Origin of the sequence: Streptomyces sp. NPDC059788 (genome assembly GCF_042732265.1) — a bacterium.
Classification (GTDB): Bacteria; Actinomycetota; Actinomycetes; order Streptomycetales; family Streptomycetaceae; genus Streptomyces.
This window is the reverse complement of the sequence record NZ_JBHWHY010000037.1, coordinates 47,201-104,871: the sequence shown is the minus strand read 5'-3', so window position 1 is coordinate 104,871 and position 57,671 is coordinate 47,201. Positions and strand designations below refer to the sequence as shown.

General features: G+C 73.7%; 43 protein-coding genes (1 of these 43 cut by a window edge). 22 read left to right on the top strand and 21 right to left on the bottom strand.

Features of this window, described 5'->3' with window-relative positions; translation table 11 throughout:
* Window positions 1–1,114, bottom strand: the 5' portion of a protein-coding gene (locus tag ACFV57_RS29340; protein WP_385238386.1) for a cytochrome P450. Its footprint begins 80 nt before the window's first position; only the first 1,114 of its 1,194 coding nucleotides appear in the window; the start codon lies at window positions 1,112–1,114; its stop codon lies off the left edge, out of view.
* A 568-nt stretch (window positions 1,115–1,682) separates the two neighbouring features.
* On the opposite strand from ACFV57_RS29340, the gene ACFV57_RS29335 reads away from it, so the two are divergent.
* Genes ACFV57_RS29335 through ACFV57_RS29315 form a run of 5 tightly spaced genes read left to right on the top strand, consistent with a single transcriptional unit; the run spans window position 1,683 to window position 12,063 of the window.
* A complete protein-coding gene (locus ACFV57_RS29335; RefSeq protein WP_385238384.1) occupies window positions 1,683–2,528 on the top strand; it encodes an SAM-dependent methyltransferase in 846 nt (281 codons plus the stop codon).
* A 1-nt stretch (window position 2,529) separates the two neighbouring features.
* On the top strand, window positions 2,530–3,432 hold the full coding sequence (locus ACFV57_RS29330) for an NAD(P)-dependent oxidoreductase (protein WP_385238383.1): 903 nt from the start codon (window positions 2,530–2,532) through the stop codon (window positions 3,430–3,432).
* Entirely contained in the window at window positions 3,429–5,375 is a 1,947-nt protein-coding gene (locus ACFV57_RS29325) for an amino acid adenylation domain-containing protein (protein WP_385238381.1), read from the top strand. The genes ACFV57_RS29330 and ACFV57_RS29325 overlap by 4 nt, the downstream gene beginning before the upstream one ends.
* Window positions 5,372–10,012: an SDR family NAD(P)-dependent oxidoreductase gene (locus ACFV57_RS29320; protein ID WP_385238380.1), complete on the top strand. Its 4,641-nt coding sequence runs from the start codon at window positions 5,372–5,374 to the stop codon at window positions 10,010–10,012. The genes ACFV57_RS29325 and ACFV57_RS29320 overlap by 4 nt, the downstream gene beginning before the upstream one ends.
* Window positions 10,009–12,063 carry a cytochrome P450 gene (locus tag ACFV57_RS29315; protein WP_385238378.1) on the top strand — a complete coding sequence of 685 codons (2,055 nt, stop codon included), beginning with the start codon at window positions 10,009–10,011 and terminating at the stop codon, window positions 12,061–12,063. The genes ACFV57_RS29320 and ACFV57_RS29315 overlap by 4 nt, the downstream gene beginning before the upstream one ends.
* A 91-nt stretch (window positions 12,064–12,154) precedes the next feature.
* Here ACFV57_RS29315 and ACFV57_RS29310 read toward each other — a convergent pair whose 3' ends face one another.
* Window positions 12,155–12,415: a hypothetical protein gene (locus tag ACFV57_RS29310; RefSeq protein WP_385238377.1), complete on the bottom strand. Its 261-nt coding sequence runs from the start codon at window positions 12,413–12,415 to the stop codon at window positions 12,155–12,157.
* A gap of 288 nt (window positions 12,416–12,703) precedes the next feature.
* Here ACFV57_RS29310 and ACFV57_RS29305 point away from each other — a divergent pair, with 288 nt between their 5' ends.
* Entirely contained in the window at window positions 12,704–13,330 is a 627-nt protein-coding gene (locus ACFV57_RS29305) for a ScbR family autoregulator-binding transcription factor (protein ID WP_385238375.1), read from the top strand.
* Between the two features lie 20 nt (window positions 13,331–13,350).
* On the opposite strand, the gene ACFV57_RS29300 is transcribed toward ACFV57_RS29305, so the two are convergent.
* The 13 genes from ACFV57_RS29300 to ACFV57_RS29240 all read right to left on the bottom strand — a co-directional run bounded on the left by ACFV57_RS29300 (window position 13,351) and on the right by ACFV57_RS29240 (window position 27,106).
* On the bottom strand, window positions 13,351–14,223 hold the full coding sequence (locus ACFV57_RS29300; protein WP_385238374.1) for a carbohydrate ABC transporter permease: 873 nt from the start codon (window positions 14,221–14,223) through the stop codon (window positions 13,351–13,353).
* On the bottom strand, window positions 14,220–15,248 hold the full coding sequence (locus ACFV57_RS29295; RefSeq protein WP_385238372.1) for a carbohydrate ABC transporter permease: 1,029 nt from the start codon (window positions 15,246–15,248) through the stop codon (window positions 14,220–14,222). The genes ACFV57_RS29300 and ACFV57_RS29295 overlap by 4 nt, the downstream gene beginning before the upstream one ends.
* A 60-nt stretch (window positions 15,249–15,308) precedes the next feature.
* Window positions 15,309–16,628 (bottom strand): extracellular solute-binding protein, encoded by a 1,320-nt coding sequence (locus ACFV57_RS29290; RefSeq protein ID WP_385238371.1) that lies wholly within the window; start codon window positions 16,626–16,628, stop codon window positions 15,309–15,311.
* Window positions 16,625–17,605: a GNAT family N-acetyltransferase gene (locus tag ACFV57_RS29285; protein WP_385238369.1), complete on the bottom strand. Its 981-nt coding sequence runs from the start codon at window positions 17,603–17,605 to the stop codon at window positions 16,625–16,627. The genes ACFV57_RS29290 and ACFV57_RS29285 overlap by 4 nt, the downstream gene beginning before the upstream one ends.
* Window positions 17,602–17,817, bottom strand: a complete 216-nt coding sequence (locus ACFV57_RS29280; RefSeq protein WP_385238368.1) for a hypothetical protein — start codon at window positions 17,815–17,817, stop codon at window positions 17,602–17,604. Before ACFV57_RS29280 ends, ACFV57_RS29285 begins: the two co-directional genes overlap by 4 nt.
* A gap of 159 nt (window positions 17,818–17,976) precedes the next feature.
* Complete coding sequence (locus ACFV57_RS29275) at window positions 17,977–18,969, bottom strand: zinc-dependent alcohol dehydrogenase family protein (RefSeq protein WP_385238366.1); 993 nt, start codon at window positions 18,967–18,969, stop codon at window positions 17,977–17,979.
* Window positions 18,966–19,829, bottom strand: a complete 864-nt coding sequence (locus tag ACFV57_RS29270; RefSeq protein ID WP_385238365.1) for a carbohydrate ABC transporter permease — start codon at window positions 19,827–19,829, stop codon at window positions 18,966–18,968. Before ACFV57_RS29270 ends, ACFV57_RS29275 begins: the two co-directional genes overlap by 4 nt.
* Window positions 19,826–20,824 carry a carbohydrate ABC transporter permease gene (locus ACFV57_RS29265; RefSeq protein ID WP_385238363.1) on the bottom strand — a complete coding sequence of 333 codons (999 nt, stop codon included), beginning with the start codon at window positions 20,822–20,824 and terminating at the stop codon, window positions 19,826–19,828. The genes ACFV57_RS29270 and ACFV57_RS29265 overlap by 4 nt, the downstream gene beginning before the upstream one ends.
* Window positions 20,805–22,124, bottom strand: a complete 1,320-nt coding sequence (locus tag ACFV57_RS29260; RefSeq protein ID WP_385238362.1) for an ABC transporter substrate-binding protein — start codon at window positions 22,122–22,124, stop codon at window positions 20,805–20,807. The genes ACFV57_RS29265 and ACFV57_RS29260 overlap by 20 nt, the downstream gene beginning before the upstream one ends.
* 307 nt (window positions 22,125–22,431) lie before the next feature.
* Window positions 22,432–23,193: a DeoR/GlpR family DNA-binding transcription regulator gene (locus tag ACFV57_RS29255; RefSeq protein WP_385238360.1), complete on the bottom strand. Its 762-nt coding sequence runs from the start codon at window positions 23,191–23,193 to the stop codon at window positions 22,432–22,434.
* Window positions 23,194–23,496: 303 nt separating this feature from the next.
* Window positions 23,497–24,789, bottom strand: coding sequence for a PspA/IM30 family protein (locus ACFV57_RS29250; RefSeq protein WP_385238359.1), 1,293 nt, complete (start codon window positions 24,787–24,789; stop codon window positions 23,497–23,499).
* Between the two features lie 119 nt (window positions 24,790–24,908).
* A complete protein-coding gene (locus tag ACFV57_RS29245) occupies window positions 24,909–26,243 on the bottom strand; it encodes an erythromycin esterase family protein (protein WP_385238357.1) in 1,335 nt (444 codons plus the stop codon).
* A 68-nt stretch (window positions 26,244–26,311) separates the two neighbouring features.
* Window positions 26,312–27,106, bottom strand: coding sequence for an SDR family NAD(P)-dependent oxidoreductase (locus tag ACFV57_RS29240; protein ID WP_385238356.1), 795 nt, complete (start codon window positions 27,104–27,106; stop codon window positions 26,312–26,314).
* Window positions 27,107–27,347: 241 nt separating this feature from the next.
* On the opposite strand from ACFV57_RS29240, the gene ACFV57_RS29235 reads away from it, so the two are divergent.
* The gene (locus ACFV57_RS29235) at window positions 27,348–27,575 is read left to right on the top strand and encodes a DUF5133 domain-containing protein (RefSeq protein WP_385238354.1); all 228 of its coding nucleotides are present in this window, start codon (window positions 27,348–27,350) and stop codon (window positions 27,573–27,575) included.
* A gap of 99 nt (window positions 27,576–27,674) precedes the next feature.
* Complete coding sequence (locus tag ACFV57_RS29230) at window positions 27,675–27,833, top strand: hypothetical protein (RefSeq protein ID WP_385238353.1); 159 nt, start codon at window positions 27,675–27,677, stop codon at window positions 27,831–27,833.
* A 52-nt stretch (window positions 27,834–27,885) separates the two neighbouring features.
* Here ACFV57_RS29230 and ACFV57_RS29225 read toward each other — a convergent pair whose 3' ends face one another.
* Window positions 27,886–28,221 carry a hypothetical protein gene (locus ACFV57_RS29225; protein ID WP_385238351.1) on the bottom strand — a complete coding sequence of 112 codons (336 nt, stop codon included), beginning with the start codon at window positions 28,219–28,221 and terminating at the stop codon, window positions 27,886–27,888.
* A 235-nt stretch (window positions 28,222–28,456) separates the two neighbouring features.
* On the opposite strand from ACFV57_RS29225, the gene ACFV57_RS29220 reads away from it, so the two are divergent.
* On the top strand, window positions 28,457–30,418 hold the full coding sequence (locus ACFV57_RS29220; protein WP_385238350.1) for a sigma-54-dependent Fis family transcriptional regulator: 1,962 nt from the start codon (window positions 28,457–28,459) through the stop codon (window positions 30,416–30,418).
* Here the strand turns inward: ACFV57_RS29220 and ACFV57_RS29215 are convergent.
* Window positions 30,390–30,602, bottom strand: coding sequence for a hypothetical protein (locus ACFV57_RS29215; RefSeq protein WP_385238348.1), 213 nt, complete (start codon window positions 30,600–30,602; stop codon window positions 30,390–30,392). The two genes, ACFV57_RS29220 and ACFV57_RS29215, sit on opposite strands and share 29 nt — an antisense overlap.
* Before the next feature lie 184 nt (window positions 30,603–30,786).
* Between ACFV57_RS29215 and ACFV57_RS29210 the strand changes: the two genes are divergently transcribed.
* From ACFV57_RS29210 to ACFV57_RS29200, 3 genes are read left to right on the top strand one after another with little or no spacing between them, the layout of a single operon-like run.
* Window positions 30,787–33,903, top strand: coding sequence for an amino acid adenylation domain-containing protein (locus ACFV57_RS29210; RefSeq protein WP_385238347.1), 3,117 nt, complete (start codon window positions 30,787–30,789; stop codon window positions 33,901–33,903).
* Window positions 33,904–33,963: 60 nt separating this feature from the next.
* On the top strand, window positions 33,964–39,762 hold the full coding sequence (locus ACFV57_RS29205; RefSeq protein ID WP_385238345.1) for a condensation domain-containing protein: 5,799 nt from the start codon (window positions 33,964–33,966) through the stop codon (window positions 39,760–39,762).
* A complete protein-coding gene (locus tag ACFV57_RS29200; protein ID WP_385238344.1) occupies window positions 39,759–40,757 on the top strand; it encodes a 3-oxoacyl-ACP synthase in 999 nt (332 codons plus the stop codon). The genes ACFV57_RS29205 and ACFV57_RS29200 overlap by 4 nt, the downstream gene beginning before the upstream one ends.
* Before the next feature lie 33 nt (window positions 40,758–40,790).
* Here ACFV57_RS29200 and ACFV57_RS29195 read toward each other — a convergent pair whose 3' ends face one another.
* Window positions 40,791–41,735 (bottom strand): ANTAR domain-containing protein, encoded by a 945-nt coding sequence (locus ACFV57_RS29195; RefSeq protein ID WP_385238343.1) that lies wholly within the window; start codon window positions 41,733–41,735, stop codon window positions 40,791–40,793.
* Between the two features lie 205 nt (window positions 41,736–41,940).
* Window positions 41,941–44,736 carry an AAA family ATPase gene (locus ACFV57_RS29190; protein WP_385238341.1) on the bottom strand — a complete coding sequence of 932 codons (2,796 nt, stop codon included), beginning with the start codon at window positions 44,734–44,736 and terminating at the stop codon, window positions 41,941–41,943.
* 196 nt (window positions 44,737–44,932) lie between these two features.
* Between ACFV57_RS29190 and ACFV57_RS29185 the strand changes: the two genes are divergently transcribed.
* The 5 genes from ACFV57_RS29185 to ACFV57_RS29165 all read left to right on the top strand — a co-directional run bounded on the left by ACFV57_RS29185 (window position 44,933) and on the right by ACFV57_RS29165 (window position 49,429).
* The gene (locus tag ACFV57_RS29185; protein WP_385238340.1) at window positions 44,933–45,691 is read left to right on the top strand and encodes a hypothetical protein; all 759 of its coding nucleotides are present in this window, start codon (window positions 44,933–44,935) and stop codon (window positions 45,689–45,691) included.
* Between the two features lie 21 nt (window positions 45,692–45,712).
* A complete protein-coding gene (locus ACFV57_RS29180; RefSeq protein WP_385238338.1) occupies window positions 45,713–48,136 on the top strand; it encodes a CHAT domain-containing protein in 2,424 nt (807 codons plus the stop codon).
* Complete coding sequence (locus ACFV57_RS29175; protein WP_385238337.1) at window positions 48,133–48,597, top strand: hypothetical protein; 465 nt, start codon at window positions 48,133–48,135, stop codon at window positions 48,595–48,597. The genes ACFV57_RS29180 and ACFV57_RS29175 overlap by 4 nt, the downstream gene beginning before the upstream one ends.
* A gap of 74 nt (window positions 48,598–48,671) precedes the next feature.
* A complete protein-coding gene (locus tag ACFV57_RS29170) occupies window positions 48,672–49,052 on the top strand; it encodes a CD225/dispanin family protein (protein WP_385238335.1) in 381 nt (126 codons plus the stop codon).
* 2 nt (window positions 49,053–49,054) lie between these two features.
* A complete protein-coding gene (locus ACFV57_RS29165; RefSeq protein WP_385238334.1) occupies window positions 49,055–49,429 on the top strand; it encodes a DUF2752 domain-containing protein in 375 nt (124 codons plus the stop codon).
* 43 nt (window positions 49,430–49,472) lie between these two features.
* Here ACFV57_RS29165 and ACFV57_RS29160 read toward each other — a convergent pair whose 3' ends face one another.
* Window positions 49,473–50,663: a cytochrome P450 gene (locus ACFV57_RS29160; RefSeq protein ID WP_385238332.1), complete on the bottom strand. Its 1,191-nt coding sequence runs from the start codon at window positions 50,661–50,663 to the stop codon at window positions 49,473–49,475.
* A 260-nt stretch (window positions 50,664–50,923) separates the two neighbouring features.
* Between ACFV57_RS29160 and ACFV57_RS29155 the strand changes: the two genes are divergently transcribed.
* From ACFV57_RS29155 to ACFV57_RS29140, 4 genes are all read left to right on the top strand, one after another.
* Window positions 50,924–52,081, top strand: coding sequence for an acyltransferase family protein (locus ACFV57_RS29155; protein ID WP_385238331.1), 1,158 nt, complete (start codon window positions 50,924–50,926; stop codon window positions 52,079–52,081).
* A gap of 277 nt (window positions 52,082–52,358) precedes the next feature.
* Window positions 52,359–53,402, top strand: a complete 1,044-nt coding sequence (locus ACFV57_RS29150) for a polyprenyl synthetase family protein (RefSeq protein WP_385238330.1) — start codon at window positions 52,359–52,361, stop codon at window positions 53,400–53,402.
* A gap of 38 nt (window positions 53,403–53,440) precedes the next feature.
* Window positions 53,441–54,499, top strand: coding sequence for a hypothetical protein (locus ACFV57_RS29145; RefSeq protein ID WP_385238328.1), 1,059 nt, complete (start codon window positions 53,441–53,443; stop codon window positions 54,497–54,499).
* A gap of 31 nt (window positions 54,500–54,530) precedes the next feature.
* Window positions 54,531–55,877 carry a cytochrome P450 gene (locus tag ACFV57_RS29140; RefSeq protein WP_385238327.1) on the top strand — a complete coding sequence of 449 codons (1,347 nt, stop codon included), beginning with the start codon at window positions 54,531–54,533 and terminating at the stop codon, window positions 55,875–55,877.
* 81 nt (window positions 55,878–55,958) lie between these two features.
* Here ACFV57_RS29140 and ACFV57_RS29135 read toward each other — a convergent pair whose 3' ends face one another.
* Window positions 55,959–57,026, bottom strand: a complete 1,068-nt coding sequence (locus ACFV57_RS29135) for a type I phosphomannose isomerase catalytic subunit (protein ID WP_385238325.1) — start codon at window positions 57,024–57,026, stop codon at window positions 55,959–55,961.
* A 271-nt stretch (window positions 57,027–57,297) separates the two neighbouring features.
* On the opposite strand from ACFV57_RS29135, the gene ACFV57_RS29130 reads away from it, so the two are divergent.
* The gene (locus ACFV57_RS29130) at window positions 57,298–57,471 is read left to right on the top strand and encodes a CsbD family protein (RefSeq protein WP_385238324.1); all 174 of its coding nucleotides are present in this window, start codon (window positions 57,298–57,300) and stop codon (window positions 57,469–57,471) included.
* Window positions 57,472–57,671: the final 200 nt, after the last annotated feature.

Here is a 57,671-nt window from a genome sequence, read left to right as displayed (position 1 = left end):
GCCGCAGGTCCGGGTGGTCGAGCAGGGCCGCGACGGCGACCTTCACCAGCATGCGGACCAGCGGCGGGCCCATGCAGTGGTGGGTGCCGTGGCCGAAGGACAGATGCGGGTTGCCCTCCCGGTGGAAGTCGAGCCGGTCCGGCCCGGCGAACATCTGCGGGTCGTGGTTGCCGGCCGGCAGCGCGGGGAGCACCTGCTCGCCCGCGCGGACCAGGGTGCCGCCGACCTCGACGTCCTCGGTGGCGTACCGGGCGAAGGTGACGTGCGAGGGGAACGGCGCGTAGCGCAGCAGTTCGTCGGTGGCCCGCGGCAGCAGCGCGGGGTCCTTGCGCAGCTCCCGGAAGTGCTCCGGGGAGCCGAGCAGGACGTAGCAGGCGTTGGTGAGCTGGGTGGTGACGTTGTCCAGGGCGAGCAGGATGTCGTTGACCAACTCGCCGAGTTCGTCCATGGCCAGGCCGTCGTCCTGGCCGAGCCGGGCGACCAGCCGGCTGACCAGGTCGTCCCGCGGCTGCTCGCGGCGGTCGGCGATGAGCCGCTCCGTGTAGCGGGAGATCTCCTCGATACGGGACTCCACCACATCGGCGGGCAGTCCGGTCCCCGCGAACCCCTCGAACCAGTCGAGGAAGACCGCCAGGTCCTCTTCGGGGATGCCGATCAGCGGGCACAGGATGGCCACGGAGAGCGGCTTGGTGTACGCGGCGGCCAGGTCGGCCGGGGGTGGCTGGGCCGTACAACGGGCCAGCAGCCGCCGGGACTCCCGGGTGGCCAGCTCCTCCAGGTCCCGGATGTGCTCGGTGTTGAACCTCAGGCCCTGGGCGAGGGCCTTGCGCAGCCGGGACTGCTGGGGCGGATCGGTGTTCAGGATGCTGTCCTGCAACGGGAGCGGAGTCAGCCGCGCCTCGTCGGCGCCCGGCGGGGCGGTGCGGACGAACCGCCGGTCGCGCAGGACGAACCGGATGTCCGCGTAGCGCGTCACCAGCCAGGCGTCGTCACCGTACGGCGGGCGTACCCACGTCAGGCCGGGGCGTTCGCGGCAGTGTTCGTATTCCGGGTCGACGACCAGCCCGTAAGGCTCGGAGAAAGGGTAATCGATAGGTTCAGGGTGTGTGTCCACGTCATCTCCAGTGAGGATGTCGGAGCCCTGCCTGCGATCGTTTTCCCTGGTGCGCTCGCCCCGGGAGTGCGGCGTATTCGCGTGCCTGCGCCGCGAATACACTCCGCCGTGCGCGGCCGCTCACCAAAAAGACGTTAGTGCCGCCGCGGCGCCGAGGGGCGACGCCTATAGGTCATTTCCCGTCGGCGGTACGGAACCTGGCCGATTTTGCCGGATCAAGAGATGCGGATGGGAAGGATGGGGTCCGATCGAATTGTTCCCCCGGGTGCGCCGCCGCAGCGCGGCCGTACGGCAGCGGCCGGGGCCGGGCGAGTGGCGTAATCCCGTGCTTGACGGCCGCCGGACCCTCGGCAACTCTTGCAGCCGGATGCCGGATCTCCGGGGGGCGCTCGCGGCATCGCGTTGTTTTCGTACCGCCGTACTTCCTGCCGCCGCGGGGACCGCAAAGCCCCCGTGGCCGCCCGTGCTTCCTTTTCACGTGCCGGCCCCGGGAAGAAGGAGGAGGACCGCAGCAGCCCGGTACCGCCGGTCCGTATTTCGGTACAGATCACGACGGAGGGTGTTTCGCATGTCCGCCGAACCGAGATGGACCGGAGACTTTTCGCACCGGGAGATCGAGAACACCTATGCCATGCTCACCGTCCTCGAAGAGGACGCCGCCGGGCCCGACCGGCATTTCGGAATGTGGACCGGTGCCGACGACCCGGCGACCGTCGAGGAGGCCACCGACCGGCTGACCGCCCTGGTCCTGTCCAAGCTCGCCGCCGCCAAGGGCAACCGCGTCCTGGACGTGGGGTGCGGCAACGGCCGGCCCGCCGTCCGGCTCGCGCAGACCTCGGGCGCGAGCGTCGTCGGCATCGACATCGACGACCGGGCGCTGCGCGCCGCCTCCGCGTACGCCCAGCAGCTGGGCCTCGGCCACGCGGTGCGCTTCCAGCACGCGGACGCGCTGCGGCCCCCGTTCGAGGACGCCTCCTTCGACGCGGCCCTGGCCTTCGAGAGCACCCCGCACTTCGACGTCGCGGAGCTGTACGGCGCCCTGGCCCGCGTGCTGCGGCCGGGCGGCCGGCTCGTCGTCGAGACCCCGTACGTACGCGGGAGGACGACCCGGGAACTGCTGGACCGCATCGGCCCGTACCTCCGCCTGCTGAACGCGGTGTCGCTGGACCCGCCGCACGTACACCTGGCGGCGGCCCGGCAGGCCGGGCTGCACATCACCGAACTCCTCGACATCAGCGCGCACGTGCGGGGTTCCTTCAGCAGGCTGCTGGACCGGCTGGAGAAGGCCGGCACCCGCCTCGCGGACACGCTGGGCGACGAACAGGCGGGCCGTCTCCTCGCGGCCTTCGCCGGCTGGGCCGAGGCCCCCGAGGTCGGCGGCATCCTCATGACCTTCACCAGGACGGAGCACTGAGATGGCGGACGTGACCGTGATCGGTACCGGCGTGATCGGTTCGGGCGTGGTCCGGGCCTGCGCCGCGGCCGGCCTGGAGGTGGCGGTGTGGAACCGCACCGAGCGGCGCGCCCGGGAAGCGGAACGGCTGAGCCCGCGTGTCCGGGTCCACGCCTCCGCGGCCGAGGCGATCGGCAGTTCCGGCATCACCCTGCTGTGTCTGCTCAACTATCCGGTCACCCACCGCGTGCTGGAGCAGTCCGGCGCCGACCTGTCCGGGCGGCTGTTCGTCCAGCACTCCAGCGGCGTGCCCGAGAGCGTCGGGCCGCTCCAGGACCGGGTGACCGGTGGCGGGGGCCGCTTCATGGAGGCCGCCATCCTCAACTACCCGGACGCCATCGGCACCGACGCCTGCTTCACCGTCTACGGCGGGGCACCGGCGGACTTCGCCGAACTGGGCCCGGTGACCAAGGCGATGTCCGGCCACCAGGTGCACCTGCACGACGAACCGCGGTACGCGAAGGCCTATCACGTCGTGGCCAGCGCCTTCTACTACGCCTTCGTCAGCGGATTCCTGGAGTGCGCGGCGATCGCGGAGCACATCGGCGTACCGCTGGGCGAGTTCGCCGACTCGGTGCCGCTGTACGACCCGGGCTTCGAGAACACCGTACGGGTCGGCCTGGACCTGATCGAGCGCGGCGACTACGCCTATGAACAGGCGCCGCTGACCACCCACATCGACGTCCTGCAGAACCTCACCGGCGCGGCCGAAGACGCGGGCGTCGACGCGTCGTACCTCAGGGTCCTGCGGGACCGGGTGCGCACCGCGCTGGAGCAGGGCCACCGGCGCGAGCACATCGCCATCCTCATCGAGCAGTTCCGCGCCCGCCGGAGCACCGCGCCGCACCCGGTGGAGGGCGCATGACGGGCGGGAGCCGCGCGGGGGAGGGGCCCGGTGCCGGGGCGGTCGCGCTCTTCCGGCAGTGGGCGCGCGCGGTTCCCGGGCGCGACGCGCTGGTGCACCCCGGCGGCCGGATGACGTACGCCGCACTGGCCCGCCGGGCCGATGACCTGGCCGCCGAACTCGTCCGCGCCGGTGTCCGGCGGGGGGACACGGTCGGCGTGACGATGGAGCGTTCGCCCCTGCTGCCCGTGACGGTGCTCGCCCTCTGGACGGCGGGCGCCGCCTACGTGCCGCTGCCGGCGTCGTATCCGGCGCCGCGCAACCGGGCGGTGCTCGACGAGGCCGGTGTCCGCACGGTGATCACCGGCCGGGAACCGGACCCCGCCGCGCTGTCCGGGCCCTCGGGCGGCGAGGTGACCCGCGTACGGCTGACGGACCGCATCCTGAGCGGTCCCGGCGGACCGCCCGCGCGGACCGTCCCGGCCGCGGACGCGGCGGGTCCCGAGGACCTCGCGTACGTCCTGCACACCTCCGGCTCGTCCGGAACGCCCAAGGGCGCCTTGCTGCCGCACCGCGCGGTCGTCAACCTCGCGCACGGACTCCAGCACGTCTACGGCGATCTCGAGGGGGCGCGCGTCCTGCAGTTCGCGCCGTTCACCTTCGATGTGTGGATCTGGGAAGTCGCCATGAGCCTGCTCAGCGGCGGCACCCTCGTCGTCCCGCGCCCCGACGTCCCGCTGCACGGCCCCGAACTCAGCCGCACCCTGCGCGAGCTGGACATCAGCCACCTCTCCGGCGCCGCCTCGCTGCTGGCGACGCTGCCGCGGGAGGAGCCGGTGCCGGTCACCACGCTCACCTCCGGCGGCGAGCCGCTGCCCGAGTACCTCGTACGGCGCTGGGGCTCCCGGGTGCGCCTGTTCAACGCCTACGGGCCGACCGAGGCCGGCGTCTGCGCGACCATGGGCCGCTGCCGCCCCGGACAGGGCACCCCGGGCATCGGCCACCCGCTGCCCGGCGTCACCGTGCACCTCTTGGACGAGCGGGGAGCGGCCGTACCGGACGGGCGGCCCGGCGAGGTCCACATCGGCGGCCCCGGCGTCGGACTCGGCTACCTCGACCGCCCGGCGGACACCCGGCGCCACTTCGTCCCCGACCGCTTCGCCGCGCGCCCCGGCCGCCTGCTCTACCGCACCGGCGACCTGGCCCGCCGCCTCCCGGACGGCTCCTACCTCTTCCTCGGGCGGATCGACGGACAGCTGAACGTACGCGGCTACCGCATCGAGCCCGGCGAGGTGGAGGCGGCCCTGCTGCGCCACCCGGACGTCACCGCGGCCGCCGTGACCGTCACCCGCGGGGCGGCCGGCGCCCTCGTACCGCCACCGGGTCCGGGCAGCCCGCCGCAGACCGGCGGCACGGACCGGCTCACCGCGTACCTGCAGGCCCTGCCCGGCGCCGCGGTCACCACCACCGGACTGCGGCGGCACCTGGCCGCGCTGCTGCCCGCTCACCTCGTCCCCTCGTCCTTCGTCCTCGTGGACCGCCTGCCGCTCACCGCACACGGCAAGATCGACCGCGCGGCCCTCGCCCCGCCCGCCGCCCCGCGCACCCACGGCCGGGGAGCCCCGGCCGCCCGGCGGGGCGCGGCGGCCGGGCGGGAACGGGACGTCGCGGAGCTGGTGGCCGCGGTGCTGGGCCTGGACGACATCGCCCCCGACGACGATTTCGCCGACCTCGGGGCCACCTCGCTCGACATGATCCGGCTCCAGGCGGCCGTCACCGCACGCTGGGGCACGCGGCTCGGCGCGGCCGACTTGCTGGACGCCCGTACCGTACGGCGGCTCACCGCCCTCCTCGACCGCACCCGCAACGGCGCCCGGCCCGCGGGCACCGCGCCGCCCGGCGCCGGGCGGGTCACCGGGCACCCCCTACCGGCCGTACGCACGGTGAAAGGCGGACTCCAGTGACCGCAGCACACACCGGGCAGGCACCGGGCGGCGCCGCCCCCGCCGCGGGGCCCGGCCGTGACCGGCAGGCCGGTACGGACCCCGCGCGGCCGGAGAGCGGCTTCGCGGTCGTCGGCATCGCCTGCCGCTTCCCCGGCGCCACCGGGCCGGAGGAGTTCTGGCGCCTCGTCTCCGAAGGGCGGCGCGGCATCCAGGAACTGACGCCCGAGCAGCTGGCCGAGGCGGGCGCCGGCAGCGCGCGCCTGGCCGACCCCGCGCTGATGCCCGCAGCGGGCATCCTGTGGGACGCCGACCGCTTCGACGCCGCGTTCTTCGGCTACTCCGCCCGCGAGACGTCCGTCATGGACCCCCAGCAGCGGATGTTCCTGGAAGCCGCCTGGCACGCGCTCGACGACACCGGCCACGACCCCGAACGGTTCCCCGGCACCGTCGGCATCTACGCGGGCCAGACCGTCGGCACCCACCGCACCCCGGACACCTCGGTCTTCCTCGGCACCTCCGCCGACCTGCTGATGGCCGCGGACGACAAGGACTTCCTGCCGACCCGGGCCGCCTACCAGCTCGGCCTGACCGGACCGGCGTTCGCCGTGCAGTCGGCCTGCTCCACCTCGCTGGTCGCCGTCCACGTCGCCTGCCGGGCGCTGGCCGCCGGTGACTGCGACCTGGCGCTGGCCGGCGGCGTGTCCTGGTCGCCGTGGCGCCGCCAGGGCTATCTGCGCCGCGCGGGCGGCGTCTGGTCGGCCGACGGGTACGTACGCTGCTTCGACCGGGACGCCTCCGGCTTCGTCTCCGGCGACGGGCTGGGCATCGTGGCGCTGCGCCGGCTCGCCGACGCCCTGGCCGACGGCGACCGGATCTACGCCGTCGTCAAGGGCAGCGCCGTCAACAACGACGGCGACGACAAGCTGAGTTACGCCGCGCCCGGCATCCCCGGCCAGCAGGCCGTCATCGAGGCGGCGCTGCGGGACGCCGCCGTCGATCCGGACAGCATCGGCTACGTCGAGACCCACGGCACGGCCACCGCGCTCGGCGACGCCATCGAGGCCACCGCCCTGACCCGGGCCTACCGCGCGGCGGGCGCCACCGGCCGCGGCCACTGCCGGCTGGGCTCGGTGAAGGCCAACATCGGCCACGCCGACGCCGCCGCGGGAGTGGCCGGATTCATCAAGGCCGCCCTGATGGTCCGCCACGGGCGCATCCCGCCGACACCGAACGCGACGTTCCGCCCGAACCCCGACATCGACTTCGCCACCAGCCCGTTCGTGCCCGCCGTGGCGGCGGAGGACTGGCCGCTGCCGTCCGTACCGCGCCGCGCCGCCGTCAGCGCCTTCGGCGTCGGCGGCACGAACGCGCACGTCATCCTCCAGGAACCGCCGCCGTCGCCGCCCCCGGCACCCGCCCGGCCGTGGCAGCTGCTGGCCTGGTCGGCACGCGACGAGCGGGCACTCGACGAGATGGCCGCCGCACACGCCCGTACGCTGCGCGGCCTGCGTGACGAGGAGTTCGCCGACTACGCCCGCACCCTGGCCGTCGGGCGCCGCCGCCTCGCCCTGCGCCGCGCCGTGGTCCTGCGCGACCGCGCGCACGCCCTCACGGAGCCCGCCTTCCGCACGGGGGCGGCGCCGTGGGCCGGTGAAGGGCGCGCGGGCGAGGTGGCGTTCCTCTTCCCGGGCGGCGGCTCACAGTACGCGGGCATGGGGCGCGAGCTGTACCGCGACCAACCGGTCTTCCGGGAGGCCGTGGACACCTGTCTGCGGCTGCTCCCCGACCAGGAGACGGCCCGGACCCTGCGCGCCTGGTGGCCCACCGGGACCGGCGAGGATGCCGCACCGGAAGCCGACCCCGACCCGCGCGTCGCGATGCCCGCCGTCTTCATCACCGAAGTCGCCCTCGCCCGGCTGCTCGCCTCCTTCGCCGTGACGCCCACCGTGCTGATGGGCCACAGCCTCGGCGAGTACGCCGCCGCCCACCTCGCCGGCGTGCTGTCCCTCCGGGACGCGCTCACGCTCGTCAGCAGCAGGGGGCGACTGCTCTCCGGCATCGACAACGGCGCGATGCTGGTGGTCCGCGCCGACGCCCGAGACCTCGGACCCTTCCTCGACGACGGCGTCTGCCTCGCGGTGGTCAACGGCCCCGACGCCTGCGTCCTGTCCGGCCCCGCGCCCCGCATCGAATCGGCGCGCCGCCACCTCGACGCGGACGGCATCGGCTGCCACCTCCTGCCGCTGGCCACCGCCGCGCACTCCACACTCGTCGAACCCGTCCTCGGCGCCTTCCGCGACGTGGTGCGCGGCATCGCCCTCGCCCCGCCCGCCGTACCGCTGATCTCCAATGTCACCGGCACCGCCGACGCCGAATTCACCGACCCGGAATACTGGGTCGACCACCTCAGGAACACCGTCCGCTTCGACCTGGGCCTCGCCTGCCTGCGCGACCACGACCCCGGCGTCCTGCTCGAAGTGGGCCCCGGCACCACCCTGACCACCCTGGCCCGCACCCAGGGCCTCGACCGCGGCGTACCCGTCATGCGGCACCCGCTGGAGGAACGCGACGACCGCGAGGCGCTGCTGACCGCGCTCGCCCGCACCTGGGAAGCGGGGACCGACGTCGACCTGGCCGCGCTGTGGCCGACGCCCGGCCCCCGGGTGCCCGCCGCGCCGTACCCCTTCGCGCCCACCCGCCACCGCCCCGCACCGGCCGCGGCACCGGACCGCACGGCCGGGAACGGCCCCTGGTACGGCGTCGCCTGGCAGCGCGACCTCGAACCGGAACCCGTCACCTCCGCCACGGACGTCACCGGCCACCGCTGGCTGCTGCTCCACGACGGCAGCCCGACGGCCGACGCCCTGCGCCGCGAACTGACGGAACGCGGAGCCGCGCCGACCACCGTCCTGCCGGACACCGGGGCCACCCGGTACGGCCGCGACGGCGACGACGCCCGGACCGTCACCATCGACCCGGGCGCCCCCGACCAGTACGCCAAGCTCCTCGAAACGGCAGGCGGAAACCCGGACCTGCCCGTCCGGATCGTCAGCACCTGGAACGGCACGCCGTCACAGCCGACTTGCCCGCCGCTGAGCGACCTCGCCGGGCTCGCCCGCGCCCTCGCGACCCCGCCCGTCGCCACCGAACTGTGCCTGGTCACCCGGGGGGCACTGGAAATCACCGGCAGCGAGGAACTCGACCCCTGGGCCGCGCTCACCACCGGCGCCGCGGGCGCGCTGCGCGCCGAACTCGGCGACGCCGTGACCGTGCGGGTGGTGGACACCGACGGACCGCGCACCGGTGACCCCGGCGGTCCGCAGGCCCGCGCCCTGGCCCGCGCCCTCCTGCGCGAACTCGCCCGACCGGCCGCCGGCGGCCCGGTGGGCCTGCGCGCCGGACGCCGCTGGCTGCGCCGCTTCGAACCACTGCGTACGCCACCCGCGGCGAACGGGACGGCCCTGCGCGACGGCGGACGCTACCTGATCACCGGCGGTACGGGCGGCATCGGGCGGCTGCTCGCCGGGCATCTGCTGCGCCGCCACCACGCCCGTATCGTCCTGCTCGGACGCGACCCGGAGGCGGTCCGCGCCACGGCGGACGAACTGTCCGGGCTCCCCGGCGAACTCCTCGCCGTCGGCGCCGACATCACCGGCCCGGCGCGGACCCGCGAGGTGCTGCGCGAGGCACTGCGGCGGTTCGGCGGCCTGGACGGCGTCGTACACGCGGCCGGTGTGCCGGCGGGCGGCCTGGCCCAACTGCTCACCCCGGACGCGGTGTCGGAGGCGCTCGCGGCCAAGACCACCGGCACGGTCACCCTCTTCGACGCCCTGCGGGAAACCGGTGCCCGGCCCGGCTTCGTGCTCCTCTTCTCGTCCCTCGCGGCGTTCGCGCAGGCACCCGGGCTGTCCTGTTACGGCGCGGCCAACGCCTTCCTGGACACCTACGCCCACGCCGCCGCCCGCACCTCCGGCCCCGCGGTCCTCGCCGTCAACTGGGACCGCTGGAACGGCGTCGGCATGGGGCGGGAGGGCGAACGACGGCAGCGCGCCGTCGCCGACGGGGCACCGCTGGGCGGGCTGGCCCCGGCCGACGCGATCGCCGCGTTCGAACGATGCCTCGGGGCGCTCTCCCTCGGCCAGGTCGTCGTCTCCACGCTGCCCCCGGACACCGTCACCGTGCCGCCCGGCACGGACAGCGGCGCCGCGCGTCGACCGGACTGCGGCGACCGGTCCGAGGGCGGACCGCAGTCCATGCTTCCCGGCGCGGACTCCGCCGCGGTTGCCCGTGCCGCTCACGATCCCGAGTGGAGCCCCCTGGAACGCGAAGTCCTGCGCATCTGGCAGGACGTGCTCGGCAACGAGGAAGGCATCGGCCTGCACGACGACTTCTTCGCGCTGGGCGGGCACTCCCTGGCCGCCCTCCAGGTCGTACAGCGCTGCCAGGACCGTTTCGGCGTGGACCTCTCCGTCAAGACCGTGTTCCTCGCGCCGACCGTCGCGCGCCTGGCCGCCGAACTGGACGCGGCACGCGGTACGTCCGCGACCACCGGGCCGGACGAGCCCGCCCCCGGACCGAAGGACCCCGCCCCGGACCCGAAGGTTCCCGCCTCCGGGCCGAAGGGCCCCGCCCGCGAACCGAAGGACCCCGTATGACCGGCGTATCCGCCCGCGAACCCGCACCGGGCCGCACGGACACCTCCCGGTGGCTGCTGCGCCGCCGGGTGCTGCCGGACCCCGCACTGCGGCTGGTCTGCTTCCCGCACGCCGGCGGCGCCGCGACCTTCTTCCACGGGTGGCAGGACCGGGTACCGCCCGGTACCGAGGTGGGCGCCATCTGCTACCCCGGACGGCAGAACCGGATCGCCGAGCCGCCGCTCACCTCCATGACCGACCTCGCCGACCAGATCCACGCGGCGCTGCGCGGGCTGCTCGACCGCCCGCTCGCGCTCTTCGGGCACAGCATGGGCGCGGTCGTCGCCTACGAGGTGGCCGTACGGCTGACCGAACGCGACGGGGTGGCCCCGGCGGCCCTGCTGGTGTCCGGGCACGCCGCCCCCTACCTGTGCGCGGCCGGTCAGCCGCCGGACACCGGCGAGGACGACCGGGAGATCGCGGCCCTGGCGATGGCCGCCGACCCGGCCCTGCGCCGGTCGCCCGAGCTGCTGGACCTCGTCATGCCGGTCCTGCGGGCCGACCACGCCCTGCTGCGCGCCTACCGGCCCGCGCGCACCCCGCGGCTCGCGTCGCCGATCGCCGCCTTCCGGGGCGCGGACGACGCACGGGCCACCGAGCAGGACATGCGGTCCTGGAGGGCGATGACCGGCTCGGCCTTCCGGTACCGGGCGCTGCCCGGCGACCACTTCTACCTGTCCGGTCAGGAAACCCGGCTGGTGGCCGAGGTCGTCGCCGCGTGCGGCGGCGGGACGGGGGCCGACGGTGCCGGGGGCGCCGGCGGCACCCCGCACACCCCGGACGCTCCACACGCCCCGCACACCCCGCGCGCTCCCGACTCCGCCGTACCCCTGTTCGTGCGCCGCTCCGCGGTCTGCCCCTTCGACCCGGCGGAGGAGTTCGCCCGGCTGCGCGAGGAGCGGCCGGTGGTCCGTACGACGCTGCCGACCGGGGCCCGTGCCTGGATGGTCACCCGCTACGCCGACGCCCGCCGGGTCATCGCCGACCAGCGGCGCTTCAGCTCCCGCGCCGCCGTGAACGGCCCGGTGCCGCCCCCGGAGCCGCCCGGGGGCTTCCCGCCGCCCCGGCCCGGCGTCTTCTACACGTCCGGGCCCCGGGAGCACGCGCGCATCCGCCGGATGCTGAACTCCGAGTTCAGCGCCCAGCGCGCCCGCGCCCTGGTGCCGCGCGCGGAAGCCCTGGCCGACCGGCACCTGGACGCCATCGAGCGCGGCGGCCCGCCCGCCGACCTGGTCGCCGACTTCGCCCTGCCCGTACCCCGGCTGCTGTTCCTGGAGCTGCTGGGCATCCCGGAGCGGGACGCGGAACGGCTCCACCGCGACCTCGCCCTCCTGCACGACTTCCACCCCGTCCACCAGGCACAGGAAGGCGCTTTCCGCCGCCTGGACGACTATCTGCGGGGCCTGGTCGGATCGGTGCGGGCCGCGTCCGGCGACAACGTCCTCGGACGCCTGGCCACCTCGCACGGCGGTGAACTGAGCGACGCGGAACTTGCGGGTATCGCCTGCCAGTTGCTGCTGGCCGGCTATGCGACGATCACCGGCACCCTGGGCCTGTCGCTGCTCGCGCTCCTCCTGGACCCCGGACAGGCGGCGCTGGTGCGCGACGGGCGGGCGCGTACCGACCGGATGGCCGAGGAGCTGATCCGGTACCTGTCGGTGGTGGCCTTCGGGAAGGTCTTCCAGACGACGGAGGACGTGACGATCGCAGGCCAGGACATCGCGGCGGGTGAGTACGTGCTGTGTTCGCTGCCCTCCGCCAACCGCGACCGGGAGCTGGCCGACGGGCTCGACCGCCTCGACGTGACCCGTGAGCCACCGCACCACCTCGCCCTCGGGTTCGGCGCCCACCACTGCCTCGGCGCCGAGCTGGCCCGTATGGAGCTGCGGGTCTGTGTGCCCCGCGTCCTGCGGCGGCTGCCGTCCCTGCGGCTGCGGGTCCCGGTCGGCGCACTGCGATTCACCCCGCTGAACGCGGCGTACGGGGTCGAGGCCCTGCCGGTCGAGTGGTGAGCGCGCGGCGCAGCCCTCCGTGCCGTGAGGCGGACGGAGGGCTGCAGGCCGGTGCGGCGGGGAATGACGTGGTGGGACCGGTGGCGTGTGGTCAGCGCACCCAGTGGTGGTAGTAGTGCTTGTGGGCTTCGAAGTCGCTGTGCTTCTTGTGCGAGGCGGCGCCGGCCTCCTTGAGGGTGACGCCGTCCGTGCCGCCGACGTTCAGGCCCTCGTAGTAGAAGGCCTTGTCATGGCTGGCGGTGTGGTGCGAGATGTGCTTGCCTCCGCCGCCTGCGGGGGCGGCGGCTGCGGGGGTGGCGGCGAGGAACCCGGCGGCGATGATGCCGACGGCGGTTATCGCTGTGCGACGCATGGTCTCTCCTCAGTGGAGGGGGGATTGTCGAGTCGACTCTCGCCCGGGGCGGGGCGGTCCGCACGTGGGGGCTGGCGAACGGGTTGTCCCCGAGGCGTGTGGGCGCCCCCGGGTGGCGCCGCTGCGAGGGGCCGCCCACACTGCGGCCCGGCCCGGTGGTGCAGGTTCCGGCCAACCGTACAAATCGGGCGCCGGATCACCCATAGTGATCCACATCACGCCCGCTGCCGGTACCGATGCGGCAGGGCTCGCGTTTTCTTCGTACCATTCACGTGTTTGCCGAGGGAAATGGTGCGGTCAGTGCAGGAGCGGGCGGTCAAGACGCGGGAGGCAATTCTCCGGGCGGCTTCCGAGGTGTTCGACGAATTCGGGTTCAGTGGAGCCAGTGTCAGCAAGATCATGAAACGGGCGGGGGTCACCCAGGGCGGGATGTACTTCCACTTCCCGTCCAAGGAAGCCCTGGCGCACGCCGTGATGATCGAGCAGGGCAACGGGCTGGAGCTGCCGCCCGGCGAGGACGGCCTGCAGCGGCTGGTCGACATCACGCTGTACCTGGCCGGGGAGCTGCAGTCCAACCCGGCGCTGCGGGCCGGGGTCCGCCTGGCGATCGAGCAGGGGGAGTTCGGCGTCCAGGACGACGCCCCCTACCAGTACTGGGTGCAGGAGTTCGCCGGACAGCTGCACGCCGCGCGGGACAAGGGCGAGCTGCTGCCCGACGTGGACGTGGACGACCTGGCCTGGGTGCTGGTCAGCTCCTACTCCGGCACCCAGCTGCTGTCGCAGATCTCGTCCGGCCGGGCCGACCTGCACCAGCGGGTGACCACCCTGTGGCGCTACCTCCTGCCGGGGATCGCCGTCGACGAGGTCAGGCCGCTGGTCACCTTCGGGGAACGGCGGGGCGGCACGCCCGCCTGACCGCCCCGGCGGGAGCCGCGCTACTTGAGGCCGCTGAGCATGACGCCCCGGATGTAGTGCTTCTGCAGCAGGAGGAACAGCAGCAGCACCGGCAGCACGCTCAGCATGAGCCCGGCCATCATGACCGGCACCATCCGGTTGGGGTCGAGGTAGCTCTGGAGCGTCTGGATGCCCACCGGGAGCGTCATCAGCCGGGGGTTCGCGGTGGAGACCAGCAGCGCCCAGATGTACTCGTTCCAGGCGCCCACGAAGGTGAGCAGCGCGAGGGTCACGGCCACCGGTCTGGTCTGCGGTACGACGATGCGCCACCACACCGTGAACTCCCCGGCGCCGTCGATCCGGGCCGCCTCCAGCATCTCGTCCGGTACGCAGACGATGAACTGCCGCATCAAGAAGATCCCGAACCCGGACACCAGGAACGGCATGACCAGGGCGGCGAGGCCGACCGTCAGCCCGGCGCCGCCGTCGCCGAGCAGGTCGTTGCCGCCCGCCAGCGGCCAGTGCACCAGGATCAGGAAGTGCGGGATGAAGAAGACGAACGGCGGGAACATCATCGTCGCGAGCACCAGCCGGAAGATCAGGTCGCGGCCGGGGAAGCGCAGCTTGGCCAGGGCGTAGCCCGCCAGCGAGGAGGTCAGCAGCACCGAACCGGTGATCACGGCGGTGGCGACGACGCTGTTGCGGAACAGCAGCGGCAGGTCCAGCCGGACGAACGCCTCCCGGTAGTTGGACAGTTCGAAGGCCTCCGGGAGGAAGCGGTACGGCAGCCTGCCGTACTCGCCCGGCCCCTTGAACGAGGTCAGCAGCATGTCCAGGAACGGTACGACCGTCACCACCGCGCCCGCCCCCACCAGCAGGTACGACAGCCACGGAAATCGCCTGCGCCGTCTCACGCGTCCTCCCCCTTCCGTCGGAACAGCCACAACTGCGCCAGCGTGATGACCAGGATCACCACGAACAGGACGAGGGCCGCCGCGCTCGCCGAACCCCAGTCCCCGTACTTGAACGCCCGCTGGTACATCTCCAGGGCCGCCACGTTGGTCGCGTCGCCCGGCCCGCCCTCGCCGGTCATCACGATGATCAGCGCGAACGACTGGAGCCCGGTGATGAACTGGGTCACGCACACGAACAGCAGGGACGGCCGCAGCAGCGGCAGCGTGATGCGTGTGAACACGGTGAACCGACCGGCGCCGTCCAGCTCCGCCGCCTCGTAGTAGGAGATGGGGATCGCCTTCAGGCCCGCGGTCAGGACGAGGATCGCGGACCCCAGCGACGCCCACGCCTGGACCACCACGACCGACGGCAGGGCCGTCGCCGGGTTCTGGAGGAAGGCCACGGAGTGCAGGCCGAGCGCGTTCAGCACCCCGTTGACCAGGCCGCCCGGCTCGTACATGTACTTCCAGACGTTGCCGACCGCGACCACCGTCGTGACGATCGGCAGGAAGTACAGGGTGCGCCAGAAACCCTGGAAGCGCAGGTTGGTGACGCAGTGGGCGACCAGCACGGCGCCGGTCAGCGCCAGGGCCACGGTGCCCAGCGCGTACAGCAGCGTGTTGGTCAGGACCGGCGTCAGGAAGGACGAGCCGCGGGCGAAGAGGGCGGCGAAGTTGTCCGTGCCCACCGGCCGTATGCCGGCCAGGTCGAAGCCGGCCCAGCGGGACAGCGACAGCAGCACCGCGAACAGCAGCGGCAGGAGGAGGAAGACCGCGAAGAAGGCGAGGCCGGGGGCGAGGAAGAGATAGCCGACGACGGTTTGCCGGCGACGGCGGCGCCGGTGCAGGCGCGCGGCCGCGCGGGCGCGGTCCCCGGCCGTACGCACGTCCCGCCCGCCGCCCGCGAGTCCCCGGCTCCCGGCGCCCGTGTCCCCGCCTCCGCCGCTGTCCCCGTCCCCGTCCGCGCTTTCGACCGTTGTCGCCATGCAGCACCAGCCTTTCGGGACGGGCGGACCGACGGGTGAGGGCCCGTGGCGGGCCGTGGGTCAGCGGGAGAGCTCCTGGTCGACCTGGTGTACGGCGTTGCGCACGGCCTCGTCCGGCGACAGGCCGCCGGTCCACATCTCCTCGATGTTCTTGCGCAGCAGCGCCTTGGCCTTCTGGGCACGGGGCCCGTTCGGCTCCGGCGTGGCGTAGTCCAGCGCGTCGACGAACGGACCGAGGTTCGGGTCGCCGCCGGCGGCCAGCAGCGCCCGCATGTCACGGGTACGGCCGGTCATCGTGCCGACCGACGTCTGCAGGACGCTCATCCGCGTGGCGCGCACCGCGGCGGCCCGGCCCGCCCGCGGCCCGGCGGGCACCGGCTCGTCGTTCAGCCAGCGCAGGAACTCCCACGCCTCCCGCGGATGCCTGCTCCGGGCGTTGACGCCCAGCAGGAAACCGGTGGTGACCGTGCCCCGGTTGCCGGGCGCCGGCCCCGGCACCGGCGCCACCGCGACATCGCGGTAGTCCCGGCCCATGGTCTGCTTCAGGCTGCCGGTCCACCACCCGCCGCTGACCGCCATCGCCACCCGGCCCGCGGGAAAGGCCTTCATCAGGTCGATGCCCGGGTCGCTCGCGCCCCGGTCGATCAGCCGCCGCTCCAGCGCGAAGACGGCGCGCCCGGCGGGGGAGTCGAGGGCGCTGCGCGCGCCGTCCGCCCGGAGGAACGATCCGCCGCGGGAGGCCAGCAGCGCCAGGGTCTGGTTCACCACGGTGGACTCCTCGGTCCGCGACAGGCCGAAGCCCTGCACCAGCGTGTTGCCGTGCCGGTCGCGCCGCGCGGTCCGGTACGCGGTCTCCTCCAGCTCCCGCCAGGTGCGCGGCGGCCCGGCGAGCCCGGCTTCGCGCAGCAGCCGCCTGTTGTAGTAAAGCGCGTAGGACTGCACTTCCGTGGGATAGCCGATGATCCGGCCGTGCACCGACGCCGCGCGGACCGCGGGACGGGCGAAGCCGCGCCCGATCCGGGCGGCGTCCTCGGGCGGCGCCGGCCGCACCACCCCGGCCTGCGCCAGCTGCCCGGCCCACAGGCTGTACGGGTGGATGATGTCCGCGCCCTGCCCCGCGGCCTGCCGCACCATCAACGTCGTCAGCAGATCCTGGAAACGGACCGCGGTCGTGCGTACGTGCACCCGGTCGTGCGCGGCGTTCCACGCGTCGACCGTCCGTTGCAGCGCCGACTTCAGCGGTTCCGTCGCGTAGTGCGACAGCAGCGTCAGCACGACGGGGTCGCCGGGCCGCCCGCTGCCGTCCCGGCCGGGTGCGCCGCAGCCCGCCGCGCCCACGGCCGCCCCCGCCAGCTCCGCCAGGACCCGGCGCCGCTTCACGGCCGCACCTCCCGCCGCAGGATCTGGAACGTACGGGTCGTGGCGAACCCCGCCGACCGGTACAGACGCCCCGCCGGGCTCCGCTCGCCGGTCCACAGGAACCACGCCCCGTGCGCGCCCGCCGACCGCATCCGCTCCAGCACCAGGTGCAGCAGCACCTTGCCCAGCCCCGTGCCGCGCTGGTCCGCCCGTACGCCGAACGGCCCGAACCGCTCGGTCAGCCCTTCGTACGCACCGTGCATCGCCCAGCCGACGACGCGGCCCGACGGATCGTGGGCCGTCACGATGCGGTCGAGGGGCGCCCCGGTGTCCAGCGCGTGCCGGATCGTCTGCGGCCAGTCGGGGCCGAACGCGTCACCGGCCAGCCGCAGCAGGCCCATCAGGTCGTCGTCCCGGGGCGTGCCGAAACGATAGCCCTCGGCTGCCAGCGCGGCGGCCCGCTCCCGCACCGCGTCGGGCACCCGGTAGCCGACCAGGCCGCGGTCCATCGCCACGGCTTCGGCGCGGGGCCGGAAATCCAGCTCCGTCAGCAGCCGGGCGGCGTCCGGATAGGTGTCCCGGTCCAGGCCGGGGAGGAAGTAGTGCGGGGTGTAGGACGCGAAGTCGACCCGGGTGCGGCCGTGTCCGGCGAGCCAGTCGAGTACGCCGGTGAGCAGCCGGCGCCCCAGCCCGTTCCGGCGGAGGGCCGGGTCGACGAAGAAGAACGGGACCCAGCCCTGCTCCGGCTCCAGGTCGCTCCCGACCACCGGCACCGTCCGGCGCACCCCGTACGCCGCGCCGACCACCGTGCCGCCTCGTACGGCGACGTGCAGTCCCGCCGGGTCGAAGTTCGGGTCGAGCAGGACATGCCGCCGGAAGCGTTCCCGGGTGACGGGATCGTACGGTGCGCCGCGGGCCCACGCCGCGAGGAGCGCCGCACCGTCCCCGGCGACGAAGCCCCGTACGCGCACCGGACCGCCGCCCTCGGGCCCCGTCACCGGTCCCGCCCCGCGCCGGCGGGCGGCGCTTGCGGCGGGCCCAGGACCGGTTCGAACGCCGCCACGCGGCCGTCGAAGAGCGGTTGCCGGTCCGGCGCCTGCCGGAGGCCGTCCGTCAGTGCCCGCCAGACCTCGTCGGGGGGCCGGGAGAGCACCCGCCCGAAGCGGATCACCGGCCGGGAGCCTTCCTGGTGCGGAGTCGCGTGGTGCATCGGCGTCCTCTCGTCCACGTCCCGTACGAGCCGGCCGGGCCCATGGTCCCCGCCTTGGGACCAGGCTCCAACACCTTCCGCACCACGGGCTTCAGGACGTGCGCGCCGACGGCGATCGGCCGCCGTCAATCCCCCGATCGGCTCCCGGCCGGCCCCCGGTCAGGGGGTGACCTGGATCTTCCGTCCCCGGCCCGCCTTGAAGCGGTCCAGCGCCTCCGCGTACCGGTCCAGGGGCAGCCGGTCGCTGATGAAGACCTTCGGGTCCAGGACGCCCGCGGCGAACAGCTCGGCGGCCCGCTCGTAGCTGTGCAGCACCGCCATCGAACCGGTGATGGTGATCTCCTGGTTGTAGATCCGGTACGGCTCGATCACGGCGCGCGCCGCGTAGTCGGAGACGCCGAACTGGAGGAACGTACCGCCCTTGCCGACGCGGCCCAGCGCGTCCTGGATCGCGCGCTCGTTGCCGGTGGCGTCGATGACCACGTCCCAGCCGCGCGGCCGGTCCAGCTCGTCGGCGGAGGCGGCCGCGTTGCTGCACCCCAACTGCCGCGCGGTGGCCAGCCGCTGCGGATTGACGTCGATCATGTCGACGCCCGCCGCGCCGGTGCGCTTGGCCAGTTCCAGCATCATCAGCCCCATCGTCCCGGAGCCGTAGACCAGCACGTGGGTGCCGAGCTGCTGGGAGCGCAGGATGTCGTACCCCCGTACGGCGCAGGACAGCGGCTCGATGAGCGCCGCGTCCTCGGTCCGTACGTGCTCGGGCAGCTTCACGCAGTTCGCGGCCGGCGCGACGGCGAACTCGGCGGCGCCGCCGGCCGTGGTCACCCCGATGGCGGCCCACCGCTCGCACAGGTTGTTGCGGCCGATGCGGCAGTAGTGGCACGCGTAGCAGTACAGGGAGGGGTCGACGGCGACCCGGTCGCCCTCGGCGAGCCCGGTGACCTCGCCGCCGGTGGCGACGACCGTGCCGGCGAACTCGTGCCCGGGGACGACGGGCAGCGACGGCGCGAACTCGCCCTGGAGGATGTGCAGGTCGGTGCCGCACAGCCCGCAGCCCGCGACGTCGACGACGACCTCCAGCGGCCCGGGCGCCGGGTCGTCGACGGTGGTGACCTCGACACGGCCGGGGGCGCTGATGACTGCGGCCTTCATTTCACGGCTCCTAGGGAGAGGCCCTGGACGAGCTTGTCCTGGGCGGCGAACCCGGCGGCGAGCACCGGCAGGGAGATGACGGTGGCGGCGGCGCACACCTTGGCCAGGAACAGGCCCTGGCTGGTCACGAACCCGGTCAGGAAGACCGGTGAGGTCCCGGCGACGATGCCGGTGAGCACCCGGGCGAACAGCAGCTCGTTCCAGCTGAAGATGAACGAGATCAGTGCGGTGGCCGCGATGCCGGGCAGGGCGACCGGGGCGACGATGCGCACCAGTGTCGTGGGCAGTCCGGCGCCGTCGATGGAGGCGGCCTCCAGCATCTCCACCGGCACCTCGGCCAGGAAGGAGCGCATCATCCACACCGCGATCGGCAGGTTCATCGAGGTGTAGAGGATGACGAGCAGCCAGATGTTGTCCAGCATCCGCGCGTTCTGGGCGATCAGATAGACCGGCAGCAGCCCGGCCACCAGCGGCAGCATCTTGGTGGACAGGAAGAAGAACAGCACATCGCTCCACTTGCGCACCGGCTTGATGGAGAGCGCGTACGCCGCCGGGACGGCGAGCACCAGCACCAGCAGGGTGGACGCGAGCGACGCCGTCAGCGAGTTGATCAGCGGCGGCCAGGGGCTGATGCCGGTGCCCGCGCCGAAGAACTCGCGGTAGCCGTGCAGCGTCAGCCCGGCACCGACGCTCGGCGGGTTGGTCGCCGCGTCCGCCTCGCTGTGCAGGGACGTGAGCACCATCCACGCCACCGGCAGGAAGAAGGCGATACCGCAGAGCCAGGCGGCCAGGCCCAGCAGACTTCCGGCGCGCCGCCGCCGTACGGCGGGAACGGCGCCCCGCACCGCGCTCGCGTTCATCGGGTGACCTCCTCACGGAGCAGGGACGAGACGGTGCGCAGCGCGAAGGTCGCCACCAGCAGGGAGCAGAGCACGACCACGACGCCCTGCGCGGAGGCCAGTCCGTAGTCGTGGGCCTGGTAGAAGGTCTGGTAGATGGTGTACGGCAGGTTGGCCGTGCCCAGACCGCCCGAGGTGATGGTGAAGACCGCGTCGAAGTTCTGCACCACGTAGACGGTGCCGAGCAGTGCGGCCAGTTCCAGGTAGCGGCGCAGGTGGGGGAGGGTCAGGTAGCGGAAGACGTCGAAGGTGGAGGCACCGTCGACGCGGGCCGCCTCGACGGCGTCGGCGGGCCGGCTCTGCAGCCCGGCCAGCAGGATCAGCATCATGAACGGCGTCCACTGCCAGATCAGCGACACCTCGACCGCCGCCAGCGGCGAGGCGGTCATCCAGTCCGGCTGTGGCGCGTCCGAGCTGCCGAACAGCCCCCATATCCAGGTCAGCGAGCCGTTGATCAGCCCGTACGAGGCGTTGTAGAGGGCGTGCTTCCACAGCAGCGCGGCGGCGACGGGCACGACCAGGAACGGGGTGATCAGCATCGTACGGACGATCCCGCGCCCCCAGAACTTGCGGTCCAGCAGCAGCGCGAGGCCCAGCCCCAGCAGCAGGCTGACGAGCACCACGGTCACGGTCAGCAGCACCGTGGTGAAGATGGCCGAGCGCATCGCGGGGTCGGTGAAGACGGCCTGGTAGTTGTCGAAGGCCGCGAAGCCCCGGTTGTCGGGAGCCAGCGCGTTCCACCGGGTGAAGGAGATGACGACGGTGGCCACGAAGGGCAGCTGGGTCACCACGATCAGGAAGACCAGGGCGGGCAGCAGCGGGGCGCGACGGGCCCAGGCCGCGGCGCGCCGGCCGGTACGCGCGCCCGCGCGGGGCGGTCCCGCGCTGCCGCCGGGGTGCGGCGCGCCGCTCCGGCCACCGCGTTCGTTCCGCGTCTCAACGCTCTGCGTAGGCACGGGCCACCTCCTCCGCCAGCCGCTGGCTCTTGTCGAGCGCCTCGGGCACGCTCTGCCGTCCCGCGATGGCCGAACTGACCTCGTGCGAGACCTTGGTGCCCAGGTCGGAGAACTCGGGTATGCCGACGAACTGGATGCCGGGCGCGGGCCTCGGCTGCACCCCCGGGTCGTCGGGCCGGGCCGAGGTGATCGCGTTCTTCGTCGCCGCGGCGAACGCCCCGGACTGCCGCAGGTAGTCGGGGTCGCGGTAGGTGGAAGCACGCTTGCCCGCCGGTACCTTCGACCAGCCCAGCTGCTCGCCCACCAGCCGCTCGTAGCCCTTGCCGGAGGCCCAGGAGATGAACTTCCAGGCCGCGTCCTGATGGGTGCTCGCCTTCTGCACGCCCCACGCCCAGGTGTAGAGCCAGCCCGAACTGGCCGTCCGCTCGACGGGTGCCGGCGCGTAGCCGACCTTCCCCGCGACCTTGGAATCGCCGCTCTCCAGCGAACCGGCGCCGGCGGTCGCGTCGTACCACATGGCGACCTTGCCCTGCTGCATGTCGTTCAGGCACTCGGTGTACCCGGCCTGCGGGGCGCCCGCCTGTCCGTGTGCGCGCAGCAGGTCGACGTAGAAGCGGGTGGCCGCGGTGAACTCCGGGCTGTTCACCCGGGCCTGCCAGTCCTTGGTGAACCAGGTGCCGCCGAAGGTGTTGACCACCGACGTCAGCGGCGCCGCGAGCTGCCCCCAGCCGGGCTGGCCGCGCAGGCAGATGCCCTTCATGCCGGGCCGGGCACCGTCGAGCTTCGCCGCGAGCCGCGCGACCTGCTGCCAGGTGGGTTTCGCGGGCATCGTCAGCCCCAGGTCCCGAAGGACGTCCGCGCGGTACATGAGGAACGACGACTCCCCGTAGAAGGGCTGCGCGTAGACCTTCCCGTCGGCCGCGGTCAGCGACTTGCGTACGGGAGCGAGCAGGTCGCCCTGGTCGAACCCGGTGTCCCGCGCGGCCCGGTCGCCGAGCGGGGTCAGCCAGCCGTTGCGGGCGTAGATGGGGGTCTCGTAGTTGCTGAGACTGGCCACGTCGTACTGGCCGGCCTGGCTGGAGAAGTCCTGGCTCATCTTGTCGCGCAGGTCGTCCTCGGGCAGCACGGTGTAGTTGACCTTGATGCCGGTCTCCTTGGTGAAGTGCTCGGCGGTCAGCCGTTGCAGGTCCACCATCTGCGGGTTGTTCACCATCAGGACGTTGATGGTGTTCGGGCCCTCGTTGCCGAGGGCGCCGGCGCCGCGGTAACAGCCGCCGAGGGCCAGGGAGACGGTCACCACGACGGCCGCCAGCCCCAGCGGACCACGCCGTCCCCTCTGCGGTAGGACCCGTCGGACGCGAACGGTCCGTCCGGGAGATCGTGCTCGCACGGCTCGACACCTCTCTGCTGAACTCTGCTGGAAATTCACCGGCCGAAGCGGCCCGGGAAGCGTGCCGGCACGGGTCGCGGGCACGGCGGACCGCGGGCCGCACGCCGGTTCCGAGCGGCCCGGTTCTCCGGGGGCACACCGTTGTCACCTGGTCACGGCGTCCGCGTACGGCATGCGCACCGTGGGGGAGGAGCGCACGCCGTGCGCGCCGCCGTCGTCAGACCCGCAGGACCTGCGGGCCCAGGAGCGAGTACCGGTGGGCCTCCGGAGCGGAGAGGCCGGTGTCCGTGACGATCGTGTCCACGTCCCGTACGGAGGCGAAGCGGCAGAAGCTGCTCGCCCCGAACTTGCTGTGCACCCCGATCAGGACCCGCCGCCGCGACGACCGCACGGCCTGCGCCTTCACGTCGGCGACGGCCGGGTCGGGAGTGGTCAGGCCGTGTTCCCGCGACACCCCGTTCGCCCCGAGGAACGCCAGGTCGATGACGAAGCCCGCGAGCATGTCCCGGGCCCAGGACCCCACCGCGGCCTGCGTCCCGGACCGCACCCGCCCGCCGAGCAGCAGTACGGTGGTCGTCTCGGCGGCCGAGACCAGCGACGCGGTGCGCAGCGAGGAGGTGACCACCGTCAGCGGCCGGTCGGCCGGCAGCAGCATCGCCAGCAGCTCCGGCGTGTAGCCCTCGTCGATGAACACGGTCTCGGCCTCGCCGAGGAGTTGCACGGCGGCGGCGGCGATCCGCCGCTTCTCCGCCACCTGCTGCGTCTCACGCCGGGCCAGCGTCGTCTCGAAGCCGGCGCTCTCCACCGGGTACGCGGCGCCGTGCGTGCGCCGGACCAGGCCGCGCCGCTCCAGTTCGCTCAGGTCGCGCCGTACGGTCTCGCGCGCCACCCCGAACTCCCCGGCGACGTCCGTGACGTCCACCCGTCCGGCCTGGCGGGCCAGCACGAGGATGCGGTGCTGGCGTTCCTCGGCTCTCACGGCGTACTCCTGCTCGGTTCCCTCGGTACCACGGCGTTCCGTTCGGTCATCGTCCTGCCCGTTTCTGCCCGGCACCAGGTTTATAGCAAGCGAGGGGGCGCGTTCCGATGCCCGTAACGGAGAAAAACCCGGCCGTTTCTGCCTGTTTCCGTGCCGTGATTCCGGGCCGTGCCGCCGTGGCCCCGCCCGTTCGCCCGCTCAACGGGCCCGATCTCCGGTACGCGGACGGGCCGGACCGCTCACGGCACCCGGCCCGGCGCCCGTACCGGCATCCGTCCCGCCACCCGGCCAGGACCCCGGGCCTCAGCCGAGGATCAGCCGCTCCGTGTCGAAATCCGCGACGATCTCCAGCCGTCCGCACAGGGCCTCCACGTACGCGGCGAGGGTGCGCACCTCGACGGCGCCCGGCTCGGCTTTCTCGATCTCCGCCACGCGGGCGGCCGGCACCCCCATGCGCACGGCGAGCTGACCCCGGGTCACCCCCCGGCGGCGGCGCACCGACGCCAGCCGCTGCCCCCGGTTCCGGGCCACGAGCAGCGCCGCCCCGTCGAGCCGCTCCTCGTCCCGCCCGGGGTACCACTCGTGGAGGAAGGCACGGCTCCCGCAGAAAGCCTGGTCCTCGGCGCCGGGTTCCCGCCCGCGCAACTCCCGCTCCGCCAGGCGCCTGCGGGCCGACGGCAGGGCGTACTCGTACCAGTCCCACCACTGCGTACGGTCCGCGGCCACGGCGAGCAGCACCACGGCCTCGGCGGCCGGGTCCGCCCCGGCGGCCCCCGCATCCGCCGCGCTCTTCCCGGTCTCGATGGTGCACAGCATCCGCAGGTCCCGGCCCGTCAGCGCGCCGAGCCGCAGCTCGTACAGCTCCATGGCCGGTGGCGGCGCGCCCAGCGGCTCGTCCACCTCGTGCTCAAGCCGCTCGGCCCCGGCGGCCATGTCGCGGGCCGCCGCCCCGGCCGAGGCGACCGCGCCGTCCGCCTCGGCACACGCCGCCTCCTCTCCACCGTCCGGCCCGTCCGCCTCGGCGCACGCCTCGTGCACGCTCTGCTGGGCATGCCCGGCCGACTGGACGGCCTCCACCCCCGCCCTGCGGGACCGGAAGCCGTCGACCTGGTCCTGCACCCGCCGGCTGATCCCGATGAGGGCGGCCTCCCGCTTGCGGACGTCGGCACGCGACTCGTCGAGCAGCACCTGCTGGTGGCGCACCGCCGACCGCCGGTCGTCCGCCTCCCGGGCGAGATCCGTGCGGCCCGAGGCGACGGCCTGTGCCCCCAGGTCGGACAGCCGCCGGGCCTGCCGGCCCAGCTCGCCGACCTGCCGGTCGAGTTCGCGGCGCGATACCGCCACGTCGGCCACCGCCCGCCGGACCTTCAGCAGCAGCGTGAGCTGGCGCTGATACCAGTAGTCCAGGGCCTCCCGCGGCTCGCCCGCCCGCAGGGCGGCGCCCACCGGCACCACCAGGGGAGGTCCGAGCCGCAGGCCGTGCTCCAGCAGCGCGGTCACCGCCTCCCCGACGAGCCGGGCCGCCCGCGGGTCGTCGCGGCGCAGGCCGTTCAGCCGGCTCCGTGCCTCTCGTGTCATCACCAGCCGGTACGTCATGACGGCCGCACCTCCTGACGGGCCCTGCACGCGTCCCGTCTACCACTGTGCCGCTCCCGCCGACCGCTGTCCCGGCATTGGGAAAGGGCGGCGGCGAAGCGGGCGGCGTGCGGGGGCGGTCAGAACCCGAGGTCGTCGACCACGGTGGTGGCCGGGACGCTCAGGAGGCCGTCGAAGGCGTCGACGACGGGAGTCCGCAGGTAGCCACTGTGCATACGGATACGGTCGGGGGCCGCCTCCGCCGCTTCGCCCGGCTCCGTACCCCGGTGTGCGCGCAGCCCGGCCAGCGCGATGTCCGACCCCAGACCGGCCGCCACGAAGGCCGCCTCGACGCTGCCGGGCTCCGGCGCGCCGAGTGCGGTGTCCTCGACGCGGAAGCCGAAGGCGGTGTGCTCGTCGAGGTGCATGTCCGCGGTACGGCCGCCGACGCCGGTCATACCGAGGGCGAAGTAGTCCTCGCCCAGGGCATGGCTCAGGTGGTGGCCCATGGGGAGCGACGTGAGGCGGCCGTCGAACGAGACCGTCGTCCGCTGGATGTGCGCGTTGTGCGCGGGGAGCACGACGCGCGTGCCGGGCGCGGAGCGGTCCAGGAGCCACCGGACCGAGTCGGCCATGAAGACCTCGCGGGCCGAGGCGTCGGCCGGCACACCGTTCCCCGCGTACAGCTCGGACATGGCCCGCAACTGGTGGTCGGTGTGGCACGCCGCCTCGGCGCGGCGCAGGGCGATGTCGTAAGCGGGCCGGCCGCCGCGCCCGACGTACAGCGGTTCCATGGCCCGCAGTCGCGTACGCAGGCGCGTCAGCATCGTGCTGAGGGCGTCCTGCTCGCCGGTGTCCAGCCGGGCCCAGGCGGGCGCCGCGAGCGCCATGGACGCGCAGGCGAACCGTTCGGCGGTCTTCATGGCGTCCTGGACGAGCGGCAGGCCGTCCGGATCGACCTCGCGGAGGTACTCGGCCACCGGAGCCAGGGCCGGGAGCAGGGAGCCCCCGGCCTCCGGCACGTCCACACCGGCGAACCGTACGGGGAGGGTCGCGGTCCGGTTGTAGCGGCGCAGCCAGTGCAGCGGGCCGGACAGCCCGATGGGGATGGACGCCTGGGTCTGCCGCGCGAAGTCCTCCTCCGTGCCCTCCCCTTGCGCCCACGCGTCCAGCGCGAAGCCCTCGCTGAAGCCGTACTCGAAGGCCAGTGCGGTGAATCCGCAGCGCTGGACGAGGAAGCGCAGGATACGTTCGCGGGCCAGGCCGAACTCCTGGATGAAGTGCGAGTTCTCGCCGAGCGCGACGACGCGGGCGTCACCGATGAGCGCCCGCAGCGGCTCCAGGTCGTCGAGCGGTTCCTCGGGGTCGAGGGTGCCGAGGACGGCGGTCCGCTCGCGGAGCCGGCCGGCGAACCCGTTCCCGGCGGCGTCGCCCTCGCCGGGGGCCCGGTGCTGGTCGTGGTCGTGGTCGGGCATGGCGGATGCTCATTTCTCGGTGACGGAAGACCGGTGCGGACGGCCCTTGGGGGCCCGGCCCGGTGGAGTCAGGGCAGGATCGCGTCCACGTATCCGCCGTCGACGCGCAGCGCGCCGCCGGTGGTCGCCGATGCCTGGGGCGAGCTGAGGTAGACGACCATGTTGGCGATCTCCTCGGGCTCGATGAGGCGTTGCAGCAGCGACTGGGGGCGGTGTACGCGCATGAACTCCCGCTGGGCAGCGTCCCACGGAAGATCACGGTCGACCAACTGATATACGAAGTCCTCGACGCCGCCGGTGTGCGTCGGCCCGGCGATCACGGAGTTGACCGTGACGCCCGTCCCCGCGGCCTCCTTGGCGAAGCCCCGCGAGACGGCCAGCAGCGACGTCTTGGACACGCCGTAGTGAATCATCTCGGCGGGCACCACGACCGCGGAGTCGCTGGCGATGTTCTGTACGCGCCCCCAGCCGCGCTCCGTCATGCCCGGCAGGTACAGCCGGATCAGGCGGACCGCGCTGAGCACGTTGGTCTCGAAGTACTCGCGCCACTGGGCGTCGGTGATCTCCAGGGCCGGGCGGGAGCCGAAGATGCCGAGGTTGTTCACGAGGATGTCGGTGTGCGGCACGGCCGACAGGAGGTCCCGCGCGCCGCCCTCGGTGGCGAGGTCGGCGGTCACCCCGGACACCGTCGCGCCGGGCACCGCCGCGCGCAGCCGGCCGGCGGCCTCGTCGAGGCGCCCGGTGTCGCGTCCGGTGAGCACGACGTCCGCGCCCGCCCGCGCGAGGCCGGTCGCGATGGCGTGGCCGATGCCCTGGGAAGAACCCGTCACCACGGCCGTCCGGCCGGAGAGATCGATCTGCATGTCCGGAGCTCCCTTCGCCGCTGCGCGCGACGGCGTATCACCGTCGCGTACGCATGCGTGCTTCCGCGTACGTCCGGAGCCCAGCATCGCGGGTGGGGGGCGTCCGGTGTGCGGGGCGCGCGGGACACCGAGTGTGTTGTGGGACGTGTGATGTATCTCTTTCGCTGTGGGCATGAGGGGCCGTCGGGCGGGTAGTCGCGACGGTGAAACGAAGGCAATGATGTGATGAAAGGGGAAGAGGATGTTGTTGGCGCACCCGGTGGTGTTGGGTAACCTCGTCGATCAGTACGAGACATTGCGGGTGCTGCGTGCTGAGGACGGCAGTCCTGAGCTGCGTCGGCGGATGGACGATCTCGCCTACTCGCTGTGTATTTCCACCGGAACGAAGGATGTTGATGCGGCACTGGTCGCGGCCAGGCACCGGCTGCCCGGCACGGGCGTGCGGGAGGACTCTCTCCTGGCCGCCTGAGACGCGGTCCGGCCGTAGTTCCGGCGTCGTTGTAGTTTCCGCATCCCCCTGCTCCGGGCGGGGGACGGTGCGGCTGAATGGTTCGAGGACTGACCCCAGATGACCGCTGCCCGCCTGCCCGCCGGCCCACCGATCTACGACAGCCTCATCGAGGAGCACGGCGACGTACTGGCCCAGGTCCGCCAGCTGGCCAAGGAGACGGAGCGCGAGGCCAGCGAACTGCTGGACTGGAGCGAGCTGCGCGCCGGCCGGGACTGACGTCGCGTCGGCCGGGCCGACGTCCGGCCGGGGCCCGCAGGCGCGGTCCCGCTCAGGCCCTGCCGCTCTCGTGCGGCGGTGACAGCCGCGGCAGTACGCGGCGGGTCAGGTCGTCGAGCGCCTCCAGGGTCGCCAGGCTGGTCTGCACGTGGTGCAGGGACTGGGCGAGACAGGTGTTGGCGCCCGCCACCGTGTCGTGCGCGTTGTCCCGGATCTGGCCGATCAGGTTCTCCAGTATGTCCAGCGACGCGAACAGGTCGGCCAGCGCGGAGCGGTTCGCCTCGGTCAGCTTCAGTGCGTACTGCTCCGAGGGGCGGCTCGCGTCGAGAGGGGTCGGGCGTCCGTTCCAGCACAGCGTCACGGTCGGCTCCTGCGGCCTGGTCGGCATGGGCGGTCCTCGCGCACGGCGGCGGGACCGGGGCCCTGTCGTCGTACGGCGCCCGCAATCGTGCCGACGCGCTCAGAATTACAGCACGCGCCGCACCCGGCGTGATGTCTCACTCTGAGACGGTACGGCGGCAACTGCCCTGCGCTGAGCGGGTTTTCGCGCCGAGGTGGAAAAGCGCCGCGCGCCGTGCCGCGATCGGGGCCCGTCGCGGGGATCGCGGTTCGGCGCCCGGGGCATGTCTGCAACCATGGACTTCCGGGACATCCCCGAACGGGCGGTCATGCGGGCACGCGAGCGAATGCTGGGCGGTGCGCCCGAAACGGCGACAGCGGCGGCCCCGCGCGGACCGGACGCACCCGGTACGGCCGGCAGCCCCGCGCCCGTCACCACCGTCCCCGGCACGCCGCAACCACGGACCAGGGACACGATCCTCTCCTCCTGGAGACGCTGCCGCCTGCAGGCGGTCGACGCCGACCGACTGCACGTCCCGCACGTGGAGAAACACATCGACTGGGACAGCCGCTTCCTGGCCGCGGCGGCACCGGTGCTCGACCGCGTCGGGGAACTCCTCGCGGACTGCACGGCCGGCGTGGTCCTCGCGGACTCCGCGGCCCGGGTCCTGACCCGCCGGGGCGGCGACCCCGCGGTGGTCCGCCTGATGGACCGGGTGCACCTGGCGCCGGGCTTCAGCTACGCCGAGGACGCCGTCGGCACCAACGGCATCGGCACCGCGCTGGCCGAACGCCGCCTGAGCACCGTCTTCGGCCCCGAGCACTTCTCCGAACCGCTCCAGCGCGCGGCGTGCGCCGGCATCCCCGTACGCAATCCGCTCACCGGACGGCAGGAAGGCGTCGTCAATCTGACGTGCCTGCGGCAGGACGCCTCCCCGCTGATGGCCGCGGTGGTCCGGCAGGCCGCCACCGACATCGAGGAACGGCTGCTGGAGCGCTACTCCGGCAACGAGCGCGCGGCCCTGGACGCGTTCCTCGCCGCCGCCCGGCGCGCCAGCGGCCCGGTGCTCCTGGTGACGCCCACCCTGCGCACCACCAACACCGAAGCGGCCCGCCTCCTGGAGCCGCAGGACCTGCGCCAGTTGGGCGCGCTGGCCGCCGACCTGCTGGCCGCGCCGGCGGGCGGCCGCAGGCAGCGCGTGGACACGTCGCTGCGGCTGGCCTCCGGCCCGGACGTACGGGCCCGCTGCACCCTGGTCGGCCCGCCCGCCCGGCCGGTCGGCTGCCTCGTCGCCATGACGATGCCGGAGGTCGGGGGCGCCACCGTCGCGGCGGACCGGGCGCCCGGCACCCGGACCGGGCCGCAGCCCCTCCCGTCACCTCTCCCGGCGCTCCTGCCGGGCCTGGCCGGCACCTCGCCGTCCTGGCGCTCCGCGAGCCGGGACGTCACCTCCGCCTGCCGGCAGCGGCTGCCCACCCGTGTGGTGGGCGAGGCGGGCGTGGGCAAGCTGGCGCTGGTCCGCGCCGCCCACCACTGGGTCCGCCCCCGGGCGCGGCTGCGCGTCCTGGACCTGTCCGTATCCGCGCGCGCCCCGCACGTACTGGCCCGCGCCGAAGAGGCCCTCCGCGACGAGGACGGCACGGTCGTGCTCCAGCATCTGGAGGTGGCGAGCCGGGAACTGATGCACCGGCTGGAGACGCTGCTCGCCGGCGCGCGGCGCAACCGCGGCGCCGGCCCGTGGGTGGTCGGCCTCTACACGGTCGCCGGGCGGGGACCGGCCCCGCACGCCGCCCCGCCCCCGGCCCTGGACAGCGCCGTCTTCCCCTGCACGGTGGCGGTGGCGCCGCTGCGCTACCGGCCCGAGGACATCCGCGACCTCGTCCCGGCGCTGCTGTCCCGGCACGGCGGCGGCACCGTGTCCTGCACGCCGGCCGCGATGCAGGTGCTCTCCCGCTTCGACTGGCCGGGGAACGTACGGCACCTGAGCCGGGTGCTCCAGCAGGCGGCGCGCGGGCGCCGCCAGGCGGACCTTCAGCCGCACGACCTCGCGCCGGAGTGCCACAGCTCCTGCCGCCGGACCCTCACCCCCTGGGAAGCCGTCGAACGCGACGCGATCGTACGGGCTCTGCACGACGCCGCGGGCAACCGCGACGCGGCGGCCCGGCAGCTCGGCATCTCCCGCGCCACCATCTACCGCAAGATCCGGCTCTACGGCGTCACCGTGGCGCCCGCGAGAGCCCGGTGAGAGGCCCGGGTCCACGGTGGCCGGCGCGCAGGCCGCCGAGGGAGATGCGCAGCAGGCCCGTGGCGCGGGTGCGCAGTTCCTCGATGACCAGGCGAAGCTGATGGATGCCCTCCAGGTCGGGGGCCGGCCAGGTCGGCGAGGAGGAGTTCGCCGCGGGGCTCCCTCGCCGCCCCGTCCCGGACATGGTCGCCCACGGGCCCGGTGTCCGTCCCGCGCCGCGCCCGGCCTTCCGCGTGGGGGCTGACCCGGACACCTCAATAACGCCCGGGGAAATGCTCAGTTGGACGTCCCCTTTCCCCGGGCGGTGCTGGATAACATGACCGGGATGTTGTGCTGTGCGATCGCTGAGCGGAGCGGGGGCCGCGCGCATGGGGAAGTCCGAATTAGCTGATATATGGCCGCTGACAGCCATGCAGATGGGCATGTACTTCCATGCCGGCTACGATCCGCAGGCCACCGACATCTACCGCAGCCAGACGACACTGGATTTCGAGGGGCCGGTCGACCTGGCCCTGCTGCGGTCCGCCCTCCAGCAGCTCACCCGCAGGCACGCACCGTTGCGGGCGGGCTTTCGCACCCTGGGGTCCGGGGAAACCGTGCAGTTCGTGCTGCGCGACGTGGATATTCCCTGGACGGAAACCGACCTGAGCGAGACGGATGAATCCCGGATACGGCAGGTGACGGACCAAGAATGGCAGCGCCGATTCGACCTCGGCGAATCCCCGTTGCTGCGGGTGACGGCGATACGGCTGGCCGCCGACCGGCACCGCATTCTGCTGGGCATGCACCACATTCTCTGTGACGGCTGGTCCGTCGAGGTCCTGCTGGACGAATGGGCCACGCTGTACGAACACGCGGGGGACCTCGCCTGCCTGCCGTCCGTGACGCCCTACCGCACGTACGTCGCCTGGCTGGCCGCCCGCGACCGGGACGCCGCCCTCGCGGCCTGGCGCCGGACCCTGACCGGCGTACGGCCCACCCTGGTGGCGGGCGGCCGGGGCTCCGGCGCGCCGACGGACCCCGTCGAGATCCCCGTCGGCGTCACCGCGGACCTGACCGCCGGGCTGGAACGCCGGGCGCGCCGCCTCGGCGTGACGATGAGCACCCTGGTCCGCGGCGCCTGGGGCATCCTGCTCGGCCGGCTCGGTGGTGGCGACGACGTGGTGTTCGGTACGACGACATCCGGTCGGCCGCCGGACGTACCGGGCATCGAGACCATGGTCGGGATGTTCATCAACACGCTCGCCGTACGGGTGCGTTGGGACGAACAGGAACCGCTCGCCGACTTCCTGCACCGGCTGGTCCGCGAACAGAGCGCGCTCCTGGCGCACGAACACGTCGGCCTGTGGGAACTGCACGCCCTCACCGGCGCCCGGGAGCTGTTCGACACGCTGGTGGTCTACCAGAACCTCCCGCTGGAGGCGGCGGTCCGCGACCTCGGCGGCGGGGTCCGGCTCACCGAGCCGACCGGCCGCGTCGCGGCCCACTACCCCCTCGTCCTCAACGCGCAGCCCGGCGAGTTCCGGCTGACCTACCGGCCCGACCTGTTCGACCGGGCCGAAGCCGAGGCCGTCGCGGGCCGACTGGTGCGGGTGCTGGAGCACTTCGCCCGGGACGCCGCGGTCCGGCCGGCGGACATCGACGCCCTCCTGGAGGGGGAACGGGAGCGGCTGACCATGAGGGTCGACATGGGGCGGACCGGTACCACGGGGGAGACGGTGACCGGGGTGTTCGCGAGGGTGGTGGAGCGCTGCCGGGACCGGGCGGCGGTCGTGTACGGCGGCGGGACCCTGACGTACGGGGAACTGGCCGGCCGCGCGGACGCCGTCGCCCGGTACCTGCGGTCGCGCGGGGTGACGGCGGGGGACCGGGTGGCCGTGCGGCTGCCCCGGTCCGCGGACCTGCCGGCCGTACTGCTCGGCGTCGTCGAGGCGGGTGCGGCGTACGTGCCCGTCGACCCGGGCGGCCCGGCCGAACGCACCGGCCTGATGACGACGAACGCGGCACCCGCCTTCGAAGTCACCGAGGACCTCCTGCCGGACGCCCTCGCCTACGCGGGCGCGGAAGCCGGGATGGCCGCCGGACACGGGCCGGGCGCGGAACCGGGGCCGGCCGCCGGACCCGCCCCGGCCGCCGTCAGCGCGGACTCCGCGTTCTCCGTGATGTACACCTCCGGTTCCACCGGGGAGCCGAAGGGCGTGACGGCGACCCACCGAAGCGTGGCGGCCCTGGCGGCGGACCCCTGCTGGGGCGGCTGCGCCACCGGCCGGATGCTCTTCCACGCCCCGCACACCTTCGACGCCTCCTTCCTGGAGATCTGGGTGCCGCTGCTGAACGGCGGCTGCGTCGTCGTCGCCCCCGACGGCATCGCCGACCCCGACCTGCTGACGGCCCTGGTGGCCGAAGCGGGCCTGACCTCCGTCCACCTGACGGCGGGTCTCTTCCGGGCGCTGGCGCAGGAGGCCCCGGAGTGCCTGGCCGGGCTGCGGCACGTGCTCACCGGCGGCGACGTGGTGCCCGCCGAAGCCGTGGCCCGCGTCGCCCGCGCCTGCCCGGACCTGGAGATCCGCCACCTGTACGGGCCGACGGAGACCACCCTGTGCGCGACCGTGCACACGCTGCGGGCGGGCACCCCGGTCCCGGACACCCTGCCGCTCGGCGGCCCGCGCGACGGGGTCGGCCTGTACGTCCTGGACGGTCTGCTGCGGCCGGTGCCGACCGGTGTCCCGGGAGAGCTGTACGTGTCCGGAACCGGCGTCGCCCGGGGCTACCTGAACCGGCCCGCGCTCACCGCCGAACGGTTCGTCACCTGCCCGTACGGCGGACGCATGTACCGTACCGGCGACCTCGTCCGCCGGAACCGGGACGGGCACCTGGAATTCCTCGGCCGCACCGACGACCAGGTCAAGATCCGCGGCTACCGCGTCGAACCGGACGAGACGGCCGCCGTCCTCGGACGCTGCCCCGGGGTCGCCCAGGCGACGGTGACCGTACGGGAGGACACCCCCGGCCACAAGCGGCTGGTCGCGTACGTCGTGCCCGAGCACCCGGGAACGCCGGTCGCGGACGCCGTCCGGCGGTTCGCGGACGGCCGCCTGCCGGAGTACCTACGGCCCTCGGAGACCATCGTCGTCAAACACCTCCCCCTGACACCGAACGGCAAGGTCGACCGGGCCGCCCTGCCCGCCCCGGACGCCGTCCGCCCGCCGGCCGACCGCGGCCCGCGCACCGCCACCGAACGCGCCGTCCACCGCATCTGGTGCGAGGTGCTGGGACGCCGGGAGTTCGGGATGCGCGACAAGTTCTTCGACACCGGCGGGACCTCGCTGAAGCTGCTGACCGTACGCAACGAACTCGCCCGGTTCTGCGGCGCCGACCTGCCGGTCGCGCTGTTCTTCGAACACTCGACCATCGAGGCGATGGCGGAGACGGTCGACCGGCGCCGCCTGGTGCCCGTCGACGACGACCACAGCCACGAGCTGTAGCGCAACCGGACCGGCCCCCACCCCGGCGGTCCAGGACCGCCGGAGAAGCGGAGAAGAGACATGAGGACGGGTGACGTCGCGATCATCGGGGCTGCCGGGATCTTTCCCGACGCGGCGGACCTGGAGACGTTCCACGACAACCTGTGCGCCGGCCGCGACAGCGTCGGCGGGCCGGGACCCGGGCGCCTGCGGCCCGGCGACGACCCCGGCGAACGCTACCTCGCCATGGGATACCTGGACCGCGTCGACCTGTTCGACCACGAACTCTTCGGCATCCCCCGGCGCGAGGCCGAACTGATGGACCCGCACCAGCGGCTGCTGCTCCAGCTCACCCACCAGGCCATCGAATCCGCCGGATACGCCCCGGCCACCCTGCGCGGCTCGGCCGCCTCGGTACTGCTCGCCGCCGTGGAGACCGGACCGGACGAGAGGGCGGAGGCCGACCGGGACGTGGTGGGACTGCTCGGCACCTCGACCGCCGCGCTCGCCGCCCGCCTCAGCTACCTCTTCGACCTGCAAGGCCCCGCCCTCGTGGTGGACACCGCGTGCAGCAGCGGACTGACCGCGCTGAGCCTCGCGGTCCGCCAGCTGCGCAACGGCGAGGCGCCGCTGGCGATCGTCGGCGGCGTCAACCTCCTGCCCCCGCCGGTCCTGCGGGCCGACTGGACTCCGCTGCCGGGCCTGGAGTCCAGCGACGAGCGCTGCCGCCCCTTCGACGCCGGTGCCAACGGGATGACCGCGGGGGAGGGCGGCGGCATCGTCGTGCTCAAGCCGCTGTCCGGGGCCCTGGCCGACGGCGACAACGTGCTGGCCGTACTGAAGGGCGTCGCCGTCAACCACAACGGCTACCGCGCCGCCACCATGGCCGCGCCCAGCCAGGTCGCCCAGGCGGACGTGCTGACCGGGGCCTGGCGGGACGGCGGAGTCGAGGCCCGTACGATCGGCTACGTCGAATGCCACGGCTCGGGCACACCGCTCGGCGACGTCGTCGAGGTGGACGCGCTGCGCCGGGCGTTCGCGGCGGCGGGCGTGGCCGGCCGGCAGTGCGCGATCGGCTCCGTCAAGGCCAACATCGGGCACCTCGGCAACGCGGCGGGCATCGCCGGCCTGTTCAAGGTCATGGCGGCGCTGCGCCACGGCACCCACTACCCGGCCGTCAACTTCACCGTCCCCAACCCGCTGATCGACTTCGACGGGCCGGTGTACGTCAACGACAAGCGGCGCTCCTGGGAGCCGGACGCGCGCGCCGTGCGCCGAGCCGGGCTCAGCAGCTGGGGCATGACCGGCACCAACGTGCACGCCGTACTGGAACAGGCGCCCGCCGCCCCGGCCCCGGGAGCCGCCGTGCCCGGCGCGGAACTGGTCACGGTGTCGGCGAAGACGTCCGGCGCCCTGGACCGCTACCGCACCCGGCTCGCCGACTTCGCCGAGCGCACCGACCAGTCCCTGGGGGCCGTCGCGCACGCCCTGAACCGGGGCCGCGACGACCACCCGTACCGGCTCGCGGTGACCGCCGGGACGACCCGCGAACTGGCCGAGCGGCTGCGGGCGGCGGCCGTTCCCGAAGCGCCTGCGGCCGAAGCGCCGCGGCCGGTCCTGCTGTTCTCCGGGGACGCGCTCCCGGACGACGAGGTCTGGGCGCGGCTGCGCGCGCAGTTCCCCGTCCCCGCCGAGTGCGAGGAGCTGGACGCCGCGGCCGCGGACCGGGCCGCCCGGACCGTCGTACGGCAGTACGCGCTCTACCGGGTGGCCGAATCGCTGGGGCTGGCGGACATCAGCGTGATCGGCTCCGGAGCGGGCAACCTGGCCGTACGCGCGGTCCGGGGCAGGCTCACACTCGCCGAGGCCGTCGCCGAGGCGGCCGGGCGGCAGCTGCCCGCGGCGCCCGACCGGGCGCGGCTGGAGCCGGTGGTGGCCGGGCTGGCCCGCGACGGAGCCCTGCTCGTGGAGCTGGGCGCGGGCGGCGTCCTCGCGCGCGAGATCGGCGGCCTGGCACCGGAACTGCCCGTGGTGGACCTCGCCGGGGACGGCACCCGGGGCGGCGTCCTGGAACGCCTCGGCCGCCTTTACGCGCTCGGCGCGGCCGTCGACTGGGAGCGCTATTACCGCGACACCACGGTCCGCCGCATCGAGGCACCGACGTACCCCTTCGAGCCGACCCCGTGCCGGTTCGGCCGCCCGCGCACGGCGCGGCCCGCCAACGGCCGGGACCCGTCCGCCACATCCGGGCCCTCCGGGCCGGGCGCCGCGCAGCCCACCGGCCTCGCGGAGACCGAACGGCGCGTCGCCGAGGTGTGGGCGGACCTGCTCGACCGGCCCGACGCCGGGCCCGACTCGGACTACTTCATGCTCGGCGGCACCTCACTCGTGGGCGTCGGCCTGCTCCGCCGCCTCCAGCAGGACTTCGGTGTGGAGGTCACGTTCGCCGACCTCTACGCCCACTCCACGGTCCGTACACTCGCCGGACGGGTGCTCGAACTAACCACGGAGGCCGCGGAAGCCGGTGCGGGTGGAGCGGACCGTGCAGACGGTGCGGTCGGGGAAGCCGGCGGTCCCGGAGATGCCGGGGAACGCACCCCCGCCCCGGCCGACCGGCCGATCACCCGGATCGGGCGCGACGGCCCGCTGCCGCTGTCGTTCGGCCAGGAGCCCCTGTGGTACCTCGACCAGGTCAACCCGGGCAGCCCGCTCTACAACGTCCCCGCGCCGATGCACCTCACCGGCCCGCTGGACCCGGCCGCCCTCCAGGACGCGCTGACCGACATGGCCGCGCGGCACGAGGTGCTGCGCAGCGCCTTCCTGACCGACGAGAACAGCGCCCCGTACGTGGTGTTCACCGCGCCCGAACCCCTCCTGGCCGTCCTGGACGTCAGCCGGCTGCCGCGGGAGAAGCGCGGGCCACGGGTCCGTACCCTCATCCGCGACGCGGTCGCGCAGCCCTTCGACCTCACCCGGGACACCCTGCTCCGGGTCCTGCTGATCAAGCGGGCAGAGGAGGACCACGTCCTCGTCCTCAACTTCCACCACAGCATCTTCGACGGCGGGTACACCGCGCTGTTCTCCCGCGACCTCGCCGAGTTCTACCGGGCGCGCAGCACCGGCACCCCGGCGCGGCTGCCCGAACTGCCCGTCCAGTACCAGGACTACGCCGCCTGGCAGCGCGCCCTGCCGGCCGGCCGGCGGTGGCAGCGCGGCCTGGAGTTCTGGCGCCGGGAACTGGCGGGCCTCAGCCGCCCGGAACTGCCGCTGGACCACCCGCGCCCGGACGTGCAGTCGTACGAGGGCGAGGTGCTCCCCTTCCTCGTCGACGCCGCGACCGCCGGACGGGTACGGGAGTACAGCCGCCACCACGGGGTCACGACCTTCGTCACCATGCTCGCCGTGCTCGACGCGCTGGTCCACCTGTGGTCGGGCCACCGCGACATCGTCATCGGCGTCGCCACCTCCGGCCGCGTCCACCCCGACGTGGAGAACGTCATCGGCTACTTCAACAACCTCCCGCCGTTCCGCACCGACACCACGGCCGGCCTGTCCTTCGACGAGCTGGTCCGGCGGTGCGCGGGCACCGTCGCGGGCGTCCTGGACCACGAGGAGATCCCGGTCAGCCAGATCGTCACGGCGGGCGGCGCCCGGCGCGACCTCGCCCGGCACCCGCTGTACGACGTGACGTACACCTACCAGAACGTGCCGCAGTACGAGGGCGGCATGGCCGGGGTGGAGATCACCCGCTACGCGGACACCGACGTCGGCGGTGTGGTGCCCGGCACCGCCAAGTTCGACATGTCCTTCGGGATCGTGGACGGCGGGAGCGGCCCGATGAGGGGCGAACTCGACTACGCGACCGCCCTCTTCGACCGGGCCACCGCCGACCGCCTCGTGACGTGGTTCCCCGAGCTGGTCGCGGCGGCCGTGGCGGACCCGGGCCGGCCGATCGGCGAACTCGGGCGGCCGCGGCGGCCGGTGGCAGCGCCCGCACCCGCTCCGGAGCCCGTACCCGCGCCCGTCGCCGAGACGCCTCCCGTGCCCGCATCCGCACCCCTGCCCGTACCGTCCCCGAAGCCCGAAGCCGCCGCAACCGCAGCACCCGCGCCCGCCCCCACCGCCGAGGCGCCCCGCGACGCGCAGGCCATCCTGCGGAAGCTGTTCGGCGAGCTGGTCGGCGCGGACCGGGTCGACGCCGACGACGACTTCTTCGCCATCGGCGGGGACTCGGTGATGTCCATCCAGCTGGTGGCCCGCGCCCGCCGGGCCGGCGTGATGATCGCGCAGCGCGACGTCTTCGAGCGGCGGACGGCCGCGGCGATCGCGGCGGTGGCCGGGGCCGCCCCGCGCCGCTCCACGGCGGACGACGGCGCGGACCGCACCGTCCCGCTGACCCCGGTGATGCGCGAATTCGCCGAACGGACGGGCATCCCGGCCCGGTTCACCCAGTCGGTGACCCTGGCCGTCCCCGGCGGCCTCGACCACACCGCACTGACGGGCGCCTTCCGGGCGGTGCTGGCCCGTCACGACATGCTCCGGGCCCGGCTGACGGGCGAGGCGGGCACCGCCCCCGCCACCTGGTCGCTGACGGTGCCGGAGCCCGCCCCGGACGGCACCGGCGCCGAGGTGCGCCGGGTCGACGCCGCGGGCCTGGACCAGCGGCGACTGGCCGGCCTCGCGGAGCGGGAGAGCCGGGCGGCCTACGGACGGATCGACCCGCGGGCCGGCGTCATGACCCAGCTCGTCCTGCTGGACCGGGGGACCGCCGAGGACGGCAGGCTGCTGCTCGCCGCCCACCATCTCGCGACCGACGTACTGTCCTGGAACGCCCTGCTGAGCGACCTCGAAGCGGCGTACGACGCGCTCGCCGCGGGGAAGCCCCCGGCGCTGCCGCCGGTGGCGACCTCCTTCGGCCGGTGGGCACGGACCCTGGCCGAGTTCGCCGGCACCCCTGCATGGCAGGCCGAAATCCCGGTGTGGCAGCGCATCCTCGCCCCCGGTGAGCCGCCGCTCGGCGGGCAGCCCGTCGTCTCCGGGCGCGACGGCCTCCCGCACGCCGGGCGGGTGTCCGTACCGCTGTCGGCGCCGGTGACCGCCGGACTGCTCACGGCCGTCCCCGCGGCCTTCTACGCCGGGACCGGCGACCTCCTGCTCGCCACCCTGGCCTCGGCGGTGGCCGAATGGCGTACGGCGCGCGGCGCGGACCCCGGGCCGGTGCTGGTGGACGTGGAGGGCCACGGCCGGGAGCCGCTCACCGACGACATGGACCTGTCCCGCACGGTGGGCTGGTTCACCTGCGCCTACCCCGTACGGCTGGACCCCGGCGCGGTCGACCTCGCGGAGGTGCGGGCCGGCGGGCCCGCCGCCGGACAGCTCATCAAGCGGATCAAGGAACAGCTCGGCGTCGTCCCCGGCAACGGCCTGGGCTACGGAGCCCTGCGCTACCTCGCCCCCGGCAGCGGCAGCACACTGGCCGCGCTGCCCACCCCGTCGATCGGCTTCAACTACCTCGGCGGACTCATCGGCGGCCCCGGCCCGGACGGCGCGCCGCCGGACGGCGCGGCCGGCGGCTGGCGGCCGGCCGGCATGGGCGGCGAAGGCGCGGAGACCACGCCTCCCGGCCATGCCGTGGAGGCGTCCGGGGCGGTCGTCGGCGGGCCGGACGGGCCGGAGCTGCACCTGGCCCTGGCGTGCTCGCGCGCTCTGACCGACGAGAGCGGGGCCCGCGAACTGTGCCGGAGCTGGGCGGCGCTGCTGACCGGCCTGACGGTGTACGCGGACCGGCCCGACGCGGGCGGGCACGTGCCCTCGGACTTCCCGCTGGTCGCGCTGAGCCAGCAGCAGATCGAGCAGCTGGAAGCGGGGATCGGGGAATGAGCATCGCCCTGCGCGCCACCGCCACCCACCTGCCGGGCCGGGCCACCCTGGCCGCCCTGCCGGAACTGGCCGCGCTGGACGGCCCGGAACGGGCGGCCTGCCTGGCACTCGGCATCGAGCGGGTGGCCGTCGGCGACGGCCTGTCCGCGGTGGACCTGGCGGCACGGGCCGGACGGCAGGCGCTCGCCGCCGCGGGGCTGGCCCCGGACCGGCTGGACGGCCTGATCATGATCGAGCCCCGGGCACCCGAGGCGTTCTCCACCTCCGAGGCGACCCGGCTGCAGGCGCTGCTCGGCGCGGACCGGGCCTGGGCGTTCACGGTGGGCGGCCTGGGCTGCGCCTCGGTGGTGCCCGCGCTGCTCGCCGCGGCCGGGCGGCTCGCCACCGACCCGTCCGCCGACCACATCCTCGTCGTACACGGCAGCAAACCGGTCACCTCCCGCCGCTACCGGCACCCGGTGACCGTCAACGGCGACAGCGGCCAGGCGGTCCTGGTGTCCCGGGACGGGCCGCTGCGCGTCCGCGACATCCTCCTGGAGACCAGTGGCGAGTTCTGGAACCTGTTCCAGGTCGACTACCGGGGCCGGGAACCGGACCGGTGGCGCGAGGAGTGCACCGACGTCCCCACGTACGCCTTCCGGCTCGCGGTGGAGTCCAGGAAGCGGATCGCGGCGCTGACCCGCCGCCTCCTGGAGCGCAACGCCGTGGAGCGGGACGCGGTCTCCTGCTACGTCGGGCAGAACCTGTCCACCGCCGCGCACCGGATCGTCGCCGAGTCGCTGGACGTCGAACTCTCCGACGCGTGCGCCGACAACCTGCGGGACAACGGCCATCTCGGCCCCAACGACGCCCTGCTCAACCTCGCCACCGCCGTGGACCGCGGCCAGCTGCCCGAAGGCGGACTGGCCGTCGTCCTCAACATGAGCCCGGCGGCGGCGTGGAGCGCGATGCTCGTCGAGCACGGCGTGGCGGAGGGCGGCGCCGTCTGTCTCTGACCGGCCGGGGCCGCCCTGCCGCGCGCCTGTACGTCAGTCCGTGAGCCGCCGCGACGGATCGGCCCGCAGGGCCCTGCCGCGGTGGTGGAGGTCCTCCAGGGCGTTCAGCAGGACCGTCTGCCGGTGCCATTCCAGCCACCGCCCGGCCTGCGCGGCCATCGTTTCCAGGGCGGTGGTCTGGGAGCGGGTCAGGGTCTGCCGCGCACGCGGCAGGTGGACGGAGAACACCCCGACGGTACGGCCCGAGGCGGCGACCATCGGCGTGCTGTGCGCGGTGCGGCTGCCCGTCGAGAGGATCATCTGCCGGGCCGGTTCGGTGAACACCGGGTCGGTGGCTATGTCGGAGGTGACGCTGACCTGACGCCGGGCGGCGAGGGCGCAGGTGGTGTTCTCGGCGTCGACCAGCGCGAAGAAGTCCCGGAACTCCCGGCTGAGGCCGTGGTGGTGCTCCATCCGCAGCCCCGTCGACGGTTCGGCGGACTGCAGGTCGCCCATCCCGGCGTCGGTGTACACGAGCGCCTGGTGCAGCACCCGCTTGAGGACCGTGCCGCGGTTGACCGTGTCCGGCCGGTGGCCGGGCAGAAAGGGCAGCGGGGGCGGCGTCCGGCCGGCCCGGCCCGGGAACCACGGGCCCCGCTCGTCGTCCGGGCGGGGGACGGAGACCACGGCGGACGCCAGGGACCGCAGTTTCAGGTTGTGCTGCTGTGAACAGCGCTTCATCAGCTCGAACGCGGTCTGCGCGTCCGGCAGCCGGTAGCGCTCCTGGAGCAGGCCCTGCGCCTGCGAGATCAGCGGATGGGCGAGCAGCTTGCCGCGCAGGTCCCGCACCTCCCGGCGGAGCCGGTCGATCTCGGCCTGTCCGCCGTCCTCCGGAGCGCCGTTCCCCGGACCGGTGTCCCGTGTGCCGTCCGCGTCCGACGGTGCGGCGGCCGTGCCGGGGGCGGGCGCCGCCGCCGACGGGTCCACTGGCTCGTGCATCGCTTCCTCTCCTCGCAGGCGCCGTTCCCGGGGCACCGCGGGCAGGCAGCGGGGGCGCCCGGCTGCCCGGGCGGTGCCTCGACATGTGTGAACCTAGCCGATCCGCCGGCCGGTACCCGCGGGATGCGGGCAGAACTGTTGTCATGTGGTAAGTGTCACTGGACCGACCGGTGACTTCCGGACAGCCGTGCAGGGTTTGCGCCGGTCAGTCGACCAGTTCGCCGGACGCCATCAGCCGGGTGAGCTCGGTCCGCGAGCGGACACCGAGCTTCCGGTAGACCCGGGTGAGGTGGGCCTCGACGGTCTTGCGGGAGACGAACAGGGAGACCGCCGCCTCGGTGTTGTTCAGACCGCGGGCCACCGCGCGGGCCACCTGGAACTCCTGCGGCGTCAGCTGTTCCCAGACGCCGTCCGGCGCGGCCGGCGCCGCCAGCGGGGCGCCGGTGGCGGCCAGCTCCCCGGCGGCGCGCCGCGCCCACGGCACGGCGCCCAGGCTCTCGAACAGGGCCAGCGCCGACGTGAGCGGCGTGCGGGCGGCGGCGGGGTGGCGGTAGCGGCGCAGCAGCTCCGCCTCGCACAGCAGCGTACGGGCCTGCTCGAACGGCTCCCGGACCCGCTGGTGCGCGGCCCGCGCGGCGGCGAACGCCGCCTGCGCCGCCTCGTGCGACGCGGCCAGCAGGCCCCGGCAGCGGGCGGCGGCGGCCTCCGGGGCCGCGAGCCCGGTGGCCCGCGCCCGCTCCTCCAGCCAGTCCGCCACCTGCGCCGCCCGCGCCGTGTCGCCTCTCCGCAGGTGCGCCTCGGCGAGGTCGGCGGCGCACGGCACCACCAGCGGATTGCCCACCCCCTGCGCGGCGAGCAGCGCGAAGCTCTGCTCCAGCTGGTCGGCGGCGGCGCAGTGATCGCCGTGCGCGAGCGCCGCCAGGCCCAGCGCGGCGGTCAGGTGCATCTCCAGGCAGCCGATGCCGTACCCGCCGACCTCCCGCCGCGCCCGGCTCACCTGCTCCTCGCAGCGCACCCGGTCGCCGCGCAGCGCGTCCAGCCGCGCCAGGCAGGCCAGGCTGTAGCCGACGCACGAGATCTGGCCCAGCTCCTGCGACCAGTGCAGCGCCTCGGTGGCGTCCCCGTACCCGGCGGTCCAGTGCCCGACGCGGGCCTCCAGGTCGCTGCGCACCGCCAGGGTGAACGGCAGCACGCCGGGCGCGCTGTGCCGCCGGGCCGACTCCACGGCGGAGTTGAGCAGCCGACGACTTCGGTCCCGGTCCTCTACCCAGTTCCACGCCTGCCCGGCCAGCGCGTACAGCTGCTGGTTGCGTACGGGATCGCCCGTGCAGTGACCGTCGGCGTCGCCCAGCATGGCCTTGCCCCGGCCGATCTGCCCGGAGAGCGTCAGCGCCGACCCGAGCAGGGCCATGCTCAGCCAGCGGTCCGGCCCCGACTCGGAGGCCAGCCGGAACGAGTCCTCGGCTATGCACACCGCGGAGGTCACCCGGCCGTCCATGCTGGCGGGCACCACCGCCTCCGCGAGCAGCACACACGCCCGTACGGGGTCGGCGCCGCGGATGTTCCGCGCGGCCTCGACGAGGAGTTCGTAGGCGCGGGCGGGCTCCCCGTTCCAGGTGTGAATGCGGCCCAGCAGCAGCTCGATGTCGGCACGCACGGCGGAATCCGTCGTCGTACGCAACGCCTCCTCGCACCACTGCGAACTGGACGCCGAGCCGCCGAGGAAGGCGTCGGACGCGGCGCGGTGCAGCAGATCCGCGCGCGCCGCCCGGTCCTCGGTGAGTTCCGCGGCGCGCCGCCAGGCCAGCGCGGATTCCTCGAACGCACTGCGCCTGCGGGCCTCTTCCGCGGCCTCCGCCAGGGCGGCGGCGGCCCGCTCGTCCGGGCCGGTCGCGGCAGCCGCCCGGTACCACGCGTGCAGCGGCCCGCGGGTGACCTCCGCCAGGGCGCCGAACGCCGCGAGCCGGTGCGCCAGCGGCGCCCGCCCCAGCACCAGCGGACGCAGCACCGGGTGGCGGAAGTCCAGCCCGCCGCCGGTGGCCGTCACGAGGCCGTCCTCCTCCGCCGGGCACAGCGCCTCCAGCGACAGGCCGAGCACGCCCAGCGCCTCGCACAGCCCGGACAGCGCCGTCGACCGGTGCGCCGCGAGCACCGTGAGCGCCTGCCGGGTGGCTTCGGGGAGCGCGCCGATCCGCGCCGACCAGGCCCGTTCCAGATGCCGCCCCAGCGACGGCGGGTCGTGCATCGGCTCCTCGCCGCGCACCTGTTCCGGGGTGAGGGAGTGGGCGGCCTCCAGCAGGGCGAGGGGATTGCCGCCACTGATCTTCACCAGGTCCGCCACCACCGCCGGCGCCGCCTCGATCCCCTCCCGCCGTAACAACTGCCCGCACTCGCCCCGCGACAGCCCGGTGACCTCTACGGACGGCAGGCTGTGCGGCGCGCCCGGCTCGCCGTGCTCCTCGCGCGAGGTGAACGCGAGCGCCACCCGCTCGCCCGCCACCCGCCGCGCGACGAACAGCAGCACCCGTTGAGAGGACGGGTCGACCCATTGCAGATCGTCCACGAGGACGGCCACCGGCTGCTTCTCGCCGAGCGCGGCCAGCACGTTCAACGCGCCCATGCAGGCCGCGTACGGGTTGGCCAGCGGTTCGCCCGACAGGGCCAGACAGGATTCCAGCGCCGCGCGCTGCACCCCGGGGAGTTCCCTGAATTCTGAACCAAACGGGAGCAACAGGTCGGCGAGGGCCGCGAACGGCAGCACCGTCTCCGACTCGATGCCCCGTGCCCACAGCGCGGCGTCCCCGGCCTGCTCGGCGGCGTACTCCAGCAGTGCCGTCTTGCCCACCCCGGGCTCGCCCCACAGCAGCAGCGCCGCGCCTCCGTCCGCCCCCGCCGCGAGCAGGTCGTCGATCAGGCGGCGTTCGCGCCCGCGGCCCACCAGGCCCGCGCGCGGCGGGCTGGGGAGCCGGGACCAGCCGGAAGTCCGTTGCCTGCCGTCCATGTCGCCCCCTGGGCGCTCGCAGGTGCCAGGTGTGCGGCCCGTACAAAGGCGCCGGGACCATCATGCTCCCCCGAAGTACGCCTCTGAAGAGCTGCGGGCGTTCCGCGGGCAATGTGGGGACATCCCCGAAGCGGCGGCGCGGAGAGAGGAGTTGAGTGGCATCACGCGCGGACACGGAGTACACGGGGGGCACGTCATGACAGGCTCCGCAGGGCCCGGTCCTCGACTGGATTCGGTCGAGATCAAGGTCACGTTCTCCGACGCGCGGGCGGAGGTGGCCGCCAAGGCTCTGGCACCGGACGACGGGGGCGTCTGGTGCCAGGTCTTCTTCTGCGAAGGCCCCCGCCACCGCCACCCGGGCGAACTCCCGCTGCTGGAGGCGGGGGTGATCCTGCGCCTGCGCTCCCGCCAGGACAAACCGAGCGACACCACGGCCAAACTCCGGCCCTGCCGGCGGGCCCGGATTCCCGGCCACTGGCTGGACTTCCGCCGGCTCGGCGACGACGAACTCCGCCTGGAGAGCGACTGGGCGGGCGAGCGCCAGGTGCTCTCCGCCTCGCTCACCCGCACCCGCGACCGCCGCGACATCGACGCGGTGACCACCGGGCAGCGCCCGCTGCGCACCGCCTTCTCCCGCGCCCAGGAACGCTTCCTGGCCGACTGCGCGGACCTGCCCGTCGACTTCCGGCAGCTGACCGTGTACGGGCCCGTACACGCCCAGCGCTGGCGCGGCGTCCGCCGCCACCACGAACTGGCCCTGGAGCGCTGGACGCTGACCCCGCGCAACGGGCCGCCGCTGGACTGGCTGGAGATCTCCGAGCGGGTGGAGCCGGAGGGCGCCGAGGTCGTCCGGGCCTCGCTGCTGGCCCTGATGCGGCAGCTGGACCTGGACCCGGACCTGGAACAGGAGACCAAGACGCGGCGCGTTCTGGAGGCGCTGACGAGAGACGCGTGACGACGCGGGGGAGGAAGCGGTATGGGGGGACTGCCGTTCCGCCTGGACGTGTTCGAGGTCCGGGACGAGTGGGTGATCATGTGTACGTCGCCGCTCGGCCGGGCCAGCGCCAAGGTGCGCCCGCCGTACGCGCCCGACGAGCTGCGGCTGGCGCTCTCCGAGGTCAGAATGGCCCTCATCCGGTCGGCCAGCCCGGTCATCACCCGCCGCGCCTCCCTGGTGGAGAAGAACGTCCGGGACTTCGGCGAGCGCCTCTCCGACACGGTGCTGACCGGTGACATCCGCCTGCTCTTCGACCGCTGCCGCGAACACGCCAGACGGCAGGAGGAGCCGCTGCGCGTCGTGCTCGGACTCGACGGCCCGCAGGTCTCCGGCATCCCCTGGGAGTTCGCGATCGACCCGTACGCGCGGGACAGCTACCTCGGGCTGCGGGTGCCCGTCGTACGCTCCCCGCAGCTCCTGGGTGCCCCGGCGCCGGTGCGTGTGACGCCGCCGCTGCGCGTGCTCGGCATACTCTCCCGGCCCACCGACCTGCCCGCGCTCCAGGGCGAACGCGAACGCGACGAGATCACCCAGGCGTTGCAGCGGCTGAGCACCGACGTCGCCGTCGACTGGCTGCACGGTGACGGCTGGCGCGAACTGGCCGACGCGGTCCGCACCAGGGCCCCGCACGTCCTGCACTTCGTCGGCCACGGCGGCTTCGACCCGGAAACCGAGGCCGGCTACCTGGAACTGTCCGCCGAGGACGGCACCGCGATGCAGGTCTCCGGTACGGACCTCGGCCGTCTGATGCACGACAGCCCGCAACTGCGGCTGGTCGTCCTCAACGCCTGCGAGTCGGCGACCAGCGGCGCCGAGGGCGTCTTCAGCAGCACCGCCGCGAAGATCATGCGGGAAGGGGTGCCCGCGGTGGTGGCGATGCAGTACGAGATCACCGACCCGGCCGCGCTGGCCTTCGCGTCGTCCTTCTACACGGGTATGGCCCGCGGGCTGCCGGTCGACCGGGCGATGACGCTGGCCCGCGAGAGCGTGAAGATGACGCTGCCCGGCAGCCTGGAATGGGCCACGCCGGTGCTGTTCCTGCGCTCCGACGAGACCCAGCTGTTCGTCGTGCCGGAGACGGACCCGCGGGCGGGGACGGGCGCGCAGACGCCGGGGGAGGGCGGGGCACCCGGCCCGTCCGGCCCGTCCGATCGGCCCGCGGGGACCGCACCGCCGCCCCCCGGGCCGGAAGGGTACGTGGGGGACGTGTCGTCCGCGCGGACCGTACCCCAGCGGCCGCCCGGCCACGGCCCGGCCGCGGGCCCGGCCGCGCAGTCCCCGTCGGCGTACCCGTCGTACCCGCCGGGCCGGGAACAGCCCTGGATGGCCGGTGTCCGCGACAAGTTCGCGCGCTACATCCGCGCCCAGCCGCCCACCCCGCCACCCGCCGCGCCCACCACCAGAGGCGCCCACACCGACCCGCCACCGCCTGCCACCACACCGCCCGCATCCGCCGCCTCCGGTGAGACGTCCTCCTATACGCCCCCGGTCTACACCCCGCGCCCCGCCGACCGGTCCCGCGCCCCCGGACTGCTCCCCGGCCTCGGCCCCTGCTCCCAGGCCGTCCTCGGCCCGCGCGGCCTGCTCGCCGCCGTCTGCGCGGACGGCGCGCTACGGGTCTTCCGGCTGGACCCGCCGGAACTGCTGGCGGAATGCGCCCTCCGCCGGCACGGACCGGTCCTGCGCCTCGCCTGGAGCCCCTGGCCGCGCAACGTCGCCACCCTTCACGAGAGCGGCACCACGGTCGTCTGGGACATCGAGACGGAAGTGCCCGCGCGGTCCTTCCCGGGACGCGCCGGGCAGATCGCCGCGCTGGCCTTCAGCGGCGACGGCCGCTGGCTGGCCACGGCGGGCGGCGACCTGGTCCAGGTGCACGACGCCGACGGCCGCACGGTACGCAGTCTGCGGGTCGCCCCCGCGCCGCTGGTGCCGTGCCTGGTCTTCGCGCCCGGCGACCGGCATCTGCTGGCCGGCACCGCCGACGGCGCCGTACGCCGGATCGACGTGCACGGGCGGACCGTCGGGCAGTGGCCGCACCCGCAGCCGGTCTGCGCCCTCGCCGTCTGCGCCGACCGGCTCGCCACCGGCAGCCCCGACGGCCGGGTCCGCGCGTGGTCCTGGAGCGGACGGCTGCTGCACCGCGTCCACCAGGGCGGTGCCGTAAGGGAGTTGGCGTTCGCGGCGGACGGCACCGTGCTCGCGGCGGCGAGCGACGACGGTGTCCTGGTCCGCTGGAACCGCGACGGTACGCCCCAGGACCGCGTCGAGCAGGCCGGGCGCCCGGTCGGCGTCGCCTTCACCGGGCCGGACGGCGCCGTACTGATCGTGGCCGACGACGGCGTCGTACAGATCCGTCCCCGCGCCACCGCCCCCACCGGGCCGGACCCCGAAGAGGCCCCATGACCGAGATCGAGATCTTCTGGCCCGCCGCCTACCCGCTCGACGCGGTGCACGCCACCGACGACCTGCTGCGCGAAACCGGCGTCCAGGCCGTCTGCCGGCGCGCGCCGATGCGCCGCGGCCCGGAGACCTACGCGCTCGTGCTGCTGGCCGGGCACACGCTGCAGCCCTTCCTGCGGGCGGTCTTCGACCGCGTCGGCGAGGACGCGTACTCGGGACTGCGGGCCTTCGTCCGCGGGCTGATCGGCCGCAAGCCCGCCGCGGACGCCCCCGACGGGGTGGTCTTCGAATGCGTACGCACCCGCGCCCAGTTCGTCTTCACCCACGGTCTCCCGGACACGGCCTACCGGCAGGCCCTCGCGCTCGACCCCGGCACCGCGCCGGGCCGGTGGGCCTGGCAGGACGCGCAGCAGACCTGGATCCGCTTCGAGGAACGGGCCGAGGCCGCCGGTCCCGCCGGCTGACCCCGCCCACCGTACGACCGAACACCACCGGCAGCCCGTACGGGCCGGCGAACCGTCCAGAGAAGGAGGCCGTCATGGCCTACCCGCAAGGCCCGCCCGGCGAGGACTGGGGCGGCGACACCCCCTGGAACCGCCAGTCCCAGCCACCACCCACCGGACCACCACCGCCACCGCAGTACCAGCCGCAGTACACCCCCGGGCAGCAGCAGTACGCCAGGCCGCCCCAGAACTACCTGATACCGGCGATCCTGGTGACGCTCTTCTGCTTCCTGCCCACCGGCGTCGCCGCCATCGTCTTCGCCACCCAGGCCAACGCGAAGTACAGCTCGGGTGACTGGGCCGGCGCCGAGCAGGCGTCGGGCAAGGCGAAGCTGTGGACGTTCATCAGCCTGGGAGTCGGCCTGTTCGCCGTGCTCATCGTCATCATCTCCAGCGCTGCGGGAGGCGGCTACTGACCGTGCCGCCACCGCACGCCGCCCGGCGCCGGACGCTCGCGGCCTGGTCCGGCGCCCTGCTGTTCGCCGCCGTGACCGCGCTGGTCGCCCTCCGCGACCCCGAGGCGCCCGGTCACTACCCCGGCTGCCCGTTCCGCGCCCTGACCGGCCTCCTCTGCCCCGGCTGCGGCACCTTACGGGCGCTGCGCGACCTCACCCGGGGCGACATGGCCGCGGCCCTGGCGCACAACGCGCTCTTCGTGGCCGCCCTGCCGCCGGTCCTGCTCTCCTGGCTGCGCGCGGTCCGGGGCCGCCCGCCCGTCCTGACCTCGGTGTGGGCGGGCGCGGCGGCCGCGGCGCTGCTGCTCGCCTGGGGCGTGGTGCGCAACTGTGTGTGACGGGGCCGGGCCCGTCACCCCTCCAGTGATCACCGACGGATGCTCAGCCGTAGCGCACGGGCAGGCTGCGCAGTCCCCGGAGCCACGCCGGCCTCGAATGCCAGACGAGGTCGGCCGGGTCGGTGTCCAGGGCGAGGCGGGGACAGCGTTCGAAGACGGACCTGAGGGCGATCGACGTCTCCATGCGGGCGAGGGAACCGCCGAGGCAGTGGTGCACGCCATGGCTGAGTCCGAGGTGACCCCGGGCGTCGCGCCGGATGTCGAACCGGTCCGGTTCCAGGAAGCGCCGGGGGTCGCGGGACGTCGCGGCGAGGACGACGAGCACCTGTTCCCCGGCGGGGACGGTGGTGCCCGCGAAGTCCACGGGTTCCGCCGTGTAGCGCAGGGGCGAGTGCATCACCGAGCCGTCGTAACGCATGAGCTCCTCGATCGCGCCGTCGAGCAGGGACCAGTCGGCGCGCAGCGCGTCGAGCTGACAGGGATGGCGCAGCAGGGCCAGTACACCGTTGGCGATGAGGTGGAGGGTGGTCTCGTGCCCGGCGAAGAACAGGAGGAAGGCCAGGCTGAGCAGCTCCTCCGCCGAGAGCCGGTCACCCCCGTCGAGCATCGTACGGGCCAGGGCGCTGAGCAGGTCGTCGCCCGAGCCGTCCCGGAGCTTGGCGTCGACGAGCCCGGTGAGGTACTCCGCGGTGGACCCGGCCGCGGCCATCCGCGTTTGTGCGTCGGCCGGACAGGCGCACTCCGCCGCCCAGCCGTGGAAGGTCTCCCGGTCGGCGTCCGGGATACCGAGAAGCTCGCAGATGACCGTCGTCGTCAGGGGCAGGGCGAGACTCGCGACGAGGTCGGACCGGCCGAGCGGCAGGACCTTGTCCAGAAGTCCGTCGGTGACCTCCTGGATGCGCGGCCGCATCGCTTTGACACGGTGGGCGGTGAAATCCGCGGCGACCAGCTTGCGGATGCGGGTGTGCTCGGGCGGGTCCATCTGATGCATGGCCCGGAAAAAGACCCCCACTCCGCTGTTTTCGGGCGAACAGTGGGACGGATCGCTGCTCAGCCGCGGATCGGTCAGGGCGGCTCGCGCTTCCTCGTAACCCACGATCGCCCAGACCTCGCCGTATTCGGCGATGGAGACCCGGTGTACCGGGCCCTGTTCCCGCAGGAGCCCGTAGGCCGAATACGGATCGCTGGCGAAGTCCGTGGTCGGTGCCAGTGATTCGATGGTCGGTGCGGACATGAGCGCCGGCTCCTTCTGTTCATGGCGGTGTACGCGGCAGCGCGACTTCGGAGGAGGACGAGGGGCGTGAGTCACATTAGGGGCGATCACGGCTGCCGGGCGGTGCGGCACGGCATCCGGCGTAACCGACAGGCGCCCGAACCGGTGAGTCGTCGCGCGAGTCGCGCAGCGCGTTCGGCAGGGGATCTGAACACTTGAATTCCCAGGCCTCTGTCCCTCCCGACCGCCTCATACGGACATCGGTGTCCCCGAGGAGCGAAATGTCGCAGCCGTCGGCCGCCTACCCGCGGCTACCCTCTCTCGCCGGGCTGAGGTGGTTCGCATCCCTTGCCGTGTTCACCTGCCATGTCGCGGTGTATGACTCCGTTGCCCGTGGGAGGGTGCCGAGCACGCTGCTCTTTTTGGTGGGCACCACCAGCGTCTCGTTCTTCTTCATTGTCAGCGGATTTGTGCTGACGTACGCCCGGCGGGATTCGGACACGGCCCGGTTGTTCTGGCGCCGCCGCCTCGCCAGGGTTTATCCCAGCCATCTGGTCGCCTGGGCGATCATCATGCTGCTCTTCTGGGGGCTCGGTATTCCCCGGGCCGACATGAATCCGGGATCCAGTGTGTCGGCATTCGGTGACCTGGCAAACGCTCTGCTGGTGAACACGCTCGTTCCGTTGCGTGAATTCGCCGCCGCCGGCAACTCGGTTGCCTGGTCGCTCACCTGCGACCTTTTGTTCTATCTGCTGTTCCCCGCGCTCTTTCCGCTGATCACGCGGATTTCCGGAAAGTGGCTCGTTGCCGCGGCTGCCGGCCTGGTGGCGCTCGTGTGGCTGTCGCCGCTGTTGATTTCGCTGAACCTGGGCGACGGGCCGCCGGGAAGCCGGTTCGCGGCGGTCGGTATGTCCGAGCTCCAGTTCGCCCTGGTGTACATGTTCCCGTTGAGCCGGCTGCCGGAATTCATTCTGGGCATGGTCCTCGCCAGAATTCACATCGGCGGATCGGTGCCCGCCGTCCGGGTCGTCTTCGCCCTCGGCCTGCTGGGCGTGGCTCTGCTCGTCGGACCGATGCTGCTGCCCGTGCTCTTCATGCTCACCGCCGCGACGGCGGTCCCGGTCGCCCTGCTGATCCTCGCCACGGCGGCAGCGGACACCCGGGGCGGGAGGTCCGTGCTGCGGGCCCCGGCGCTGGTGTATCTCGGCGATCTGTCGTACGGGTTCTACCTGATCCACCTTCCGGTGATCCTCTGCGTCCTGCACTACTCCGGCGGCGCCTGGGGGCCGGTCCGGACCGCCACCGTCTCACTCGCCGTGGCGTTTGCTGCCGCATTGCTGCTCTACACCCTCGTCGAACGCCCTTGTATGCGCCGGTTCTCCGCCAGGAGGACGAAGCCGGCTGCCGTTCCCGCCCTTCCGGTACGGGAAGAGGCCTGAGCGACCGGGACACGATCCGAGCCGTCCACCGCGACCGCGCCCTCCCGGATTACCGCGGGCAGCGGACACGAATGGCCTGTCTCGTAGTGCCCCTGGGCCCGATCTGCGGTGGTGTGGTCGCGCGAGATCTACTCGGGAATTCCAGCTGAATGGCCACCGGTGCGCAGCCGGTGCTCGGCCATTGGCCAGGGCTCCCGCCCGCGCGAGAGTTTGAGCCGTGGCCCCTGCGATATGGCGGAAGGGCGGCGGCGCCACATGAACTGAAGGGGTAGGCGAGATGACGCCAGTAACCGTCGAGCAGTCGGCGCGTGATGCCGGTCAAGTGCTGCTGGACGCGGGAAAGGAGACGGGGCCGGCCATGCGGGCGGCGATCGGGCTGCTGCCCGAGCGGGTTCGAAGTCTGGCAGAAGTGCACTTCGACTGGCCGAGTACCGACGAGCTCGTCGGCCGGGAAGGCGGGGGCAAAGCGGTGCGGCCGGCCTTGGTGCTGCTGGCCTGCGACGCCGTCGGGGGCGCCCGCCCCGCCGCGGTGCCCGCCGCGGTGGCGGTGGAACTGGTCCACAACGGATCACTGCTGCACGACGACATCATCGATCGCGACCAGATGCGGCGGGGGCGGCCCGCCCTGTGGGCGACCCAGGGGCGTCCCGCGGGCATCCTGGCCGGTGACGCGCTGTTCTTCCTGGCGGTCCAGGTCCTCAACGCGTCCCCGGCCCCGCTGGACACCGCGGGGATGCGCTGCCTGATCAACTGGGTGCAGCAGCTGCTCGAAGGGGAGTGGGCCGACACCCTGCTCGAACAACGGCCGGATGTGTCGGTCGCCGAGTGCTCGGCGGTCGCCGCTGCCAAGACGGCCTCCCTCACCGCGGCCGCGTGCGAGCTGGGGGCCTTGGCCGGCGGCGCCGGTGCCGAGCGTACGGATCACCTCCGTGAGTTCGGCACCCATCTGGGGTTGGCCTACCAGATGGCCGACGATCTGCTGGGCATCCGGGGCGACCCGCGACGCACCGGGAAGCCGGTCGGCTCCGACCTGACCTGGCGCAAGAAGTCCCTGCCCGTCGCCGCCGCGCTGGCCTCCGGAACCGCCGCGGGAAAGGCGCTCGCCCGCCTCTACGGCAACGGCTCCGAACCCTTGACGGCCGACGAGGTCCAGCAGGCCGCCGAGCTCGTCGAGGAGGCGGACGGCTGCACCTGGACCGTCAGGGAGGCGGAGCGCCACATCCACTCCGCCCTGGAACACCTGGCCGCGGCCCGCCCCGATCCGGTGCCGGCCGCCGAGCTGGCCTCACTCGCCCAACTGATCACCACCCGCGATCGCTGACCGCCCCCGGCCGGCCCGCCGCAAGCACTGGAGCAACCGTGATCGACCTGCCCGCCTTCCACTGCCCCCTGCCCATCGCCGTGCGCCCGGACGCGCTGGAGTTCGACGACCGGCCCAACCGGTGGATCGACACCTGCCCGGTCCCTGTCGACGCCACCGCCCGCGCCCGCATCCGGTCCACCCACTCCGGGGCGTTCGTGGCCTGCGCAAGTCCGGACGGGGTGCCCGAGCGGCTGGAATGGGGCGGGCGCTGGTTCCTGATCGGCTTCACCGTGGACGACTGGATCGAGTCGCTCACGACCGTGGAGGAGGCCGTCGCGGTGGGCTGCACGCTCCAGCGGGTGCTGGAGACGGGCGCGGACCCGGCGCGGGCCGACCTGCCGTTCGGCAGGCACTTCGCGGAGATGATCCGGGACTGCCGGTCCTTCGCCACCGACACGCAGTACAGCCGGTTCGCCGCCGCCTACCGCGCGTACCATCAGGGAATTCCCCTGGAGGCGGCGTACCGGATCACGGGCCGCACGGTTCCGCTCGCCGAGCACCTGAGCCTGCGCAGCTGGCTGTGCGGGGCCCCGATCGTCTGTGCCGCCCTGGAGATCTACAACGACATGGAGATCCCGGGGCACGAGCACGACCACCCCGCCGTGGGCGCGCTGCGCGAGTCCGCCGGACTGCTCCTGGGCTGGGCCAACGACATCTGCTCGCTGGGCAAGGACATCGAGGACGGCGGCGGCGCCAACAATCTCGTCGCCGCTCTGATGGACCACCACGACCTGGACGTCTCCCGGGCGACCGCGGAGGCCATCGAGGTCTGGAACCACACCATGGGCATCGTCCTGCGCCTGCGCGGCCAAGTGGCGGCCGGGGCGGGCCCGGCACTCGAACGGTTCCTGCGGGATCTCGACAACACCATCGCGAACACCATCCAGTGGCACGCCAACAACCCCCGTTACGGCGACCTGCCCCCGATGGCCGTCGTCGCCGAACCGCCCGCGGGCCCCGGCCCCCGCCCCGCCGCTCCACTCGAAGCCTGGTGGCAGCGTCTGACCTCGGCCCTCGGCGCGGAACCCGCGCCGGCGGCGCAGCCGGTCGTATGAGCCGCCTCCACAGGTACAGGAGCCCGACCACGTGAGCGCGACGACAGCATCGTTCACCACCGCCACCGCCCCCGGTGCACTGCCTCTCATCGGCCACGCCCGGCAGCTCGCCTACCGGCCCATGGAGTTCATGCGGTCCCTGCACACCCACGGTGATCTCGTCGGGATCAGGATCGGTACCACGCCGTATTACGTGCCGTGCCACCCTGAACTGCTGCATCACGTGTCGACCAACGACCGTGTCTACGACAAGGGCGGCCCCATCTATGACCACGTCCGGCAATTCGTCAGCGGCGTCGGCACCTGCCCGCACGCCGAACACCGCGGCCGGCGCCGCCTGATCCAGCCCGCCTTCCGCCCCGGCCGGCTCGCGGACTACGCCCGGACCATGCGGGAGGAGATCACCGAGCTGACCGGCGCGTGGCACGACGGGCAGATCCTGGATCCCTTCCCCGTCTTCCACGCTCTCAGCCACCGCGTCACCGCCCGCACGGTCGTCGCCGCCCGCGCCGACCGGGCCGCGGCCGAGGTGATCAGCCGCTCGTCCGTCGTGCTGTTCGACGAACTGTCCCGGCAGATCCTCACGCCGTCCTTCCTGCGGCGCCTTCCGACCCCCGGCAACCGCCGCTACCAGCACGCCGTACGCGCGATCCGCCAGGCCGGGCAGCACATCATCGCCGACTACCGCAGGGCCCCGGCGCAGGACGCGGACCTGCTGGAACTGCTGCTCGGAGCAGAGACGGACGCCGACGGGGAGGCCGGGACGGCGAACGAGGAGATCCATGCCGAGATGCTCAGCATGCTCCTGGGCGGTACCAACTCCGCGCCCATCCTCACCTGGGCCATGGTCTGCCTGGACCGGTATCCGCAGGTCCGCGAGCGCCTCCACGCCGAAGTCGACGCCGTCCTGGCTGGCCGGCCCGCCCACTACGACGACCTGCCGAACCTCCCTTACACGCACCGGTTCCTGAACGAGACCATGCGTATGCACCCGGCGGGGTGGATGACCACGCGTACCGTGACCTGCCCGGCCGATCTCGCCGGGCTCGACCTCCCCGCCGGCGCCGCCCTGATCCTCAGCCCGCCGGCGGTGCAGCTGCGCCCCGACGTCTTCCCCGACCCCGACCGCTTCGACCCGGACCGTTGGGACCGGGAGCGCGTTCCCGCGCCGCCCCGCGGTTCGTTCCTCCCTTTCGGGGCCGGTCCCCGCCAGTGCATCGGCGACACGTTCGCCATGGTCGAGATGGTGCTGACCGTCGCGACCGCGGCCGCTCGCTGGGAACTCACCGTCGCCCCCGGCAGCGACCTCAGCCATCCCCCGTTCCAGCTGGCCCACCTGCCCCGTCGCCTCGGCCTTCGCATCACCGCCCGCCACTGACCGGGGACGGCGGGAAGAACCGCGCCGCCGTGTCGGGGCGGCCGGCGGGACGGCCCGCACGGGCCCGGGCCGACCGCGCGGCTACCCCAGTCCCTCGCCCAGGGCGGCGATCGCCTCGGGGGAGTGACCCGCGGCGAGGAGCGGGGCGCGGACATCGCGTTCCAGGTCGGGGAGGTGGCCGAGCAGGACGTCGGCGGGGCCGTGGATACGGACGCCGGAGACCGAGGCGGCGGGCAGCAGGAGCGTTTCGGCCGGGCCGAGGGTCTCCCGTACCGCACCGCACGTCACCTCCGTCGCGGCGCCGATGTTGCTGAGCACCACACACGTCTCGAACGCCGGTACGGCGGCCCCCGGCGCCCGTACCCGCCAGTTCTCCAGCGCGAAGTACGGCCCGGCACACAGCATCCACCGCTCCACCGCGCCCTCCGTCGGCAGCCGCAGCCCGGGGTGGAAGACCGGACGGTGCTCCGGCCGCCACGCGTACAGCAGCGCCTCGACCCCGGCCCGCCACTGCTCGTCGCCGATCGGGGCGCCGTCCTCCATCCGGTGACGCATCGCGTGCTGGTGCAGGCCGGAGGTCTGTCCGATCTCGTAGACGACGGTGTCGGGGCCGAGGCTGTGCGGCGTGCCGCCCGGTACGTACAGCGTCTGACCGGCGCATACGGGCAGCCGCCGCAGAACGGCGTCGAAGTCCTGGTCCAGCAGCGCCTGCCGCAGCCGGTCGTGGTCCACGCCGGGCCGCACGCCGGCCAGCGCCGTGGTGCCGGGCGGCGCGTACAGGATGTGCCAGGCCGCCGTCCTGCCGTTCGGCTCGCCCGCCCGCCCCCGGGCCGCCGTGTCGTCGGGGTGCAGACGGACCGGAAGGGGCCGGTGCGCGTCGACGAACTTGGTCAGCAGCGGAAAGCGCGGGCCGCGCCAGCCGCGCCCGACCAGCTCGTCGGGATGGCCGCGGGCCAGCTCCCGCAGAGTGTGGCCGGCCAGCGCCCCGTTCAGGACATGCGAGTGCTCGCCCTCGACATCACTGACCTCCCATGTCTCCGCCACCGGGCCGTCGGGCAGCCCGGTCCGGCCGAGCCGCTCGGCGATGGCCCGGCCGCCGAAGACATGCTCCTTGACCGGCGTGGTCAGCCGCATCGGATACCAGTTCATCGTCCGAGTACACCCCTGTTCCGACCGCTGCGAAATCATTACTCCGACCACTGGCGCGCCCCGGGCCCGGCCGTCCGGTCCGCGTGGCGGCGCGACATGGCGCATTCCGGGTGCCCTGCGCGGAACGGCCGAATCGCGGCCCTCGGCCACGGTGCGCGTCGCACGTCGGCACGGTCATTCGGCTTTCGCGAAATCCGCCGGTTTACCGGCCGGGCGCACGGGCACGCGATGAACTGTCAAGGAAACGGCTCGACCGAAAAGGAGCGCGACCATGACCGCCGACAAGAAGGCTTCCAGCAAGGCCGAGCGCGCCAAGGGCGCCGTGAAGGAAACAGTCGGCCGCGCGGTCGGCAATGAGCAGATGACGGCGGAGGGCCGCGCGGAGCGCGCCAAGGGCGACATACGCGAAGCCGGCGAGAAGGCCAAGGACGCATTCAAGCGGTGATGCCCCCGGCGTGACCCTGTCCCCCTTCGGTACAGGTTCTCGGCAGGCCCCTTCGTGCCCTCTGCACAACCCTCCGAGAAAACGCGCGCTTCAGCGCTCACACCAGAGTTCCGGGGGGGGGGGCGGCCGGCCGGAAACACGCGCGCCCCCGCCGCCCCCATGTGTAGAAAAAACCGGTAAGAGACACAGGAACCGGTCAC

Coding starts and splice junctions, on each gene's coding strand:
- ACFV57_RS29335 (WP_385238384.1), top strand. CDS start 1,683: ATGTCCGCCGAACCGAGATGGACCGGAGACTTTTCGCACCGGGAGATC.
- ACFV57_RS29330 (WP_385238383.1), top strand. CDS start 2,530: ATGGCGGACGTGACCGTGATCGGTACCGGCGTGATCGGTTCGGGCGTG.
- ACFV57_RS29325 (WP_385238381.1), top strand. CDS start 3,429: ATGACGGGCGGGAGCCGCGCGGGGGAGGGGCCCGGTGCCGGGGCGGTC.
- ACFV57_RS29315 (WP_385238378.1), top strand. CDS start 10,009: ATGACCGGCGTATCCGCCCGCGAACCCGCACCGGGCCGCACGGACACC.
- ACFV57_RS29310 (WP_385238377.1), bottom strand. CDS start 12,415: ATGCGTCGCACAGCGATAACCGCCGTCGGCATCATCGCCGCCGGGTTC.
- ACFV57_RS29305 (WP_385238375.1), top strand. CDS start 12,704: ATGGTGCGGTCAGTGCAGGAGCGGGCGGTCAAGACGCGGGAGGCAATT.
- ACFV57_RS29295 (WP_385238372.1), bottom strand. CDS start 15,248: ATGGCGACAACGGTCGAAAGCGCGGACGGGGACGGGGACAGCGGCGGA.
- ACFV57_RS29280 (WP_385238368.1), bottom strand. CDS start 17,817: ATGCACCACGCGACTCCGCACCAGGAAGGCTCCCGGCCGGTGATCCGC.
- ACFV57_RS29275 (WP_385238366.1), bottom strand. CDS start 18,969: ATGAAGGCCGCAGTCATCAGCGCCCCCGGCCGTGTCGAGGTCACCACC.
- ACFV57_RS29270 (WP_385238365.1), bottom strand. CDS start 19,829: ATGAACGCGAGCGCGGTGCGGGGCGCCGTTCCCGCCGTACGGCGGCGG.
- ACFV57_RS29250 (WP_385238359.1), bottom strand. CDS start 24,789: ATGACGTACCGGCTGGTGATGACACGAGAGGCACGGAGCCGGCTGAAC.
- ACFV57_RS29245 (WP_385238357.1), bottom strand. CDS start 26,243: ATGCCCGACCACGACCACGACCAGCACCGGGCCCCCGGCGAGGGCGAC.
- ACFV57_RS29240 (WP_385238356.1), bottom strand. CDS start 27,106: ATGCAGATCGATCTCTCCGGCCGGACGGCCGTGGTGACGGGTTCTTCC.
- ACFV57_RS29235 (WP_385238354.1), top strand. CDS start 27,348: ATGTTGTTGGCGCACCCGGTGGTGTTGGGTAACCTCGTCGATCAGTAC.
- ACFV57_RS29230 (WP_385238353.1), top strand. CDS start 27,675: ATGACCGCTGCCCGCCTGCCCGCCGGCCCACCGATCTACGACAGCCTC.
- ACFV57_RS29225 (WP_385238351.1), bottom strand. CDS start 28,221: ATGCCGACCAGGCCGCAGGAGCCGACCGTGACGCTGTGCTGGAACGGA.
- ACFV57_RS29220 (WP_385238350.1), top strand. CDS start 28,457: ATGTCTGCAACCATGGACTTCCGGGACATCCCCGAACGGGCGGTCATG.
- ACFV57_RS29215 (WP_385238348.1), bottom strand. CDS start 30,602: ATGTCCGGGACGGGGCGGCGAGGGAGCCCCGCGGCGAACTCCTCCTCG.
- ACFV57_RS29210 (WP_385238347.1), top strand. CDS start 30,787: ATGGGGAAGTCCGAATTAGCTGATATATGGCCGCTGACAGCCATGCAG.
- ACFV57_RS29205 (WP_385238345.1), top strand. CDS start 33,964: ATGAGGACGGGTGACGTCGCGATCATCGGGGCTGCCGGGATCTTTCCC.
- ACFV57_RS29200 (WP_385238344.1), top strand. CDS start 39,759: ATGAGCATCGCCCTGCGCGCCACCGCCACCCACCTGCCGGGCCGGGCC.
- ACFV57_RS29195 (WP_385238343.1), bottom strand. CDS start 41,735: ATGCACGAGCCAGTGGACCCGTCGGCGGCGGCGCCCGCCCCCGGCACG.
- ACFV57_RS29190 (WP_385238341.1), bottom strand. CDS start 44,736: ATGGACGGCAGGCAACGGACTTCCGGCTGGTCCCGGCTCCCCAGCCCG.
- ACFV57_RS29185 (WP_385238340.1), top strand. CDS start 44,933: ATGACAGGCTCCGCAGGGCCCGGTCCTCGACTGGATTCGGTCGAGATC.
- ACFV57_RS29180 (WP_385238338.1), top strand. CDS start 45,713: ATGGGGGGACTGCCGTTCCGCCTGGACGTGTTCGAGGTCCGGGACGAG.
- ACFV57_RS29175 (WP_385238337.1), top strand. CDS start 48,133: ATGACCGAGATCGAGATCTTCTGGCCCGCCGCCTACCCGCTCGACGCG.
- ACFV57_RS29170 (WP_385238335.1), top strand. CDS start 48,672: ATGGCCTACCCGCAAGGCCCGCCCGGCGAGGACTGGGGCGGCGACACC.
- ACFV57_RS29160 (WP_385238332.1), bottom strand. CDS start 50,663: ATGTCCGCACCGACCATCGAATCACTGGCACCGACCACGGACTTCGCC.
- ACFV57_RS29155 (WP_385238331.1), top strand. CDS start 50,924: ATGTCGCAGCCGTCGGCCGCCTACCCGCGGCTACCCTCTCTCGCCGGG.
- ACFV57_RS29150 (WP_385238330.1), top strand. CDS start 52,359: ATGACGCCAGTAACCGTCGAGCAGTCGGCGCGTGATGCCGGTCAAGTG.
- ACFV57_RS29135 (WP_385238325.1), bottom strand. CDS start 57,026: ATGAACTGGTATCCGATGCGGCTGACCACGCCGGTCAAGGAGCATGTC.
- ACFV57_RS29130 (WP_385238324.1), top strand. CDS start 57,298: ATGACCGCCGACAAGAAGGCTTCCAGCAAGGCCGAGCGCGCCAAGGGC.